Origin of the sequence: Streptomyces venezuelae (genome assembly GCF_008642275.1) — a bacterium.
Classification (GTDB): domain Bacteria; phylum Actinomycetota; class Actinomycetes; order Streptomycetales; family Streptomycetaceae; genus Streptomyces; species Streptomyces venezuelae_E.
Window position 1 is genome coordinate 5,438,420 of the sequence record NZ_CP029189.1, and the last position, 56,581, is coordinate 5,495,000.

The following is a 56,581-nucleotide window of genomic DNA, read 5'->3' on the forward strand; positions in this document are numbered from 1 at the left end:
ATGCCGGAGCCGAAGTCGATCAGGCGGTTGCCGTCGACGTCCTCGATGATGCCGCCGCCCGCGCGGGCCGTGAAGACGGGCAGCACGGAGCCCACGCCACCGGCCACGGTCTGGAGGCGGCGGGCCTGCAGCTCCTGCGACTTGGGGCCGGGGATCGCGGTGACGATCTTGCGCTCCTGCGGAACAGCGGTCATAGGGGGCTCCTGGGGGGTGTTTTCGGACGCACTTGTCTCTTTGTCCGCAGGCTAGGCCCGGGAGCGGGGGTCCTGCATGCTCCGTTCGGTAGTGATCTCCGCGTGTCCTTGTCCTTGGCGGCCATAGGAAGGACGTGGGCGGACGTCTTCCCGGAAGGCGCGGCGCATCGGAGCGCGGGTACGGGCCCACGGCCGACGCCGGGCAACTACATTGAGCGACGCAGCGCAGGCACGGGCAGGGGGCAGGGTTTTCATGGACACCGACGGCACGCACGAGACGCGCCCACCCCGGGCCGGGCACGTCCCGAGACCGGCCTCCCCGACCCCGAGCCTCCCGCCGAAGCCCTCGCACGCGCCGACGGCCGGGCCGACGCTGGGCGACTGGCTGCGACACCCGCGCACCTCGGACGGGCCGGGGGTATGGACGTACGGACACGTGCCGCGGGCCGCCGCGGAACCGGAAGAGACCCCCACCCGCCAACTCGTCAGTGGGGCCCTGATCTCCCTGCTCGCGGGGCTGCTGCTCTGGTCTCTGCTGTGGAACGGCTATCTCGGCGGTTTCTGGCTGTGGCCGCTCTACATGTTCACGCCCGATTCCTGGGCACACAATCGGGAATCCGTCTGGGCGAGCTACATCTGGTACGGCGTGGTCGTGTTCATTCTGGTCATCGGCTTCGGGCGTCTCGGCCGCTGGCCCGAACTCGGCCGCAGGGTACTCAGCAGCCGCGCGCTGCGCGCGGTGCAGCCCACGCGCACCGCCGACTCGGCCCGCCCTGAACCCGGTGGCCCGGACGACCCCGTGCGGTGGCCTCAGTTGCGGGGTGCCGGGCTCGGGGAGGTGGCCGAGCGGCTGGAGGTGGAGGCCGGGGGCGGGCGGATGAACGACGTGGACTACGCCCGGATCCGGCGGGCGTGGGACTCCGTGCGCGTCGACCCCTCCCGCATGCGCGCCTTCGCCGACGCCGTCCGCGACAAGGGCGCCGGAGCCTGTGTGCACCCCTCCGGGGCGCGGGACCTGCCCGTGCGGGCCGCCCGGCACGACCTGCTCGCCCGGCAGGTGCTGCTGGGTACCGTGGAGGACGGGGCCCGCAACCCGTACTCCCGCCGCGGCACCGCCCTCGCCCTCGACCCCGACGTGCTCGGGACCTCGCTGCTCGCCGTCGGGCCCTCCGGCAGCGGCAAGACGCGGCACCTGGTGCGGCCCGTCGTCGAGTCGCTCTCGCTCCAGGCACTCGCCGGACAGGCCGCCGTAGTCGCCGTCGGAGCGGCCGGCGCCCAGCTCGGGCCGGACGCCGCCTTCGACGTCGTGGTCCGGGTCGGCGACCCCGCCTCCGTCTACGACCTCGACCTCTACGGCGGCGCCACCGACCCCGACGAGGCCGCCACCCTGCTCGCCGAGGCCTTCGTCGGGGACGTCCCCGGGATCGACGTGCGCCGGGCCGCCACCGCCCTCGCCCAGCTCCTCGGGCCGTTCCGGGCGGCGTACGACCGCTTCCCGGCCGTGCCCGAACTGCGCGAGCTGCTCGACCAGGTCCCGGACGCCCTCGACGCGCTGCGCCGCGAGCTCGCCGGGCAGCACGCCATGCTGCGCGAGCTCGACGCCCGGGTCCGGCAGCAGGGGGCCCACGGCGACCCCGGCCCCGCCCTCGCCGACCGGGTGGCCCTGCTGGACCGGCCCGCCTTCGCCGGCTTCTTCGACACCACCGGCCAGGGCCGGCCGTTCTCGCTGCGCGCGCTGGAGCACCCGATCCGGGTCCGCGTGGACCTGCCCGAGCGCGGGCACGCCGACGCCTCCCGGATGCTGGCGCGGCTGCTGCTCGCCCAGTTCAACGTCGCCGCTGCCGCCCGCACCGACCGCTCCCTCTTCGCCTTCCTCGCCTTCGACGACGCCTCTCACACCCTGACCGCCGAGACCGTGCGCGGCGTCCAGCGGCTGCGGTCGGCGCACGCCGGCGTCCTGCTCACCCTGCGCTCGCTGGACGACGTACCGGAGGCGCTGCGCACCCCGCTGCTCGGGGCGGTCGGCTGCCGGATGGCCTTCTCCGGGGTCACCACCTGGGACGGCAAGCGGTTCGCCGAGGCCTGGGGCACGGAGTGGGTGGAGACGCGGGACGTCACCCACCGCACCGTCTTCGCGGACCAGCCGCTCACCCGCCTGATGCACTCCTTCCGCAAGCTCGTCACCGGGAAGGCGGTCACCACGGACGCGGTGACCGTCCGCCAGGTGGAGCGGGAGCGGTGGTCCGCCTCGGACCTGGCGCACGCGGTGCCGCCGGGGCACGCGGTGCTGTCGCTGACCTCGGTGCGCGGGGAACGGGCGGCTCCGCTGCTCGTCCGCCTGGCCGGAACGTCCTGACCCGCCCCCCGACCCGTACGAGGTGGCAGAATCGAGAGGAGTCGTTCGTACGACACGGCGAAAACTGTCGGCGGTCTCCCTCCTGCTCCTCCCTCTCACCCCCTCCCGCTAAGGCCACTGGTTACCGATGCCGCTCACCCTCGCCTCACTCGTCCAGCACTCGGCGCTCAAGCTCAGCGTCCGGGCCGGGGAGGGTCGCCTGGACACCCCGGTGCGCTGGGCGCACGTCAGCGAGCTCGCCGACCCCGTCCCCTATATGGAGGGCGGCGAGCTGTTGCTGATCACCGCGATGAAGCTGGACGCGGGGGACCCGGAGGAGATGCGCGCCTACGTACGCCGCCTCGCCGCGGCCGGGGTCGTCGGCATCGGCTTCGCGATCGGCGTCAACTACGAGGAGATCCCCGAGGCGCTGGTCGAAGCCGCGCGGACCGAGGACATGCCGCTGCTGGAGGTACCGCGGCGGACCCCGTTCCTGGCGATCAGCAAGGCGGTCTCCGCGGCCCTCGCCGCGGACCAGTACCGGGCCGTCACCGCCGGTTTCGAAGCCCAGCGGGAGCTGACGCGCGCCGCGCTCTCCGCCGACGGACCCACCGAGCTGCTGGCGAAGCTGGCCGCGCACGTGCACGGCTGGGCCGCCCTGTACGACACCTCGGGTGCGGTCGTCGCCGCCGCACCCGACTGGGCCGCGCGCCGCGCCGCGCGGCTGACGCCCGACGTGGAACGGCTGCGGGAGCGACCGGCGCCCGCGAGCGCCGTGGTCGGCGGCTCCGAGGACCGGGTGGAACTGCAGTCCCTGGGCACCGGCAGGCGCGCCCGCGGAGCGCTCGCCGTCGGCACGGCGGCCCCGCTGGGCACGGCCGAGCGGTACGCCGTCCACTCGGCGGTCGCGCTGCTCACCCTCACCACCGAGCGCTCGCGCTCGCTGCACGACGCCGAGTCCCGGCTCGGGGCGGCCGTGCTGCGGATGCTGCTCGCGGGCGAGGCGGACCACGCGCGGTCCGTGGCCGGGGACCTCTACGGGGCCCTGCTGGAGGCACCGTTCCGGCTCATCGTGGCCGAGCCGGCCCTGGCGGGGACCGCGCAGCCGGAAGGACTCGCGCTGCTGTCCGACACGGTGGAGTCGGCGGCGGCCCGCACCGGGGAGGCGCTGCTCGTCGTCCCGGAGCCGGGCCGGCTCGTGGTCCTGGCCTCCGACGGGGGCTCGGCCGTGCAGGCGTGCGTGGACCACGCGGACGTACTGGAGGCCAGGCGCGGCCGGGACGCGGCCGGGCCGGAGCCCGACGAGCTGGTGGTCGGCCTGTCCGCGCCGGCCGGACCGGGCACGGTGGCGGCGGCCCTCAAGCAGGCCGACCAGGCCCTGGCGGTGGCCCGGCGGCGCGGCCGGCCGATGGTGGAGCACGAGGACATGGCGGCGGGCTCGGTCCTGCCGCTGCTGGCCGACGACGCCGTACGGGCCTTCGCGGACGGCACCCTGCGCGCGCTGCGGGAGCACGACGCGACCGGGCGCGGCGACCTGGTGGCCTCCCTCCAGGCCTGGCTCTCCCGCCACGGGCAGTGGGACGCCGCCGCGGCCGACCTCGGCGTGCACCGGCACACCCTGCGCTACCGGATGAAGCGGGTCGAGGAGATCCTCGGCCGCTCCCTGGAGGACCCGGACGTCCGCATGGAGCTGTGGCTCGCCCTCAAGGCGACCGCGGCCCCGTCCTGAGCCCGCCGGGCGGGCGCCGGGCGGGCTCAGGGCGGGCTCAGGGCGCGGACCCGGCCGGCCGGACAGTGACAAAGCGGCGAAGCGCGACGACCCGCCGCTCCATCAGGGACAAACGCCGAAACCCCGGCGGAGTCCTACGGTGGAGGGGTCAGGACCCACCGCACACTTCCGAAGGGCCGGGATTCGCATGACTTCCACCCACGCCTTCTGGCTCGCCGGCCGCCAGGCCACCGGCGAGGACAGCTTCGACGTCCACTCCCCGTGGGACGGCCGCCTGGTAGGCACCGTCAGCGTGCCCACCGACGAGCAGGTCGAAGAGGCCGTGGCCGCGGCGTACGCCGTGACGGCGGAGTTCTCCGCGACCCCCGCCCACGTACGGGCCGCGGCCCTGGACCACGTGTCCAAGCGGCTCGCCGAGCGCACCGAGGAGATCGCCCAGCTGATCTCCGCCGAGAACGGCAAGCCCGTCAAGTGGGCCCGCGGCGAGGTCGGCCGAGCGGTGTCCGTGTTCCGCTTCGCCGCCGAAGAGGCCCGCCGCTTCAACGGCGGAGAGGCCCAGCGCCTGGACACCGACGCCGGCGGCGTCGGCCGTCTCGCCCTGACCCGCCGCTTCGTCAAGGGTCCGGTCCTCGGCATCGCGCCGTTCAACTTCCCGCTGAACCTCTGCGCCCACAAGGTGGCCCCGGCCATCGCCGTCGGTGCGCCGATCATCCTCAAGCCCGCCCCGGCCACCCCGCTCTCCGGGCTGATCCTGGGCGAGCTGCTCGCCGAGACCGACCTCCCGGCCGGCTCCTGGTCGGTCCTTCCGGTCGCCAACGAGAAGATGCCGGCCCTGGTCAAGGACGAGCGCCTGCCCGTCATCTCCTTCACCGGCTCCGACACCGTCGGCTACGCCATCCAGCAGTCGGTGCCCCACAAGCACTGCACCCTGGAGCTCGGCGGCAACGCCGCGGCCGTGGTCCTCGACGACTGGTCCTCCGAGGCCGACCTCGACTGGGCCGCGACCCGTATCGCGACCTTCTCGAACTACCAGGCCGGCCAGTCCTGCATCTCCGTGCAGCGCGTGATCGCCGACGCCTCCGTCTACGACCGCCTCGTCGAGAAGGTCGTCGCGAAGGTCCAGGCGCAGGTCACCGGCGACCCGAACGACGACGCCACCGACGTCGGCCCGCTGGTCTCCCAGGCCGCCGCCGAGCGCGTCGAGTCCTGGGTCGACGAGGCCGTGTCCGCCGGCGCCAAGCTGCTCACCGGCGGCAAGCGCGAGGGAGCCTCGTACGAGCCCACCGTCCTGGCCCACGTGCCGGACGGCGTCAAGCTCGCCTCCGAGGAGGTCTTCGGGCCGGTCCTGACGCTGCAGAAGGTCGAGAACACCGACGAGGCCTTCGCCGCCGTCAACGACTCGAAGTTCGGTCTGCAGACCGGCGTCTTCACCCGCAACGTCCAGACCGCGTTCCGTGCCCACCGCGAGCTGGAGGTCGGCGGTGTGATCATCGGCGACGCGCCGTCCTACCGCGCCGACCAGATGCCGTACGGCGGCGTCAAGCAGTCCGGCGTGGGCCGCGAGGGCGTCCGCTACGCGATGGACGACTACACGTACGAGCGGGTCCTGGTCCTGACCGGCCTCGACATCTGATCTCGTACGGCCCAGAGCCGACGGCCGGAGCCCACTGTGCGGGGGCTCCGGCCGTCCCCTTTTTCCGGACCGGGCCCCGTGCCCGGGCCGGCGCGTCCGGCGGCCGCGTCCGGCGGCCGCGTCCGCCGGTTCCCCCGATCGGACCGCCCCGGCTTTTCCGGTGGAGCCGGACGGGGTACGACTCACAAGTAGCACCGGCTGGTAATCCGGTGAACCGACTCCGGCGGCGAGGTGAGTCCCCGCATGTCCGCAACACAGCCCGTACAGCCCGCACAGCCCAGCGGCACACAGCCCAAGGTGACCGAGCGCGAGGCACGGCAGGTCGCGGAGGCGGCCCGGGAACAGGACTGGCGCAAACCCAGTTTCGCCAAGGAACTGTTCCTCGGACGCTTCCGGCTCGACCTGATCCACCCCCATCCGCTCCCCGCCGACGAGGACGTCCGGCGGGGCGAGGCCTTCCTGGCCCGGCTGCGGGAGTTCTGCGAGACCCGCATCGACGGGGCCCTCATCGAGCGCGAGGCGAAGATCCCCGACGAGACCGTGCGCGGTCTCAAGGAACTCGGCGCCCTCGGCATGAAGATCGACCCCAAGTACGGCGGCCTCGGTCTCACCCAGGTCTACTACAACAAGGCGCTGGCCCTCGTCGGCTCGGTGAGCCCGGCCATCGGAGCCCTGCTCTCCGCCCACCAGTCGATCGGCGTGCCCCAGCCGCTGAAGATGTTCGGCACGCAGGAGCAGAAGGACGCCTACCTGCCCCGCTGCGCCACCACCGCCATCAGCGCCTTCCTGCTCACCGAGCCCGACGTGGGCTCCGACCCGGCGCGCCTGGCCACCACCGCCGTCCCGGACGGGGACGACTACGTGCTCGACGGCGTGAAGCTCTGGACGACCAACGGGGTCGTCGCGGACCTGCTCGTCGTGATGGCCCGCGTCCCGAAGTCGGAGGACCACCGCGGCGGGATCACCGCCTTCGTCGTCGAAGCGGACTCGCCGGGCATCACCGTTGAGCACCGCAACGCCTTCATGGGCCTGCGCGGCCTGGAGAACGGCGTCACCCGCTTCCACCGGGTACGCGTCCCCGCGGCCCAGCGCATCGGCGCCGAGGGCGCGGGCCTGAAGATCGCCCTGACCACGCTCAACACCGGCCGGCTGTCCCTGCCCGCCATGTGCGTCGGCGCCGGGAAGTGGTGCCTGAAGATCGCCCGCGAGTGGTCCGGCGTACGCGAGCAGTGGGGCCGCCCGGTCGCCAGGCACGAGGCGGTCGGGGCGAAGATCTCCTTCATCGCCGCCACCACCTTCGCCCTCGAAGCCGTGGTCGACCTCGCCTCCCAGATGGCCGACGAGGACCGCAACGACATCCGCATCGAGGCCGCCCTCGCCAAGCTCTACGGCTCCGAGATGGCCTGCCTGATGGCCGACGAGCTGGTCCAGATCCGCGGCGGCCGCGGCTTCGAGACCGCCGAGTCCCTGGCCGCCCGCGGCGAACGCGCGGTCCCCGCCGAGCAGATGCTCCGCGACCTGCGCATCAACCGGATCTTCGAGGGCTCCACCGAGATCATGCACCTGCTGATCGCCCGCGAGGCCGTCGACGCCCACCTCTCTGTGGCGGGCGACCTCATCGACCCCGAGAAGGCGCTCGGCGACAAGGCGAAGGCCGGAGCCCGCGCCGCCGGGTTCTACGCCCGCTGGCTGCCCAAGCTCGCCACCGGCCCGGGCCAGGTCCCCGGCACCTACCGCGCCTTCCACCCCGGCGGCCACCCCGACCTCTCCACCCACCTGCGCTACGTGGAGCGAAGCGCCCGCAAACTCGCCCGCTCGACCTTCTACGCCATGTCCCGCTGGCAGGGCCGGATGGAGACCAAACAGGGATTCCTCGGCCGGATCGTCGACATCGGCGCCGAGCTCTTCGCCATGAGCGCGGCCTGCGTCCGTGCCGAGCATCTGCGTGCCACCGGCGCCCACGGCCGCGAGGCCTACCAGCTGGCCGACGCCTTCTGCGAGCAGTCCCGGCTGCGCGTGGAGGAGCTCTTCGGCCGGCTCTGGTCCAACACCGACGACCTCGACCGCAAGGTGGTCGCGGGGGTCCTGTCCGGTACCTACGCCTGGCTGGAGGAGGGCGTCCTCGACCCCTCCGGCGAGGGCCCCTGGATCGCGGACGCGGCGCCGGGACCCTCGACTCAGAAAAACGTGCACCGCCCCATCCGCTGACCTGCGATCATCGCCGGACGTCGGACAGACGTACGAGGATGAGTACGAGTACTGGTACGCGTACGAGCACAGCGCGAGGCGGACGAGAACGATGTCGACGGCCGAGGAAGACCGCACCAGCCGACGGCTGGCCTGGTGCGTGGCGCACCTGCTGCGCCACGCACCGGACCGCGTCGTCACCGACATGACCGGCAGGCTGGACGAGCCCACCCGCAAATACCTGTGCCGGGACGAATGGCTCTCCGCCTCGACCGTCACACTGCTGCTGCGCCACGGCGGCGCGGCCGACCGGACCTTCATCGCGCGCAACCCCCGGGTCGTGGGCCGGCCGCTGCCCGGGCTGCCCGGACCCGCCCGCTACGCCCGCCGCCGCACCCCTCCCGCACTCCTGCCGGTGCTCCGCACGGAGCTCTGCAGGGATCCCGGCGACGGCCCGCTCACCGCCGCCGAGCTGGCCGCCCTGTTGCGCCGGCACGGGCAGAGCGGGCCGCGGGTCCCGCTGGACATCCTGGCCATGCCGCACCTGCCGCACCGGCCGGACCCGGAGCTGCTGCTCGCCGAGCACCTGCGCGAGCCCCTGTCGGCCGGCGGGGTCGAGGCCCTGCTGCTCGTCGGGGACCTGCCCCTGGAGACCGTCTTCGCGTTCCTGGCCGCCGGGGCGGCGCCGGACGAGCGCTCCTGGCACCGGCCCGCGGTGCGGGCCGTGCGGATGGGACGGGTCACGCACGAGGAACTCGTCGCCCACGTCGCGCCCGCGCGCCGGACCCTGCTGCTCGCCCGGCTCCCCGACACCGACGGCCTGCGCTGGACCCTGCCCGAACAGGCCGGCATGCAGAGCGCCGTCCTGCGGGCCCTGCGCCCGCTGGGCGACGATCCCCGCCTGTGGGCGGAGCTGCTGCGGCACGCCCCCGGCTACCCGGGCCCGCTGCCCGCGCTGGTCGCCGCCCTGGCCGACGGGACCGTCCCCGAGGCGTCGGACACGGGTGAGCCCGGCGCCGACCTGGTCCGCGCGGTGCGCCACCTCTCCCCGACGGCCGCCGAGCCCTACGGGGGCGTGGAGCGCGAGCTGGCCCTGACGAGCCTCGCCGTGCCGATGGACAGTGTCGCGGAGGACATCCGCTGGGTGCGCGACTGCGTCGACCGCGGCCTGCTCACGGGCAACGACGTGATCCGGCACAAGCTGCCGGCCTGCTGGGCCCTGGACCAGGACCACTGGCTGGGCGACGTGGACCATCCCGACCGGCACGACCGTCCCGCGGCCGTCCTCGCCTCCCACGCCGAGGCGGACCAGCTGCTGTCCCTGGCCCTCGACGACGACCCCGAAGCCTGGTGGAGCGTCGCCCGGACGCTCCCGGAGTTCGCCGGAACCCTCCCGCACCTGCTCCTGCGGGTAACGGAAGGGGGCTCCGTGTCCGGCCGCTCGTGACTTCCGGCAACAATGGGGGCATGAGCGACCGCCCAGCCCCCCTCGCCGATCCGCACCTCCTCTTCGACCCCGCGGCCGGCCTCCGGGACATCGTCATCCTCGGGTCCACCGGGTCCATCGGGACCCAGGCCATCGACCTCGCCCTGCGCAACCCGGACCGGTTCAGGGTCACCGCGCTGTCCGCCGCCGGCGGGCGGGTGGAGCTGCTGGCCGAGCAGGCCCGCCGGCTGCGGGTCCAGACCGTGGCCGTCGCCCGCGAGGACGTCGTACCGGCCCTGAAAGAGGCGCTGAGCGCCCAGTACGGTGCCTCGGAGCCGCTGCCCGAGATCCTGGCCGGTCCGGACGCCGCGGCCGAACTCGCCGCCTCCGAGTGCCACACCGTCCTCAACGGCATCACCGGCTCCATCGGCCTCGCGCCGACCCTCGCCGCACTGCGGGCGGGCCGGACCCTGGCCCTGGCCAACAAGGAGTCGCTGATCGTCGGCGGCCCGCTGGTCAAGGCGCTGGCGAAGCCCGGCCAGATCATCCCGGTGGACTCCGAGCACGCGGCGCTCTTCCAGGCGCTCGCCGCCGGTACCCGGGCCGACGTCCGCAGGCTCGTGGTGACCGCCTCCGGCGGCCCCTTCCGCGGCCGCACCCGCGCCGAGCTGGCGAAGGTCACCGTCGAGGACGCCCTCGCGCACCCCACCTGGGCCATGGGCCCGGTGATCACCGTGAACTCCGCCACCCTGGTCAACAAGGGTCTGGAGGTCATCGAGGCGCACCTGCTCTACGACATCCCCTTCGACCGCATCGAGGTCGTGGTCCATCCGCAGTCCTACGTGCACTCGATGGTGGAGTTCAGCGACGGCTCCACGCTCGCCCAGGCCACCCCGCCGGACATGGGCGGCCCCATCGCGATCGGCCTCGGCTGGCCCCAGCGGGTCCCGGACGCGGCCCCCGCCTTCGACTGGACCAAGGCATCCACCTGGGAGTTCTTCCCGCTGGACACCGAGGCCTTCCCGTCGGTGGGCCTCGCCCGGCACGTGGGCACACTCGGCGGCACCGCACCGGCCGTGTTCAATGCCGCCAACGAGGAGTGCGTAGAGGCGTTCCTGGCAGGTCGGCTGCCGTTCACAGCAATCATGGATACGGTCTCTGCCGTGGTCGATGAGCACGGGACACCTGAGTCGGGAACCTCCCTGACGGTCCAGGACGTCCTTGAAGCGGAGGCCTGGGCCAGGGCCCGGGCGCGGGAGATGGCGGCGCGGGCCGCCGTGGAGGCGCGCGCATGACACTACTGATGACGGTGCTCGGGGTCGTGGTCTTCGCGGTCGGCCTGCTGGTCTCCATCGCCTGGCACGAGCTGGGGCACCTCTCCACGGCCAAGATCTTCGGCATCCGCGTGCCGCAGTACATGGTGGGCTTCGGGCCGACCGTCTGGTCGCGGAGGAAGGGCGAGACCGAGTACGGGATCAAGGCCATCCCGATGGGCGGCTACATCCGCATGATCGGGATGTTCCCGCCCGGCGAGGACGGCAAGGTCACCGCCCGCTCCACCTCGCCGTTCCGGTCGATGATCGAGGACGCGCGCTCGGCCGCGTACGAGGAGCTCCAGCCCGGGGACGAGAGCCGGCTCTTCTACACGCGCAAGCCGTGGAAGCGCGTGATCGTGATGTTCGCCGGGCCGTTCATGAACCTGGTCCTGGCCGTGGCGATCTTCCTCACGACCCTGATGACCTTCGGGCTCAACACCCAGACCACCTCGGTCGCCACCGTCTCGGACTGCGTCATCCAGCAGAGCGAGAAGCGCGACAAGTGCGCCCCCGGCGACCCGGCCGCCCCCGCCAAGGCCGCGGGCCTGAAGGCCGGCGACAAGATCGTCGCCTTCGACGGCCGTGCGGTCGGCGACTGGTCGGCCCTGCAGAAGGACATCCGGGCCACCGTCGGCCCCGCCACGATCACCGTGGAGCGGGCCGGGCAGCGCGTGGACCTCAAGGCGGACCTGATCGAGAACAAGGTCGCCAAGACGGACGGCAGCGGCCGGTACGTCAAGGACGAGTACGTCACCGCGGGCTTCCTCGGTTTCGCCCCCGCCTCCGGCTACGTACCGCAGTCCTTCGGCCAGTCCGTCGACCGCATGGGCGAGATGATGCAGGCCGGCGTCGAGTCACTCGTCGCACTCCCGTCCAAGGTCCCGGACCTGTGGAACGCGGCCTTCAACGGGGCCGAGCGCAAGCAGGACAGCCCCATGGGCGTCGTCGGCGCGGCGCGCGTCAGCGGTGAGATCTTCACCCTCGACATCCCCGCCCAGCACCAGCTGGTCTTCTTCCTCAACCTGCTGGCCGGCTTCAACCTCTCGCTGTTCCTGTTCAACATGCTGCCGCTGCTCCCGCTCGACGGCGGGCACATCGCCGGCGCCCTGTGGGAATCGCTGCGCCGCACCGTCGCCCGGATCTTCCGGCGCCCCGACCCGGGCCCGTTCGACGTCGCGAAGCTGATGCCCGTCGCGTACGTGGTCGCGGGCCTGTTCATCTGCTTCACCCTGCTGGTGATGGTCGCGGACGTGGTGAACCCGATCAAGATCACCTAGTTCGCGGGGGGTCGTACCCCAGCACCGCCGGAGCCGGGCACGGATCGTGCCCGGCTCCCTACGTTCGGGTGGCGGACCCCTCGGATGCACGGGCCGCGCCGTGGTTGGCGTAATCTCGAAGCCTGGAGCCCGCCGATCTCGGGACCTTGATCCACACCTTGGGGTTGCACAGCAGATGACTGCCATCTCTCTCGGAATGCCGGCCGTGCCGACGAAGCTTGCCGACCGCAGGGTCAGCCGCAAGATCCAGGTCGGCAAGGTGGCCGTCGGCGGCGACGCACAGATCTCCGTGCAGTCGATGACCACGACCAGGACCTCCGACATCGGGGCGACGCTCCAGCAGATCGCCGAGCTCACCGCCTCCGGCTGCGACATCGTCCGCGTCGCCTGCCCGACCCAGGACGACGCCGACGCGCTCGCCGTGATCGCCAAGAAGTCGCAGATCCCGGTCATCGCCGACATCCACTTCCAGCCCAAGTACGTGTTCGCCGCGATCGACGCCGGCTGCGCCGCGGTCCGGGTGAACCCGGGCAACATCAAGCAGTTCGACGACAAGGTCAAGGAGATCGCGAAGGCCGCGAACGAGACGCGCACCCCGATCCGCATCGGTGTGAACGCCGGCTCCCTCGACGCCCGCCTCCTGAAGAAGTACGGCAAGGCCACCCCCGAGGCCCTGGTCGAGTCCGCGCTGTGGGAGGCCTCCCTCTTCGAGGAGCACGGCTTCGGCGACATCAAGATCTCGGTCAAGCACAACGACCCGGTCGTCATGGTCAACGCCTACCGCCAGCTCGCCGCCGCCTGCGACTACCCGCTGCACCTGGGCGTCACCGAGGCCGGCCCCGCCTTCCAGGGCACCATCAAGTCCGCCGTCGCCTTCGGCGCGCTGCTCTCCGAGGGCATCGGCGACACCATCCGCGTCTCCCTCTCCGCCCCGCCGGCGGAGGAGGTCAAGGTCGGCATCCAGATCCTGGAGTCGCTCAACCTCAAGCCGCGCCGCCTGGAGATCGTCTCCTGCCCGTCCTGCGGCCGCGCCCAGGTCGACGTCTACAAGCTGGCCGAGGAGGTCACGGCGGGCCTGGAGGGCATGGAGGTCCCGCTGCGCGTCGCGGTCATGGGCTGCGTCGTCAACGGCCCGGGCGAGGCCCGTGAGGCCGACCTCGGCGTCGCCTCCGGCAACGGCAAGGGCCAGATCTTCGTGAAGGGCGAGGTCATCAAGACCGTCCCCGAGTCGAAGATCGTGGAGACCCTCATCGAAGAGGCCATGAAGATCGCCGAGCAGATGGAGAAGGACGGCGTGATGAGCGGCGAGCCCACCGTCGCCATCGGCGTCTGATCCCTCCGGGAGATCCCGCACCGTCAGTGGCCCCGGTGCCGTTCCCGCAGTTCGGGGGCGGTCCGGGGCTCTTTCGTGACCTCGGACGCGGCATCCCCGGGCCCCGCCGGGTACAGTGCGGAGATCAGCAGACTTGCATGGTGAGGCCCCAGTGTTGACGCAGACCACCACCCGGGTCCTTGAGCCCAGTGATCTCGACGCCGCGATGGAAATCCTCGGACGCGAGCCGGTCGAGAACGCCTTCGTCACCTCCCGGGTCCAGGTCGCCGGACTCGACCCCTGGCGCCTGGGCGGCGAGATGTGGGGCTGGTACGCCGACGGCGAGCTCCGCTCGCTCTGCTACGCGGGCGCCAATCTGGTCCCCGTCTGCGCCGGACCCGACGCCGTACGCGCCTTCGCGGACCGGGCCCGCCGCACCGGCCGCCGCTGCTCCTCCATCGTCGGCCCCGCCGAGGCCACCCGGCTGCTGTGGCAGCTCCTGGAGCCCGGCTGGGGGCCGGCCCGCGAGGTCCGCTCCCACCAGCCGCTCATGGTCATCGAGCGCCCGTCCACCACGGTCGAGGCCGACCCGCAGGTCCGCCGGATCCGCAAGGACGAGATGGACCTGATCATGCCCGCCTGCGTGGCCATGTTCACCGAGGAGGTCGGCATCTCGCCGATGGCCGGTGACGGCGGGCTGCTCTACCAGGCCCGCGTCGCCGAGCTCGTCGCCGGTGGCCGCTCCTTCGCCCGTGTCGACGACGGCAAGGTCGTCTTCAAGGCCGAGATCGGCGCCGCCACCGCCCGCGCCTGCCAGATCCAGGGCGTGTGGGTGGACCCCGAGTTCCGCGGCCTCGGCCACTCGGAGACCGGCATGGCCGCCGTCGTCGAGTACGCGCTGCGGGACGTGGCCCCCGTGGTCAGCCTCTACGTGAACGACTTCAACACCGCCGCGCGGGCGGCCTACCGCCGCGTGGGCTTCCGCGAGGTCGGTGCGTTCATGAGCGTGCTCTTCTGACGCCCGGCTCCGGCGCCTGGCCGCACCAGTTGCGGATCACTGGCCCACGGACCCCGGCTGTGGCATTCCGGCAGCCCCGTACCGCGAAGTAAGGTCGCCGCATGTCGCTGCCTTCCGGAGTCCGCATCGGTCCCCTCGACCTCGCCGCCCGCGTGGACGAGGCCCTGCGCGTGCAGGCCGTCGCCTTCGGCCTCAGCGAGGAGGAGGTCGGCATCCGGCGCTACATCGTCCAGCGCCACATGACCTGCCGGGGCGCCCGCGCCCTCGGGGCGTTCGCCGAGGACGGAGCGCTCACCGGATTCGTGTACGGGATGCCGAACGACCGCACCCACTGGTGGTCCACCGTCGTCGAACCCTACCTGCGGGCCGGCGGGCACGAGGGCTGGCTCGACGGCTCCTTCGTGATCACCGAGCTGCACGTCCACCCCGGCTTCCAGGGCCACGGCGTCGGCCGCGCCCTGATCACCGGCATCACCGACACCGCCGCCGAGCCCCGCTCGATCCTGTCCGCCATCGACACCGAGAGCCCCGCCCGCGGCCTCTACCGGACCCTCGGCTACGCCGACCTCGCCCGCCAGGTCCACTTCCCGAGCGCGAGCCTGCCGTACGCCGTCATGGGCGCCACCCTGCCCCTGACCAGGCCCTGAAACCGGTACCGCCGACCGGCGGGCCCCCGGTAACCTCCCGGCATGGCTACGCACCACGTACAGCGCATGTCCCGCCTCATGGCCAAGACCCTCCGCGAGGACCCGGCCGACGCCGAAACCCTCAGCCACCGGCTCCTGGTCCGCGCCGGATACGTCCGGCGCAGCTCGGCCGGGGTCTGGACGTGGCTGCCGCTCGGCAAGCGGGTCCTGGACAACGTCTCGCGGGTCGTCCGCGAGGAGATGGACGCCATCGGGGCCCAGGAGGTGCTGCTCCCGGCCCTGCTGCCGAAGGAGCCGTACGAGGTCAGCGGCCGCTGGTCGGAGTACGGCGACCTGCTGTTCCGGCTGAAGGACCGCAAGGGCGCGGACTACCTGCTCGGGCCCACCCACGAGGAGATCTTCACCCTCGTCGTCAAGGACCAGTGCACCTCCTACAAGGACCTGCCGGTCATGCTCTACCAGATCCAGACCAAGTACCGCGACGAGGCGCGGCCCCGGTCCGGGGTGCTGCGCGGGCGCGAGTTCCAGATGAAGGACTCGTACTCCTTCGACGTGTCCGACGAGGGCCTGGAGGAGTCCTACCGGCTCCACCGCGAGGCGTACGTCCGCATCTTCGAGCGGCTCGGCCTGGACCACCGCATCGTGTCGGCGGTGTCGGGCGCGATGGGCGGCTCGGCGTCCGAGGAGTTCCTGGCCCCGGCCGGGGCGGGCGAGGACACCTTCGCGGACTGCCCCTCCTGCGGCTACGCGGCGAACACGGAGGCCGTGACCTTCGCCCTGACCCCGGTGTCCGCACAGCACCCGGCGCTGGAGGAGGTGGACACCCCGGACACACCCACGATCGAGACCCTCGCCGCGCACCTGGGCGTACCGGCCTCGGCCACGCTGAAGAACCTCCTGGTCAAGGTCGACGGTGAGATCACGGCCGTGGGAGTACCGGGGGACCGGGAGGTGGACCTCGGCAAGCTGGGCGAGCACCTGGCCCCGGCGGTGGTGGAACTGGTGACGGCCGAGGACTTTGAGGGCCGCCCGGACCTGGTACGCGGCTACGTGGGCCCGCAGGGCCTGGAGAAGGTCCGCTACCTCGCCGACCCCCGGGTCGCGCCCGGCACCGCGTGGGTGACGGGGGCCAACCGGGCGGACACGCACGCCCGCAACGTGGTCTGCGGGCGGGACTTCGAGGTCGACCGGTACCTGGACGTGGTGGTCGTGGAGCCGGGCGACCCCTGCCCCTCCTGCGGGGCGGGCCTGAAGCTCGACCGGGCCATCGAGATCGGGCACATCTTCCAGCTGGGCCGCAAGTACGCGGACGCCTTCGGGCTGGACGTCCTGGGCCGTGAAGGCAAGCCGGTCCGGGTCACGATGGGCTCCTACGGCATCGGCGTCTCCCGCGCGGTGGCGGCGCTCGCCGAGCAGACGGCGGACGAGCGCGGCCTGTGCTGGCCCGCGGCGGTGGCCCCGGCCGACGTCCACGTGGTGGCCGCGGGCAAGGCGGTGCCGCTCGCGCTGGCGGAGGAGGCGGCGACGGCCCTGGCCGCGGCGGGCCTGCGCGTGCTGCTGGACGACCGCCCGGGCCTGTCGCCCGGCGTGAAGCTCACGGACGCGGAACTGATCGGCGTGCCGTGGATCCTGGTGGCGGGCCGCCGCTCAGCCGACGGCGTGGTCGAACTCCAGCACCGCGCCACGGGCAGCCGCGAGGAACTCCCCCTGACGGAAGCCCTCTCCCGCCTGACGCCGTAGCCCTGCCGCGCCCCGGCCTTCCGGGGCTCAAGCGCCGGCGAGGCTGGATCTTGGCCGGGGCCGGGCCGTTCCAGCCCGTCCGGCGTTCGAGGACCGGGTCCGGGCGGAGCCCGGGGAACGGTGGAAGGGCGGGTCGGGGACGGCCCCGCGCAGCGGCTACTCGCGCCGCCCCTCCCGCTCCTCCTCCTCCTCCTCCGGCGGCGCGTCCAGCATCAGCCCGTCCGCCGCCCCGCCGAGGGCATCCGGAACCGGGGCTCCGTCGAGCGCGCCCGCATCCGCGTCCGCGACCTCGGCCGGCCCGGGGCCTTCGGAAGCCGGGCCGGCCGGGGCCGGTTCCTCCCGCGCGGGCGCCGCCGTCGGCGGAGGGACCGCGCGCTCCAGGAAGCGCAGCAGCTCCACCGGAAACGGCAGCACCAGCGTGGAGTTCTTCTCGGCGGCGACCGCCACGATCGTGTGGAGCAGACGCAGCTGCAACGCCGCCGGCTGGTCCGACATGACCTCCGCCGCCTCGGCGAGCTTGTGCGAGGCCTGCAGTTCCGCGTCCGCGTTGATCACACGCGCCCGGCGCTCGCGGTCCGCCTCCGCCTGCCGGGCCATCGACCGCTTCATCGTCTCCGGCAGCGAGACGTCCTTGATCTCGACCCGGTCGATCTGCACGCCCCAGCCCACCGCCGGGCTGTCGATCATCAGCTCCAGGCCCTGGTTGAGCATCTCCCGGTTCGACAGCAGATCGTCCAGGTCGGACTTTCCGATGATCGACCTGAGCGAGGTCTGCGCCATCTGTGAGACGGCGAAGCGGTAGTCCTCCACCGCCACGATCGCACTCGCCGGGTCGACGACCTTGAAGTACACGACCGCGTCCACGCGCACCGTGACGTTGTCCCGGGTGATGCCCTCCTGCGCGGGCACAGGCAGCGTCACGATCTGCATGTTGACTTTGCGCAGCCGCTCCACGAACGGAACGATCGTCGTGAAGCCGGGACCGCGGACCTCCTCGCGCAGCCTGCCGAAGCGGAAGACCAGACCCCGCTCGTACTGCTTGACCACCCGGGCAGCGGCGCCCACGTAGACCACGGCGGCCACACCCGTGGCCACGACCGCTGTCAGCAGTTCTTCGACCATGACGGCCCCCTGCCGGACATACCTCGATATCTACGGTATGCCCTACAACCAGGCCGCGAACTCCAGCAGCAGTTCCGCGTCCCGGCGCCGCCCCGCGGCCAGCGCGCGGTTGCCCGACTCCACCGCACGGAACAGCGTCCAGCCCCGCAGCCGCTCCCGGTCCACCTCCAGCGCGTCCGCCAGCTTGTTCACCCGGCGCCGGGCGCCGGCCGCACCCGCCGAGGAGGCCACCTGGTCCTCCAGCCGGTCCCGGACCAGCCGCGCCAGGTCGTACGCCCGCTCCCCGACCAGCGGATCCGGTCCCACCGTCAGCCACGGGGCCCGCTCGCCCGCCAGCACCTTGCCCTGCCGGAAGTTCCCGTGCAGCAGCAGCTCCTCCGGCGCGGCCGCCACCAGCTCCGCCCGCACCGCCAGCGCCGAGTCCGCCAGGGCCCGGGTCTCCGCCGGGGCCGCCCGCAAGGCCTGCGACTGCCACTCGGTGCGCTCCGCCACCGTCTCCCAGCCGTGCCCGGCCGGCGGCGCCACCCACAGCCGGCGCAGCGTGCCGCTCGCCTCCAGCAGGGCCTTCGCCTCCGGCAGCGACCGCAGCGACACCTCCGGATGCAGCCGCTCCAGCAGCAGCGCCCCGTCGTCGTCGTGATGCCGGGTGTCGAGGACCCGTACGGCCCCGAAGCCGCCCCAGTGGGCCAGCGCGGCCAGCTCGCGGTCGGGCCGGGCGTGCGGGGGTGCCAGTTTCAGTGCGGCCGGAGTCCCGTCGGCGTACGTGACGAGGACCACCAGGCTGCTGCGGCCACCCGGGGCCTGCACCCGCCGGGCCTCCACCCCGCGCCGGGCCAGCGCGGCCTCGGTGAGTCGGGGCAACTGCCCCAGCCAGTCCGCGTCCTGCGCCGATTCCGGCATCTCGCCGAGCGCCCGTACAAGCCGCTGCGGCGGTTCGAAAGCCATGCGTGCGTGGTCCCTTTCAGCTGTGCTGGGCCCGTTGCGCCTCGTCAGCGCGTTCTGCGAGCCCAGGGAAGGCTACGCCGACACCACGCCAGCGTGCCGCGCGCACTGCCGCCGCGCTCAGCGCGTCGGCCGCCTCGCGGCGCAGCGGACCCTCCGCCGCGCGCACCAGGTCGGAGTACGCGCCGGCCACCCGGTCCTCGATCTCGGCGGCCAGCCGCTCGGCGTCGGCCGCGGTGCGCACCTCGAAGGGCAGGGCGTACGCGGCCTCCGCGGCCCGGGGCGCGCCGCCGAGCTCCCGTACGGTCCGGGCGAGCACGTCGCGCCGCGCGAGGTGACCGCCGTACGCCTCCCGGGCCTGCTTGGCGCGCTCGCCGGCGGAACGGGCACCGATCACCCCGTAGCCGTACGCGGCCGCGTGCTCGGCGGCGAGCGCGGCCTGGGCGGCCTCCAGGACCCGGCCGGCGGGGGAGGGTTCGGGCTTCACGAGGTGGCTCCGGGGGTCGAGGTCAGCAGGTACGCGTGGACGGCGCCGCAGGCGGCCACCGAGGCCAGCAGCCGGGCCAGCTCCCCGGGTGCCCCGGCCAGGTCGATCGTCCGGGACTCGGACAGGCTCCGCTCGGCGTCCGCGAGCGCGGTCAGGGCCTCGGCGGGAGCCTGGGGCACGGGCCCGCCGCTCGCCGCGGGCGCGGCGGCCCCCGTACCGCCGGACCGGGACGGGGAAGGGGACGGCGGGGCCGAAGGGGTGAGGGACAGGGCCGCGGTGTGGGCGGCGACGGCGGCACGCAGCGGAGCGAGCCGCGCGGCCAGGGCCGGATGGGCGGCCGCCGTGGCGTCGTAACGTTCCAGCAGCCGCGCACTGTCACGGACGGCCGTCTCCCGCATCCGCCGTTCGAGTGGAATCGTGAGGGCGGCGTCGGTCGCACGGCCGTCCGAGCACCCGGTCAGCAGTGCGGCACCGGCCGCACCGGCGAGCAGGCTCCTGCGCGAGGGTCTCGAAGGCAGAGTCCAGGGCACGGCGACGTCCTCCGGGTGATGGCGGGCCTGATGGCGGGACCGATGGCGGGGCAGGGTGTGATCACGGTACCCGGGGCCCTGTCCACAGGGCGGACGGCAACACCCCCCGACACCGGATACCCTTTGACCTGACACACGACGGAAACCACAACAGCACACGCGGCCGAGGAGTCACCCGGATGAGCACCACCCAGAGCGACAGGCTGCGCGGACTGCTGGAGCCGCTCGTCGCCGCCAAGGGCCTGGACCTCGAAGAGATCGAGATGTCGCGGGCGGGCAAGCGCCGGATGCTGCGGATCATCGTGGACTCCGACGAGGGCGTGGAACTGGACGCGTGTGCCGAGCTGAGTCGCGAGGTCTCCGACAAGCTCGACGAAACCGATGTGATGGGTGAGGACGAGTACGTCCTCGAAGTCAGCTCGCCGGGCGCCGACCGCCCGCTGACCGAGCACCGTCACTACGTACGGGCCGTCGGCCGCCTCGTGAAGTTCCAGCTGTCCGCCGAGGACGCCAAGGGGGCCGGGGAACTGGTCGCCCGCATCCTCGACGTCGACGACGAGGGCCTGGACCTCGAAGTACCGGGCGTGAAGGGCCGAAAGGCGACCGCCCGACGTATCGCATTCACCGACATCGCCAAGGCGCGTGTCGAGATCGAGTTCAACCGCAAGGACAAGAAGGAAGAGGAGGCGTAGCCGTGGACATCGACATGAGTGCCCTGCGGGGTCTGGTCCGGGAGAAGGAGATCTCCTTCGACCTGCTCGTCGAAGCGATCGAGTCGGCCCTCCTCATCGCGTACCACCGGACCGAGGGGAGCTTCCGCCGCGCTCGCGTCGTGCTGGACCGCACCAACGGTCACGTGGTCGTGTGGGCGACGGAAGACCCGAGGGATCTCGAAGAGGGCCAGGAGCCCAAGGAGTTCGACGACACCCCGTCGGACTTCGGCCGGATCGCCGCGACGACCGCCAAGCAGGTGATCCTGCAGCGTCTGCGCGACGCCGAGGACGACCTGACCTTCGGCGAGTTCGCCGGCCGCGAGGGCGACGTCATCACCGGCGTCGTCCAGCAGGGCAAGGACCCCAAGAACGTCCTCGTCGACATCGGCAAGCTGGAGGCCATCCTGCCGGTGCAGGAGCAGGTCCCCGGCGAGGAGTACACGCACGGTCTGCGCCTGAAGGCGTATGTCGTGCGGGTGGCGAAGGGTGTCCGCGGCCCGTCCGTGACCCTCTCGCGCACCCACCCCAACCTGGTGAAGAAGCTCTTCTCGCTGGAGGTCCCGGAGATCGCCGACGGCAGCGTCGAGATCTCGGCGATCGCCCGTGAGGCCGGTCACCGCACCAAGATCGCCGTCCGGTCCACCCGTTCGGGCCTGAACCCCAAGGGCGCCTGCATCGGCCCGATGGGCAGCCGCGTACGCAACGTGATGGCCGAGCTGCACGGCGAGAAGATCGACATCGTCGACTGGTCGGACGACCCGGCGGAGATGGTCGCGAACGCGCTGTCACCCGCCCGGGTGAGCAAGGTCGAGGTCGTCGACTGGGACTCCCGGTCCGCCCGGGTGACCGTGCCGGACTACCAGCTGTCCCTGGCCATCGGCAAGGAGGGCCAGAACGCCCGCCTCGCCGCGCGGCTCACCGGCTGGCGCATCGACATCCGTCCCGACACCGAGGCGTCCCCGGAAGCCGACCGGGACCGGGGCGGGGAATAAACCGCTACCGTCCGGGCTTCCCCGGACGGTAGACAGGGTCCGCCGCCGCTGTTCCGGCGGCGGATACAAGACAACACGACAGCCGTTCGATCCTTCCCCCGCGACGTGCCGGGAGAGAGGTCGGTGCGGGGAGGTAGACTTAGGCGTGTCTGGCCGGACGCAAGCCCGCGCATGCCCCGAACGCACCTGTGTGGGGTGTCGGGAGCGAGCGGCCAAGAACGAACTGCTGCGCGTCGTGGCGGACGGGGACGCATGCGTCCCCGATCCACGCGGTACGCGGCCGGGACGGGGTGCCTACCTGCACCCCGCCGCGGTCTGCCTCGACCAGGCGATTCGCCGCCGTGCGTTCCCCCGGGCCCTTCGGTCCGCCGGAGCGCTCGACACGGAGAACCTGCGCAAAGCCGTGGCCGGTGAGGCCGGGCACACCGTAAAGAAGTAGTACGGCACGGATACCCCGTGCGGTCAGGTACCTCGCGAGTTGGAAGTAGGTCGAGATTGCGATGAGCACTCGATGAGTACGCGATGAGTACGCCCATGAAGTAGCGACGGTCCGGCGTAACCCGGACCTAAAAGGAGCGAAGTGGCTAAGGTCCGGGTATACGAACTCGCCAAGGAGTTCGGGGTGGAGAGCAAGGTCGTCATGGCCAAGCTCCAAGAACTCGGTGAATTCGTCCGTTCGGCGTCCTCGACGATCGAGGCGCCGGTTGTACGCAAGTTGACTGACGCACTGCAGGGGCCCGGCGGCAACGCCGGCAAGTCCGCTGCAAAGCCCGGCGCGCCCCGCAAGGCCGCGCCCGCCAAGCCCGCGGCGCCCTCCCCGGCCGCCGCGGCACGTCCCGCTGCCCCGAAGCCCGGAGCGCCGGCCCCCAAGCCGGCCGCCGCCGAGGCTCCGACCGCAGCCCCCGTGACGCCGGCCGCCTCCGGCCCGCGTCCCGGCCCGAAGGCTCCGGCCGCCCCGAAGCCCGCTCCGGCGGCGCCCGTGGCGACCGAGTTCTCCGCGCCCCCGGCGGCTCCCGCCGCCCCGGCGCGCACCGAGCGTCCCGCCGCGGCGCCCGGCCCCCGTCCGACGCAGCAGCGTCCGGGCCAGGGTGGCCAGGCCGGCGCCCGTCCCGGCGCCCCGCGCCCGGCCGGCGCCACTCCCGGTGCCCAGGCGCCGCGTCCCGCCGGAGCCCCCGGCTCCCAGGCGCCGCGTCCGCAGGGCGCCCGTCCGGCGGGTCCCCGTCCGGGCAACAACCCGTTCACCTCTGGTGGCTCCACCGGCATGGCGCGCCCGCAGGCGCCCCGTCCGGCCGGCGCGCCCCGTCCCGGTGCCCCCGGCGCCGGCGGCGGCCAGGGTGCTCCCCGCCCGCAGGGTGGTCCCGGTGGCGCTCCGCGTCCGCAGGGTCCCGGCGGCGCCCGTCCGACCCCGGGCGGCATGCCCCGTCCGCAGGGCGGCGCCCCGCGTCCGGGCGGTGCTCCCGGCGGTAACCGTCCCAACCCGGGCATGATGCCGCAGCGTCCCGCTGCCGGTGGTCCCGGTCCCCGTCCCGGCGGCGGCCCCGGTGGCCGTGGTCCCGGTGCGGGCGGTCCCCGTCCCGGTGGCGCCGGTCGTCCCGGTGGCGGCGGCTTCGCCGGCCGTCCGGCCGGTCCCGGCTCGCGTCCCGCGGGCGGCGGCGGCTTCGGCGGTCCCCGTCCGGGTGGCGGCGGCTTCGGCGGCGGTCCGGCCGGCGCCGGCGGCGGCGGTCGTCCCGGCTTCGGTGGTCGTCCCGGTGGTCCCGGTGCCCGTGGTGGCACGCAGGGTGCCTTCGGCCGTCCCGGTGGTCCGGCCCGTCGTGGTCGCAAGTCCAAGCGTCAGAGGCGCCAGGAGTACGAGGCCATGCAGGCCCCGTCCGTCGGCGGCGTGATGCTGCCGCGCGGTGGCGGCGAGACCGTGCGCCTGTCGCGCGGTGCCTCCCTCACCGACTTCGCGGAGAAGATCAACGCCAACCCGGCGTCGCTCGTCGCCGTGATGATGAACCTCGGCGAGATGGTCACCGCCACGCAGTCCGTCTCCGACGAGACGCTGGAGATGCTGGCCGGCGAGATGAACTACGTCGTCCAGATCGTCAGCCCGGAGGAAGAGGACCGCGAGCTCCTCGAGGGCTTCGACATCGAGTTCGGCGAGGACGAGGGCGGCGAGGAGTTCCTGCTCCCGCGTCCGCCGGTCGTCACCGTCATGGGTCACGTCGACCACGGTAAGACCCGACTGCTCGACGCGATCCGCAAGACGAACGTCGTCGCGGGCGAGGCCGGTGGCATCACCCAGGGCATTGGTGCCTACCAGGTCTCCACCGACGTCAACGACGAAGAGCGCAAGATCACCTTCATCGACACCCCGGGTCACGAGGCGTTCACCGCCATGCGTGCCCGTGGTGCGAAGTCGACCGACATCGCGATCCTCGTGGTCGCGGCCAACGACGGCGTCATGCCGCAGACGATCGAGGCGCTCAACCACGCCAAGGCCGCCGGCGTCCCGATCGTCGTCGCGGTCAACAAGATCGACGTCGAGGGTGCCGACCCGGTCAAGGTGCGCGGTCAGCTCACCGAGTTCGGTCTGGTCGCCGAGGAGTACGGCGGCGACACGATGTTCGTCGACATCTCCGCCAAGCAGGGTCTGCACATCGACTCCCTGCTGGAGGCCGTCGTCCTCACCGCCGACGCCTCGCTCGACCTGCGCGCCAACCCGGAGCAGGACGCTCAGGGTATTGCGATCGAGTCCCACCTCGACCGTGGCCGCGGTGCCGTCGCCACCGTCCTCGTCCAGCGCGGTACCCTCCGCGTCGGCGACACGATGGTCGTGGGCGATGCCTACGGCCGTGTGCGCGCCATGCTCGACGACAAGGGCAACAACATCGAGGAAGCGGGTCCCGCGACCCCCGTCCTGGTCCTGGGTCTCACCAACGTCCCCGGCGCCGGCGACAACTTCCTCGTCGTCGACGAGGACCGCACCGCCCGTCAGATCGCCGAGAAGCGTGCTGCGCGCGAGCGCAACGCCAACTTCGCCAAGCGCGTCCGCCGGGTGTCCCTGGAAGACCTCGACTCGGTCCTCAAGGCCGGTCTGGTCCAGGAACTCAACCTCATCATCAAGGGCGACTCGTCCGGTGCGGTCGAGGCTCTCGAGTCCTCGCTGCTCCAGCTCGACGTCGGCGAAGAGGTCGACATCCGCGTCCTGCACCGCGGTGTGGGTGCGGTCACCGAATCGGACATCTCGCTGGCGATGGGCTCCGACGCCATCGTCATCGGTTACAACGTCCGTGCCGTCGGCCGTGCTGCGCAGATGGCGGACCGCGAGGGCGTCGACGTCCGCTACTACTCGGTGATCTACCAGGCCATCGAGGAGATCGAGGCGGCCCTGAAGGGTCTCCTCAAGCCCGAGTACGAAGAGGTCGAGCTCGGTACGGCGGAGGTCCGCGAGGTCTTCCGCTCGTCCAAGCTGGGCAACATCGCCGGTGTCCTCATCCGGTCCGGCGAGGTCAAGCGCAACACCAAGGCGCGGCTCCTGCGCGATGGCAAGGTCATCGCCGAGAACCTCACCATCTCCGGTCTGCGCCGCTTCAAGGACGACGTCACCGAGATCCGCGAGGGCTTCGAGGGCGGTATCAACCTCGGCAGCTACAACGACATCAAGATCGACGACGTCATCGCGACGTACGAGATGCGCGAGAAGCCGCGCGCGTAAGCGCGAGGCACATCGCACCAGGTCGTAGCGCGTCACACCGGGGCCGGTCGGCGGAATATCCGTCGATCGGCCCCGGCCGTTGCGTGTACGGTTCTGGTGACCCTGCCGAGCGACGGCCGGCAGGCCACCGAACCCGCACCGGCGGGATATCCGGAACTGCATGTACGTGGGGACTCTGTCCTTCGATCTGCTCCTCGGCGACGTTCACTCGCTGAAGGAGAAACGCTCCGTGGTCCGGCCCATCGTGGCCGAGCTCCAACGCAAGTTCTCCGTGAGCGCGGCTGAAGTGGGCGACCAGGACCTGCACCGCAGGGCCCGGGTGGGGGTCGCTCTGGTGAGTGGGGACGCGGGGTTCCTCTCGGACGTACTCGACCGCTGCGAGCGGCTGGTCGCGGCGCGTCCGGAAGTGGAGCTGCTGTCCGTACGACGGCGCCTCCACGGTGATGAAGACTGACAGCAAGACATAAGAAGGAGACGGACCAGTGGCCGACAATGCGCGGGCGAAGAAGCTGGCGGACCTCATCCGGGAGGTGGTGGCGGAGAAGCTGCAGCGCGGAGTCAAGGACCCCCGCCTCGGTACGCACGTGACCATCACGGACACCAGGGTCACCGGCGACCTGCGGGAGGCCACGGTCTTCTACACGGTCTACGGCGACGACGAGGAGCGCGCCAGCGCGGCGGCGGGCCTGGAGAGCGCCAAGGGCGTCCTGCGCTCCGCGGTCGGCCGGGCGGCGGGCACCAAGTTCACGCCCACCCTGACCTTCGTCGCGGACGCCCTCCCGGAGAACGCCAAGACGATCGAGGACCTCCTCGAAAAGGCACGGACCTCCGACGCCCAGGTGCGCGAGGTGTCCTCCGGCGCCCAGTACGCCGGCGACGCCGACCCGTACAAGAAGCCCGGTGAGGACGCCGACGACTCCGACGAGGACGCAGCCGCGGAATGAGCACCAACGCAGGGAAGACTCCGGACGGCCTTGTCATCGTCGACAAGCCGTCCGGCTTCACTTCGCACGACGTGGTCGCCAAGATGCGCGGGATCGCCAAGACCCGCCGCGTCGGCCACGCCGGCACGCTCGACCCCATGGCGACGGGCGTGCTGGTCCTGGGCGTGGAGAAGGCCACCAAACTCCTCGGCCACCTCGCGCTCACGGAGAAGGAGTACCTCGGCACGATCCGCCTGGGCCAGGACACCCTGACGGACGACGCCGAGGGCGAGATCACCTCCTCCACGGACGCCACCGGCGTCACCCGGGAGGCCGTGGACGCGGGCATCGCCAAGCTGTCCGGCGAGATCATGCAGGTCCCGTCCAAGGTCAGCGCCATCAAGATCAAGGGCGTGCGTTCCTACAAGCGCGCCCGCGACGGCGAGGACTTCGAGATCCCGGCCAGGCCGGTGACCATCTCGTCGTTCCAGGTGTACGACATGCGTGAGGCGGAGGCCGAGGACGGCACGAAGGTCGTCGACCTCGTCGTCTCCGTCGTCTGCTCCAGCGGTACGTACATCCGCGCCCTCGCCCGTGACCTGGGCGCCGACCTCGGCGTCGGCGGGCACCTGACCGCGCTGCGCCGCACGCGCGTGGGCCCGTACAAGCTCGACAAGGCACGGACCCTGGACCAGCTCCAGGAGGAGCTGACCGTCATGCCCATCGGCGAGGCGGCCGCCGCGGCCTTCCCCCGCTGGGACCTGGACGCCCGGCGCGCCTCGCTGCTCGCCAACGGCGTGCGGATCGACATGCCGCAGGAGTACGAGGCCGGCCGCACGGTCGCCGTCTTCGGGCCGCAGGGGCAGCTGCTTGGACTCGTCGAGAACAAGAACGGCAAGGCCAAGTCCCTCGCGGTCTTCGCCTGACCGTTGACGTGGAGCGGTGAGCGCACAGGTACTGCCGCTCACCGCTCCACGACCCCCCTCGGGTAGGTCTCTATCCACCCGGACCCCTGTATTCACCCGTCCGAGCAGGCGCTCGGAGTGAATGGAGGGAGCGTAAGGGGGCGCTTTCACCTCGCGTGCTTTTCGTGCTGATCTTCACCTGCCTACCGTCGTGGAACGGGGCGTTGCAGGGAGTGGTGCGGCCATGGCGGAGCTCGTCAAAATCTGCGATCAGGCCGGGCGGGAGCGCGGCAGCGGGTTCGTCGCCGACGACCGCGGAACGGTCGTCACCGGTCACGAGGCCGTCGACGGCCTGACCCGGGTCGTGCTGCACGCGCCGGGACGGACCTGGATCGCCGAGGCGGCCGACGTGACCGCGCTGCCCGGCCTGGCGCTGGCCCTCATCCGCACCGACGGACTCGGGGTGCGGCCGCTTCCGGTGGCGCCGCGCGAGCTGATCGATCCCGGGACCTACGTACGGCTGCCCGCGCGGGGATGGCGGCAGGCGCGGGTGCTGGGCGCAGCGGAGGTCAGCCACCCGGCGGTGGACCGGTCCCACGCCCTTCCCACGGGCGTGGCCGTGGAGCTGGCGATCGGCACCGACGGCCGGGACGCACTGCTGCTGGGCGGGGAGGCCTGTGGGGGGCCGGTCCTCGACGCCAGGACCGGAGCGGTGCTCGCGGTGGTGGGCACCACTCTGCGGGCGGACCACCGCTCCGGAGGCTTCGCGGTGGCCCTGCGGGCAGCCGCCGACGCCGAGCCGGACGGCCCGCTGGCCGCCCTGCTGGAGCGCAACGCCGCGACCGTGCCCGGCCACGGAGCCGACCTGAACCTCGCCGGGGCGCTGGAACTGACCGCCACCACTCTCCCCTCGGCCGGGCCGGAACCCGTGGAACGCCCGGGCACCGCCGCCGAGCTGGCCGCCTTCACCACCGGCGAGCGCCCGGTCCTCGGCCTCGTCGGAGACCCGGGCACCGGCCGCACCACGGCCCTCGCCGCCCTGGCCCTGCACCGTGCACGGGGAGCCTGCCCGGCACCGACCCTGTGGCTGCGCGGCGCGGACCTGCAGGCCGCCGACACCTCCCTGGCCGACGCGGCGACCCGGGCCCTGACGGAGGCAGCCCGCATCACGCGATCCGCCCGCCCCGAAGCCCCCACCACACCGCCCCCCACGACGGGCACGGCCGACGGCACCGGTTCCGGCGGGTCCGGGGGCGTGCCGGCTGGTTCCGGCGGGTCCGGGGGTGTGCCGGCTGGCTCCGCCGGTTCCGAGGGTGTGCTGGCTGGTTCCTCCAGGCCCGGGGGTGTGCCGGCTGGTTCCGGTGGGACCGGGGGTGTGTCGGGGCGATCCCCGCAGGGCGCCGAACGCACTGCCGCCGAGCGTTCCGACCCCTCGTCACGTTCGGCGCCCGAGGAGACGCCCCGGCGCGCACCCGGCCCCACCGGAACCCCGCCCGACACCCGGCACATCCCCCCGCCACCCACGCCCGCCGGGCCCACCCCCGCAGGCCGGGCCCCCGCCGGAGGTACCCCCTCCGGGCCCGCCCCCTCCGGGCCCGCGTCCGCCGGAGCCGCCTCCGGTCGGCCCGGCCCCGCCGAGGAATCCGCTGCCCCGGCGGGAGCCGCTTCGCACCTTGCGCACGTCGTCGCCCGCGCCGGCCGACGCCTCCTCGTCGTGCTCGACGCCCCGGAGGAGATGCCGCCGGAGCTCGCCCACCGCCTCGGCCCCTGGACCACCGCCACCGCCGAGTGGCTGCACGCGACCGGCGCCCGGCTGGTCGTCGCCGCCCAGCCCGAGTACTGGGAAGCGGCCGGCGCCCTCTACCCGCCCGAGGCACTGCACACCCCGGCCCGCCCGGCCCGGCGGCTGCCGCCCGCCCTGCCCCTCGCGGACCTCGACGCCGCCGGGGCCGAGGCCCTCCGGGCCCGCCTCGGCATCCCCGCCGACGCCGTCCGGGAGGCCGACGCGCGGCACCCGCTCACCCTGCACCTGCTCGCCGGGGTCCGCGCCGCCGAGGTGACCGCCGGCCGCCCCGGCCGCGACGAGGTCTTCGCCGCGCACCTGGACCTGATGTGCCTGCGCACCGCCGTCCGCATCGCCGCGGCCTGCGCCGACGCCGGGGGCGCCCGGGTGCACGGGCCCGGGGTGCGGCGGCTCGCGGCGCGCGTGGCCGGCCGGGTCCACGAGGCCGCGCGGCGCGCCCTGGGGCCAGGGCAGGGGCAGCTGGACCGTGCCTCCTTCGAAGAGCTGTTCCCCTGGCGCACCGGCTGGGCCTCCGCGGTGCTCACCGAAGGGCTGCTCGTACCCGCCGGGCCCGGCTACCGCTTCGCCCACGAGGAGCTGTCCGACTGGATCCAGGCCGCCCACCTGGACGTTCCGTCGGCCCTGCGCCTGCTCGTCCACGGTCCCGCCGAGCCCGGGCTGCCCGTGCCCCGGCACCGGATCGGCCCGGTCCTGGAGGCCCTGCGCAGGCTCGCCCCCGACCGGCTGGGGGGCGAGCTCACGGGGCTGGTCCACCGGCTCAACCGCTTCACCGAGCAGCCGGAGCGGGCCACCGCCGACCGTGCCTGGTGGGCCGCCCGGCTGCTGCGCGAAACCCTGCTCCGGGCCCCCGACGCCCGCCCCCACCTCCCCGTCCTGCACGCCCTCGCCGAGCACGTGGCCCGGGCCGGCCCGGGGGAGTTCGGCGGCTGGTTCTGGAACCGGCTCCGGCTGCCCGAGCCCGACCGGCTCGACCTGCTGCGCCGGCTGCTGCCCGCCGACCCCGCCGAGGCGGTCCCCGGCGACCGCTACCTCGACGCCGCGGCCCGCCGCCTCACGCGGGACCCGCAGCGCGCGCAGCCACTGCTCTGCGCCTGGTTCACCGATTCGCGACGGCTGCGCGGCCGCCCCGGGGCCACCGTCGCCGCCGCCGCGCAGGCCCTGCTGCACACCCACCGCGGGCTCGCCGTGGACGATCTCACCGAGGCGCTCGTCACCACCGCACACCCGCGCGCGGACGAGCTGCTCGCCGTACTCGCCGAGGAGGAGCCCTCCGCCCTGTGCCGGGCCGTCGCCCGCTGGGCGCACGACGAACGGCCCGGGCGGCGGGTCGCGGCCGCCGCCTACGGACTCGCCACCGCCCCGCACGTGCGCACCCCCGCCGACCGCGAGCTGCTGCGCCACGCCGCCCGGGCGCTGCTCGCCCGCCCGGCCGACACCACCCTGCACGGCAGTGCCCTCGCGATCCTGCTCCGCGACCCGCAGGTGCGCGGCCGCTACCTGCCCGACGCCCTCGCCTGCTTCCGCGATTCCGAGTCGGGCTCCAGGCTGCCCGCGGCGGCGCTGGTCGCGGCCCTGCCGGTGCTGCCCGACCCGGACGAGGTGTTCGACGCCCTGCGCGCCCGGGCCGACGGGGAGGTGGTGCGCGCCCTGGCCGCGCTGACCACGCCGGGGCTGGCCCGCCGGGCCGCCGAGCTCGTACGGGAGCACCTCGCGCGGTGTCCCGGGGACGCCCCGCACGCCGCCTTCTTCGTGGACCGGCGGCTCGACCAGGGACCGGCCGCCGCGTCGGTGGTGCGGCCGCTGGTCCTGGACCTGCTCTTCGGTGCGCCGGCCGGGGTGCGGGCGGAGCTGGCCGTCGTACTGGCCGCGCCCGGCGGGGCGGCCTCGTACCCGCTGCGGGGGGAGCTCGCGGACACCCTGCTGCGCGAGGAGGCCGATCCGGACGTGCTCGACGTGTTCCTCGGGGCCCTCGCCGCGAAGGCCGCCGTGCGCGCGGAGGACCGTACGCGGGAGCTGCTGCGGCGCACCGGACGGCAGCTGCTGCGGGCCCCGGGCGGGGCGGCGGTCTTCGAACGGCGGACGGTGGAGCTGGCCCGGGCCGAACCGGCCTTCGGGGCGCTGGTGGCCCGCTGGCTGGCGACGGCGGGAGCGGAGGCCGCGGCCCTGCTCGGGCCGAGTGCCCGGCGGACGGTGGAGACGCTCAGCAGGGCGGCCGCCGATGTGACGTGACGACAGACACGGTGGCGCATCCAGTCAGATGCCGATGCGGGGCACCGGCCACCGGCATGGCAGTCTTAGACCTGCAATCGGCAATCAGTTCAAGGACTAAACGGGTTCGGGCGAGGAGCGGTCACAGTGCAGCGCTGGCGTGGCTTGGAGGACATCCCCCAGGACTGGGGACGCAGCGTCGTCACCATCGGCTCCTACGACGGCGTGCACCGGGGACATCAGCTGATCATCGGTCGGGCGGTGGCCACGGCGCGTGAGCTCGGCGTCCCGTCCGTGGTGGTCACCTTCGACCCGCACCCGAGCGAGGTGGTCCGCCCCGGCAGCCATCCGCCGATCCTGGCCCCCTACGACCGGCGTGCCGAGCTGATGGCCGGGCTGGGCGTGGACGCGCTGCTGATCCTGCCGTTCACGGCGGAGTTCTCCCAGCTGTCCCCGGCCGACTTCATCGTGAAGGTCCTCGTCGACAAGCTGCACGCGCGCGCCGTCATCGAGGGCCCGAACTTCCGCTTCGGCCACCGGGCCGCGGGGAACGTCGACTTCCTGCGCGAGCTGGGCTCGACGTACGACTACGCGGTGGACGTCGTGGACCTGGTCGAGCGGGGCGAGGCGGGCGGCGGGGTGCCGTTCTCCTCGACGCTGGCCCGCAGGCTGGTCGCGGACGGCGACATGGACGGCGCGGCCGAGATCCTGGGGCGCCCGCACCGGGTCGAGGGCGTGGTGGTGCGCGGTGCGCAGCGCGGGCGCGAACTCGGCTACCCGACGGCGAACGTCGAGACGCAGCCGCACACCGCGATCCCGGCGGACGGGGTCTACGCGGGCTGGCTGACGGCGGACGGCGAGCGGATGCCTGCGGCGATCTCGGTGGGGACGAACGTGCAGTTCGACGCGACCGAGCGGACCGTGGAGGCGTACGCGATCGACCGCGTGGGGCTGGACCTGTACGGGATGCACGTCGCCGTCGACTTCCTCGCCTACGTGCGGGGCATGGCGAAGTTCGAGTCGCTGGACGGGCTGCTGGAAGCGATCGCGGACGACGTGAAGCGGGCGCGGGTGCTGACGGACGCGTACGACATGAAGCGCTGACGAGACACGAAGCGGAAGGGCCCGTACCACCCCAGGGGTGGTACGGGCCCTTCGCCGTGCGGCAGCTCAGCCGAGGCGCGGGTCGCGCGGGGGCTGCTGGGGGTGGGGCGGCGGCTGCTGCGGGGCATGGGGCTGCTGCCAGGGCTGGCCGGGCTGGGGGTACGGCTGGCCGTAGGGCTGGGGCTGCTGGGGCTGCGGCGGCTGCTGGTACGGGGGCTGCTGGCCCTGGGGCTGGCCGTACGGCTGCGGCTGCTGCGGGGGCTGCTGCCCGTACGGCTGCTGCGGGGCCTGGGGCTGCTGCGGCGCACCCCAGTGTCCCTGCGGGGCCTGCTGCTGGGCCCGCAGGAAGTCCTCGGCCACGAGTGCGGAGAGGTTGAAGTACGCCTCGCGCGTCTTGGGCCGCATCAGGTCGAGATCGACCTCGGCGCCGGCCGCGAGGTGCTCGTCGAACGGCACCACGACGACACCGCGGCAGCGGGTCTCGAAGTGCTGCACGATGTCCTCGATCTTGATCATCTTGCTGGTCTCGCGGACTCCGGAGATGACGGTGAGGGAGCGCGAGACGAGGTCGGCGTACCCGTGCGCGGAGAGCCAGTCGAGGGTGGTGCTGGCGCTGCTCGCCCCGTCCACGGACGGGGTCGAGATGATGATCAGCTGATCGGCCAGGTCCAGGACGCCGCGCATGGCGGAGTAGAGGAGGCCGGTGCCCGAGTCGGTGAGGATGATCGGGTACTGGCGGCCCAGCGTCTCGATGACGCGGCGGTAGTCCTCGTCGTTGAAGGTCGTGGAGACGGCCGGGTCCACGTCGTTGGCGATGATCTCCAGGCCGGAGGGCGCCTGCGAGGTGAACCGCCGGATGTCCATGTACGAGTGCAGGTAGGGGATCGCCTGCACCAGGTCGCGGATCGTCGCGCCGGTCTCGCGGCGCACGCGCCGGCCGAGGGTACCGGCGTCCGGGTTCGCGTCGATCGCCAGGATCTTGTCCTGCCGCTCGGTGGCGAGGGTCGCGCCGAGGGCGGTGGTGGTCGTGGTCTTGCCGACGCCGCCCTTGAGACTGATGACGGCGATGCGGTAGCAGGACATGACCGGGGTGCGGATCAGCTCCAGCTTGCGCTGGCGCTCCACCTCGGCCGCCTTGCCGCCGAAGCGGAACCGGCCGCCGACGCCGTTGTTGTTCTTGGGCTTCTGCTTGTTACGCAGCAGACGGTCGGACGACAGCTCGACGGCGGCGGTGTAGCCGAGGGGCGCTCCGCCGCCGGTCTGGCCGGCCGAGTAGCGAGGGTCGTGCGGCTGGGGCTGCGGCTGGTGGTGCTGAGGGGGCTGCTGCGGCCCCGGCCCGGCCGACCACTGGCCGGCGGTGCGCGGGTCGTAGTGCTGCGGCTCCTGGGGCTGTGGTGGTGCGGGAGCCGGCGGTGCGACGGGGTAGGCGTCCGGGGTCCCGAACGCGGGGGGCGGCGCGGGCAGTTCGCCGACAGGTCCCCCGAACGGGGTCTCCGTGACGGAGGGCGGCGCGTCCGCGGGGCCGACCGGTGCCGGCGGCGGCACCGCCACGGGCTGCTCGGCGGGCGGGAGTACGGGCGTTCCCTCGGCGGGAGTGTCCTGCGGTCCGGCCCAGGGCGCGGCCGGGACCTCCGCCGCCGCCTCGGCGGCCGGCTCCGCGACGGGCGCCGACGGCAGGGCCGGGTACGGCGTGACCACGTCGACGGGCGGCAGGGCCGGGAACGGCACCACGGGCGGGGCGTCGGCGGGAGCCGGCTCCGCAGCGGCCTCCTCGGCGGCGGGAGCGGGCGCGGACGCGGCTACGGGCACATCGGCGACCGGGGCCGGTACCGGCAACGGCGCAAGGGGGGCCGGTGCTTCGAGCACGGGAGGGGCATCCTCGACCGGAGCCGGAGCCGGAGCCGGAGCCGGAGCCGGAGCCGGAGCCGGAGCCGGGGTCGCATACGGCACGGCCGACTCGACGGGACCCGGACCCGGACCCGGACCCGGAGCCGGGGCCGGGGCCGGAGCATCGACCGAAGCCGGAACCGCAGCCGGAGGCTCGACCGGCGCCGCAGACGCAGACGCAGCCGGAGAAGGAGACGGCGCGGGGACTTCGGCCGGTGCGGGCACCGGGGCCGGAGCCGAGTACGGCAGGGCCGTAGGCGGGTACACCGGGGCAGGGTCGGCCGGGGCCGCGGGAGCGGGCGGGAACGGAGCCGGCAAGCCGGCGCCGTCGGACGGCGTCCGCGGAGCCGGCGGCGCGATCCGCATCGTCGAGGGGGAATCCAGCTCGGACGGGCGGTGCGGCTCGAAGCCGCTGCCCTCGGGCAGTCCCGGTACCCGCGCGGCCGGGGCTGCCCCGCCCTGCATGTACCAGGCAGGCGGGGTGTAGTCGATGGTGAACTCGCCCGTCACCTCGGGCTCCGCGTCGGACTGATCGTCCGTCGGGACGTCCCACGTCCCGCCGCGCCTCTCGTTCCGATCGCCGCTCACTGGTCCTCCTGGTCTGTCGCACACTGGTCCGGCGCCCACCTCGCCGCGCCCGGACCCACCCTAATCGCGCCCCGACGCCACTGTCCGCCCGCCTCGGGGAGCCGGGTCAGTCGATGCGGCGGGCCCCGCCCAGCAGGCCTGTCTCCGCGTCCGTCCCCTGCGTCATCACGAACTGGCGGTCCCGCGGCGTGCACCACAGGGTCACCCCGTCGCCCAGGGTCGGCAGGGACTCCACCGCCTGCCTCGGCAGCCGCATCAGACGGCCGATCTGGTCCGCCTCGTCCGGGGACACCCGCTGCACCCCCACCAGGGACGACTGCTGGAGCAGACGCGGTGCCGTCGGGCTCAGGTAGGGCAGCAGGGTCAGCACCGACTGCCACGGCCCGGCCACCACGCGCCCGCGCGGCGGCCGCATCCCGCAGTCGCGGACCACCAGCACCGGACTGCCCGCCGAGGCGCCCTGCGGCGGAATCCGGCCCACCTCGTGCAGGGTCACGCACTGCTGTCCGCCGCCCGCCGCCTGGGCCAGCCCGGACCACACCTGCCCGCGCCCGGTCTCCACCGCCACGCGCGCACCCGTGGCAGCGGCGCGCAGCGCCAGCACCTGGGCCGTCCACAGGCCGCCGATCAGCGTCACCTCGTACGGCGTGGGCCGGTTGATGCCGAGCACGGCCGACCGGCCCTCGGCGTCCACGCCGATGACGACCCCGTCGTCGCCGACGGGCAGCGCCAGCAGATCGAGGTCCGCCGCGGGCACCATGTGCCGCTCCCGACGCGGGCCGACCAGCCCGAATCCGCCCCTCATCGAGCCCCTCCCAGCGGCAGCGAAGCCAGCAGCCCCGGTACCTGTTCACGGTCGAGCCGGACCAGCCCCGTCTTCACGCCCCGTGCCGTCCGCTCCAACTCGCGCCGTGCCGCGACCAGTTCCTCGTCACTGCGCCCCGTCACCCGTACGTGTCCGGTCAAGGTGACGCCCTGTCGCTCCGCCGGGGACATCGTCAGACTGAAGTTCGTCGCGAGCGCGGGCAGCGAGGTGAGGAGCGCCACGAACTGCGGCAGCGCCGCGCCCGCGCCGCCCAGCTGCGGCCAGCGGCCTATCCAGTACGTCGTGTGCCGCCGGTCGTCGCAGCGCCAGGTCCGCGAGGTCTCCTCGGTCCGCCGGCCGGTGCTGCTCGACCGCCCGGCCTGGGTGATCGCCATCGGGTTCGCGCACGAGGAAGTGGCCAGCGCGGCCGTCAGCTCCTGCTCGGTCAGCACGGTGGCCGTGAACCCGGCCCCGGCCAGCCGGCTCGCCAACTGGTCCGCCGCACGCACCAGACAGCGCTGCGCGCCGGCCAGCCCGCCGCCGCGCGCGGTGACCGCCTCCGGGCACAGCTCCGGGTCGAGCTTGAGGGCGATCCACGTCAGCCGGACCGCCGGAGTACCCGTCCGGGCCTGCAGCGGTGCGTAGTTGCGGGTGGCCATCGACTGCGCGGGCAGGTGCGGGGCCGGCGCCGGCTGGGTGTGCTGCACGAGCTGTGCGGACTCCAGCCGGATGCCGTCCACTTCGAGGATGTCCCGGACGACGGCCAGCGGCAGCGGCCGCGCCGCCCGGTCGGGCCGCAGCGCGGTGGCGTCCGTGTCCACCTGGACGACCGCGGTCAGGAAGGTCCCGTCGCCGACCATCCCGACCGGACGGCGGTCGCGGTCGCTGAAGGTGAGGGTGCGCAGCGCCGGATCGGCCTCGACCAGCGGGGCCAGTCCCGGCTCGGTGCCCGCGGGCACGGTGAACGACGCGGCCCGGCGCCGGCGCGTACGCAGGGCGAGCGCGCCGCCGATCCATTCCGGCAGGGAGCGCTGGTGGCGGCGTACGACCGCGAGCACCACCAGGACGAGCGCCAGTACGCCGGTGGGAACCAGCAGCAGCGGTTCGACCACCCAGGCCACGAGCAGGGCCGCTGCCGCGACTTGGAGCAGCACGAGCTGTTGCAGTCGGAACGGACCGAAGCGGCCGGGGCTCGACTTCGGATGCGGCGTCACCCCGGCGCGTGCCGGTGCGGGCGCCCCGGTCTGTTGCTCCGTCGCGGTGGCCATCACTCGCGCACTTCCCCTTTCCGGGGCCGGACCCCATGAGTCCCGGCGCTGCACGGCACCTGCCGCGCGACCCCGGAATCTCCCCAATCCACCCCAACAAGCCCTGTTTGACCCGGTGCGGAGGGGGCTGGGCGGCAGCCTCACCCTACCCGGCCCCTTCATACCGTCCGTCAAGAGGCATAGTAGGTGCCCGGTCCGACAATCGAGGCCCGGGGACCGTACTCACCGGCCGGGCCGTGCGGGGAGAAGCAGGCGGTCATGGCATCACGACGTGATGAGCTCAACGCGTACACCTTTGCGAAGCGGCGCACGGTGGCCGCGTTCCTCCAGCCATCCGCCACGGGCACCGAGGAAGGCGCGCCGCGCCCGTTGCGCGCCGTCCTCCCGGGGCTGATCGTCGGTGCGCTCGTGCTCGCCGGCTTCGGCGCCTGGGGCATGTTCAAGCCGACGGCCCCCAAGGGCTGGGCGGAACCGGGGGCCAGGGTCATCGTCGGCAAGGAATCGACGACGCGCTACGTGGTCCTGACGACGAAGGTGGGCGGCAAGGACCAGACCCGGCTGCACCCGGTCCTGAACCTCGCCTCCGCCCGACTCCTGCTGGATCCGTCGAAGTTCAAGGTGATCCAGGTCGAGGACAAGGTCCTCGACGCGGGCAACCCGCCGCGCGGCCCCATCATCGGCATCCAGTACGCCCCGGACCGGCTGCCCTCCAAGGAGGAGGCGGGCAAGGCCAAGCGCTGGGCCGTCTGCCAGCAGCCGGGCGGCAACGGCCGCGGTGTGCAGACCGCCACGTTCGTACTGGCCGACCGGGAGGCGGCCAAGACGGACGACGCCCGCAGACTCACCGACACCCAGGCGCTGTACGTGCAGAGCACGGCCGCGGGCCAGGAGCGCTACCTGGTCGACGCGGCCGGGACGAAGTACAAGTTCCCGGAGGGCACCCCGGCGGCCGGGACGATGACCAACGCGCTCGTCGGCACCGGCGCCACCCCGCAGCTCGTCAGTCCGGAATGGCTGGGAACCCTCAACTCCGGTGACGACCTGTCCTTCCCGCCGCTGCCCGGCAAGGCCGCCACCGACGCCGGGGTGAAGGGCCTGGGCACCGCCGACAACAAGGTCGGGATGGTGCTCAAGGCGCAGACCGGCTCCGGAGCACAGCATTACGTGGTGCTGCCCGGGAAGGTCGCACCGGTCTCCGACTTCGTCGCCTGGCTGCTGATCTCGGCTCCCGCGACCGACGGCCTCAACATGCACGGCAAGCCCCGCGAGGTCGACCTCCAGTCGATCAACCCGGACGCCGCCCCGTTCGCGGCCGACGTCAAGTGGCCCCAGAAGAAGACCGAACGGATCAACCAGACGACGCCGCCCGCCGGCACCCAGACCAGCGGGGCCAACAACCGCGACACGGTCTGCAGTGTCCTGCGCTCGGTCGACGGCCAGGGGAACCAGACCCTGAGCACGTGGGCCGGTACCGGCTTCCCGGTCGACATCACCGCCAGTGGCACCAGTGCGTACGTCACGCCCGGCTCGGGTCTGCTCTACACCCAGGTCCAGGGCAAGCAGACCACGGCCGGAGGCTCCCTCTTCCTGGTCACCGACACCGGCCTGAGGTACGCCGTCCAGGCCAACGGCGACAGCGACTCCGAGCAGTCGAAGATCGGCGCCCCCGACCAGTCGAAGACCGGCGCGGACGGCCGCCCCGAGGCGAGCCAGGCGCAGGTCCGGCTCGGCTACGGCGGCGTCAGCCCGGCCATGGTGCCCATCGCCTGGTCGGAGTTCCTCTCCAAGGGGCCCCGGCTGGACACCAACTCCGCCCGTCAGCCCCAGGGTTCGTGAGGAAGCCGCCGATGACCCACACCCACGCGCCCCGGCGGACCCTCCTGGCCGCGGCCTTCGCCCTCACCCTGGCCTCGGGTGGCACGGGCACGGCTGCCGCCGCCGACGGAGCCCCCGCGCCGCAGGCCCCGTACGCGCTGCGCGTCGACGGCGCGGGGGAGTGCACCTTCCCGATGAAGAAACAGATCGAGGACCGGCCCTGGGCCCTGCAGCGGCTGCTGCTCGACGAGCTCTGGGCGCAGACCAAGGGCAAGGACAAGAGCGGCAACAGCGTCCGCGTCGCGGTCATCGACACCGGGGTGGACCGGGCGAACCCGCAGCTCAGCGCGGCCATCGACACCGGAGCCGGCAAGGACTTCGTCGACCCCAAGGGCGGTGACGGCACGGCCGACACCGTCGGCCACGGCACCAAGGTCGCCGGGCTGATCGCGGCCCGCCCCCAGCAGGGCACCGGCTTCGTCGGTCTGGCCCCGGATTCCACGATCATCCCGATCCGGCAGAACGACGGACAGGGCAAGGGCAACGCGCTGAACCTGAGCCAGGCCATCGACCACGCCGTGGCCAAGGGCGCCCAGGTGATCAACATCTCCCAGGACACCGACGCGCAGCTGACCGCCGACTCCGAGCTCGGCAAGTCGGTCCAGAAGGCCCTCGCCGCCAACATCGTGGTGGTGGCCTCGGCGGGCAACGACGGCATGAGCGGCCAGAAGCGCAAGACCTACCCTGCGGCCTTCCCGGGCGTCCTCGCCGTGGGAGCCTCGGACCGCAACAACGAGCGGGCCCAGTTCTCCCAGCCCGGTGACTTCATCGGGGTGGCGGCCCCCGGCGTCGACATGGTCTCCACCGTCCCCGGCTTCGGCCAGTGCATCGACAACGGCACCAGCTTCTCGGCGCCCTACGTCGCCGGAGTCGCCGCCCTGCTGCGCGCCAAGCACGCCGACTGGTCCGCACAGCAGATCGTCTGGCAGATCCAGAACACCGCCGAGCGCGCGGTCAACGGCCGGGACGACTGGGTGGGTTGGGGCGTCATCGACCCGGTGCGCGCGCTCTCCCACGACCAGCAGGCGCCGACCGCCCCGGTCCCCGACCCCGGCCCGCCCCCGGCGGCCGCCCCGGAGGCGGCGCCGATGCGGCTCACCGAGACGGCCCAGGAGCGCGAGGAGCGGTACGGCACGTACGCTCTCGGCATCGGTGCGGTCCTGATCGCCGTCATCGCCGGAACGGCGACGGTCGTCCGGGACTCCCGCAGGCGTGGGCGCCGTTTGCAGTGAACGGTCACAGTTCATCTACGGAACGGCCCAACTGGTGTTGGGCCGGTGGGATGAACTGGCTAGAGTGACACCAGGCTTCACGAGTGTGATCGGGGGATCGCGTGAAGCGGAGGGGGAAGGCCCGGGGCGCGTGGCTCACGACCGCGCCAGGCACGTCCGCTCCGCTGCGCAATCCGCCGGTTCTGCCGGCGAATTGAGAAGTGAGGAGCTTCGATGAGCACGAACACCTTCGGACTTGCAGACGATCCGGTCGTCCAGGCGAAGAACAAGATCCACGAGACGGGCAGCGCCGTCACCAAGCAGGCCCGCGAGCTGGCCGACATCATCGCCACCGTGAGCGCAGGCTGGACCGGTGTGGGCGCCTCGGGCTTCGTCTCCGCCCAGACGGTCCTGAACGACAGCCACGACGAGATCCGCCGGCTGCTCGGCGTCCTGCACCACGCGGTGGCGGAGACGAAGAACCTCACCAACGCGCAGGACGACGAGGTGCGTGCCGCGTTCAAGAGCGGCATCCAGGCGGTGCAGTCCGGCGGCGGCCCCCGGTCGGGCCTCGAGAGCGTCTGACAGCACGCCGCTTTCCAGTCGGTCACAGCGAGAAGGAGAAGAGCATGACGGCGAACGACGGTACCCGGGTCCGGTATGAGTCCGTCCAGCAGATGGCGGACCGCATCCGGATCGTCTCCGGGAACATCATCAAGGACCTGGAGCAGATGGAACAGGCCCTGAAGGTCGTCACCGACACCTGGGACGGTGAGGCGCACCGCGAGTACGTCACCCTCCAGGGCAAGTACAAGTCCAAGGCCAGCACGATGCAGACGGAGCTGGAGAAGGTCGCCAAGCTCATCGAGCGCGGCAAGGACGACTACCGCGCCACCGACAAGCGGGCCTCGACCCTCTTCACCGAGGCGTACTGAGTCCGGCAGGGACCCCGGTCCCGTGACGCCGAAGGGGCGCGCCCGGTGCGGGCGCGCCCCTTCGGCGTTTCCCGGGCCCGCTCAGGGCTCGTGGCGGTCCAGGTCGAACTCGCCGTCCCTGGCACCGAGTACGAAGGCCTCCCACTCGGCGGCCGTGTAGCGCAGCACCGTCTCCCGGTCCAGCGAGGAGCGCATGGCGACCGCTCCTTCCGGAAGCCGGGCGATCTCGACCCGCTCCTCGTCCGGGCTGGTTCCGGGCGGCCCCTCCCACTCCACAGCGCTGATGTCGAGCGCGTACAGCTCGTCCTTCTCCTGCTGGGTGCCCATGAGCGGCCCTTCCCTCGGTGGTGCGGTCTTCCCCGCCGATTATCGGGGCTGCACCGCCGGCCGGGACGGTTTTCCGCCCGATACCCCATGCCCAGGCCCCATGGCCCAGGCCTCACGCCCGCTGCCCTATGCCGTGGGTTTCCCTACGGCCCCCGGTGGCCGGCCCCGCGGCCGGCCACCGGGCGGGCACTCACACGGTGTCCGGCATCCGGCCGATCTGCACCAGGGACGTCCCCCGCCTGCGCGAGGCGAAGTAGGCCCGGCCCGGCGGCATCGGCCGCGGCCGCACCGTACCGACCAGGTCGCCCTCGGCCGGATCGCCGGACAGGACGATGCCCTGCGCGCCCAGCTCCTTGATCCTCTGCATGAACGACTCGTACATCGAGCGCGAGGCGCCCGCCGAGCTGCGCGCGATGATGAAGCGCACACCCGTGTCCCGGGCGAACGGCAGGTACTCCACCAGCGGCGCCAGCGGGTTGCCCTGGCTCGTCGCCACCAGGTCGAAGTCGTCGATGATGATGAAGACGTCCGGGCCCGTCCACCAGCTGCGGTCGCGCAGCTGCTGCGGAGTGACGTCGGTCGGCGGCTGCCGCCGCGAGAACACCCCGCCCAGCGCCTCCATGTGCATCTGCAGGGAGCTCGCCATCGGCGCGTACTCCAGCAGGTGCTCCTCCGGCAGTGCCCCGAGCAGGCTCCGCCGGTAGTCGCCCACGACCAGGCGCGCCTGGTCCGGGGTGTACCGCTCGGAGATCTGCTTGGCGATGAGCCGCAGCAGGTTCGTCTTGCCGGACTCGCTCTCACCGAAGACGAGGAGGAAGGGGTCGGTGTCGAAGTCGATGAACACCGGCTCCAGAGCCGTCTCGTCGATGCCGATCGCGATGCCGCGGGAGGGGAACTCGCCGCCCTTGGGCAGCTGGTCCGAGTGGAGCAGCCGCGGCAGCAGCCGTACGCCCGGAGCCGCCTGCCCCGTCCAGTTCTGCTTCACGGCGTCCACGAACGCCGTCGTCGCCTCCGACAGGGTCCCCGCGTCGTGGGAGCCGTCGATCCGGGGGAGCGCCCCCAGGAAATGCAGCTTCTCGGGCACCTGACCGCGACCCGGCATGCCCTGGGGGACGTTCGCCGCGACCTTCCGGTCGAACTCGGAGTCCATGGTGTCGCCGAGCCGCAGCTCCAGCCGGCCCAGCATCTGGTCCTTGAGCGCGGCCCGGACCTCCATGTACCGCGCCGCGGTGATCACCACGTGGATGCCGTAGCCCAGACCACGGGCGGCGATGTCCGTGACGACCTCGTCCAGGCCCTCGTACTCGCCGCGGAAGTTGCCCCAGCCGTCGACGATCAGGAACACGTCGCCGAACGGCTCGTGCGGCAGGTCGCCCGACGCCCGCCGGCGCCGGTAGGTGCCGATCGAGTCGATGTTGTTCGCGCGGAAGAACTCCTCACGGCGGTTGAGGATGCCCCCGACCTCCGCGACCGTACGCCGGACCCGCTCCGGGTCCAGGCGCGAGGCGATCCCGCCCACGTGCGGCAGCTCGGCGACCGCCGACAGGCTGCCACCGCCGAAGTCCAGCCCGTAGAACTGCACCTCGCGCGGGGTGTGGGTGAGCGCGAACGAGGCGATCAGCGTCCGCATCAGCGTCGACTTGCCCGACTGCGGACCGCCGACCACCATCATGTGGCCCGCCGCACCCGAGAAGTCCCGGTACAGCACCTCGCGCCGCTGCTCGAACGGCTTGTCGATGAGGCCGAGCGGGACGACGAGACCGCCGGGCCGCGTGTACCCGTCGGCGTGCAGACCGCGCTCCGCGCTCGGCGACAGCGCCGGCAGCAGCTGGTCCAGCGGCGGGGCCTGGTCCAGCGGCGGCAGCCACACCTGGTGCGCCGGCACCCCCTGGCCCTCCAGCCGGCCCACGATCACGTCCAGCACCGTGTCGGCGAGCGCGTCGTCCTCCCGCGTCGACTGCGCGGCCAGATACGCCGGGTCCGGAGCCGCGTACACGACCGGCACCGGGGTCGCCGTGAACAGCGCGGGCCGCCGCTCCACCGGGAACTGCCCCACCGACAGGTCCGGCCCGCCCGAGCGGTAGGTGCCCGAGACGTACGCCGCCTTGAAGCGGGTCATCTCGTCCGTACCGAACTTCAGATAACCCGAACCGGGCACCGACGGCAGGTGATACGCGTCCGGCACACCGATCGCGGTCCGCGACTCCGCCGCCGAGAAGGTCCGCAGACCGATCCGGTACGACAGGTACGTGTCCAGACCGCGCAGTTTGCCCTCCTCCAGGCGCTGCGAGGCCAGCAGCAGGTGCACACCCAGCGAACGGCCGATGCGGCCGATCTGGATGAACATGTCGATGAAGTCCGGCTTCGCCGTCAGCAGCTCGCTGAACTCGTCGATGACCAGCACCAGCGACGCCAGCGGCTCCAGCGGGGCACCCGCCGCGCGGGCCTTCTCGTAGTCGTGGATGTTCGCGTAGTTGCCCGCCGAACGCAGCAGCTCCTGACGGCGCTGCAGCTCACCGCGGATCGAGTCGCCCATGCGGTCCACGAGCGTGAGGTCGTCCGCGAGGTTGGTGATGACCGCCGCGACGTGCGGCATCTGCCCCATGCCCGTGAAGGTCGCACCACCCTTGAAGTCGGCGAGTACGAAGTTCAGGGTCTCCGAGGTGTGCGTGACCGCCAGGCCCAGCACCAGCGTGCGCAGCAGCTCCGACTTGCCGGAACCGGTCGCGCCCACGCACAGACCGTGCGGACCCATGCCCTCCTGCGCGGCCTCCTTCAGGTCCAGCATGACCGGGGCGCCGTCCTCGCCGACACCGATCGGTACGCGCAGCCGCTCACCGGCCGACCTCGGCCGCCAGGTCCGCGCGACGTCGACCGCGGCCGCGTCGCCCAGGTTCAGCAGATCGGTGAAGTCCAGATTGGCCAGCAGCGGCTCGTCGTCGTCCCCGCCGCCCGTGCGCATCGGCGCCAGCTGCCGGGCCAGCGCCTCAGCCGCGGGCAGCGACAGCGTGTCCGGCACGCCCTCGTACGCGACCCCCGCACCCGACTCCAGGCGCAGCCGGCCCGGCCGCACCACGACCGACAGCCCGCCGCGCTGCTCGTCCAGCTCGCCCGCGACCACCTCGACTATGGTCACGCCCTGCAGCCCCTCGGCCGCGGCGAACACCGAGTCCGGCGGCACCATGCCGCCGTCCAGCACGACCACCAGGTGCGGCTGGTCCAGCACCGGGGACACCTCGCGGCTGAACCGCGGCCGGCCGTCGAGCCGCGAGCCCAGCAGCCCCTCCAGCTCGACGAGGTCGTCGCCGAACAGCCGCTTCGTACCGGCCCCGTCGACCTGACCCGGAACCTGGGTGTGCGGCAGCCACTTCGTCCAGTCCCACGAGGGCACCGCACCCGGCGCCGCCACCACGGCCACCATCAGGTCCTCGGGGGAGTGCAGCGTCGCCAGCTGCGCCACCATCGCCCGCGCGGTACTGCGCGCGGACTCCGGCTCCCCGGACACCGTCACGTGGTAGAAGGCGCGGATCGACAACGCCATCGGCAGCCCGTCCAGCGAGGAGTGCACCCTCAGGAACCGCTGCATCGCGCCCGCGGTCAGCGGCTCCAGCTCGTCCACCGGCGCGGTGTCCGGCGCCACCAGCGGGGTCGCCAGACGCTGCGCGCCCAGCCCGAGCCGGGCCTGCCCGAAGTCCTGGTCGCCGACCCGCCGCTCCCACAGCCGGGAGCCCTCCGCCACCACCGACCACAACTGCTCGGGGGCCGGGTGCAGATACAGCTGCGCGTCGCGCTGCGCCCGCGCCGTCCGCCGTACCTGACGACGCGTCTGCGCGAGGTACTTCAGGTAGTCCCGGCGCACATCGGCCATTTGCCCCTGCGTACCGCGCCGGTGGCGCACCAACTGGGCCACGACCATCGCCACCGTCGACACCAGCATCAGCACACCCATGATGCGCATGAAGGGGGCCGCGCCCGGCATGAAGAAGAAGACGACGGAAGAGCCCATGCCGAGCATCGGCAGGAGCTGCATCAGCATGCTCTCCTGCTGCCCGCGCGGAAGTTCGGGCGGAGCTTCCAGCCGCAGCTCCTCCTCGGGAACCTCGGGCGGCAGGGACCGCGGCGGGCGTTTGACGACGATCTGGCTCACCGGAGCATCAATCCCTCGAAAACGGACGGGACGTCGCAACCGGCGCCCCCAAGTCCCGGGCGCGAAGGGGGTCTCCCCCACGCGACGGTGATCCTACTTGCCGACAGTCGGTCATAAGCCCGGTAGGGTGGCGCGCGCACTATGCGCATCCGCGAATCGTCCGCCGGTGCGAGCGCCAACCAGGGGGGTCACACAGGTGAGTACGGCCGCAGCGACGGGTTTCTGCAGGGTCACCGTCGTGGCCCCGGACAGCCGCATCGACGTCGCCCTCCCCGAGGACATCGCCGTCGCCGACGTCTACCCCGAGCTGCTGCGCCTCACCGGCCAGACCCAGCCGGTGGGCGCCCCGACCGGCTTCCACCTCGTACGCCGCTCCGGCACCGTCCTCGACGGCTCCCGGACCCTCGCCGCCCAGCAGGTCCTCGACGGCGAGGTGCTGAGCCTGCGCCCCTTCGCCGAGTCCCTGCCGCCCGCCGTCTTCGACGACGTGTCCGACGCCGTCGCCTCCGCCGTCGTCCGCGACCGGCACCGCTGGAGCGACGACATGCTGCGCGGCGCGGGCCTGGCCGGTGCCGCCGTGCTGTTCGTCATGCTGGGCTTCGTCCTCTGGTACGCCGACCCGCTGCGCCACGACATGCACGGCCTGCCCGGGATCATCGCGGGCGCCGTCGGCGTCCTGCTCACCGCCGTCGCCGGGGTGCGCGCCCGCGTCTACCGCGACCGGCTCTCCGCCGTCGCGCTCGGCCTCAGCGCCCTCCCGCACCTGATGATCGCCGGCTCCGGGATCATCGCCCCGGCCGTCGGCCAGGGCCCCGGGCGCCTGCAGTTCCTGCTCGGCTGCGTCTGCGCCCTGATCGCCTCCGTCGCCCTGGTCGCGCTCACCCCCAGTGGCGACGCCCCCTTCGTCGCGGCCACCTTCGTCGCCGCCACCGGCACCCTCGCCACCTTCGTGGCCATCGCCACCGAGGCCTCCGCCACCTACACCGCCGCCGTCTGCGCCCCCGTCGCCATCGGCCTCGTCGCCTTCCTCCCCGGCCTCTCCGCCCGCTTCGCCCGCCTGCCCATCGGCTACAGCGCACCGCAGAGCGCGGTCGACGAGTACGTCGACTACGCGGTGACCCCGGACCGCTACGACTCCGAGCCGTACGGTGACCAGAGCGGCTCCGACCAGCACGAGCCGGGCTCCGCCCCGCTCGACGCCGAGGCCATCGCCGCCCAGGCCCGCCGCGGCCACGAGATGCTGCTCGGCCTGGTCGGCGGCTGCGCCGCGGTCGCCGTCGGCGCCGCCGCCGTCCTCGGCTTCTCCGAGAACACCTGGGGCCGCCTGCTGGCGCTCGCCACCGGCCTCGCCATGCTGCTGCGCGCCCGCCTCTTCCGCTACACCTCCCAGGTGGTCTGCGCCCTGACCGCCGGCCTCGCCGCCATCGCCCTGCTGATCCTCGGCATGGCCCTGCACCCGCCGACCGACCTGCTCGAAGCCCTCCTGCTGAAGCACGACAGCAGCGGCCTGGACCTCCGTACGATCTGGCTGACCGCCGCCGTCGCCGCAGGCGCGGCCCTCCTCGCGGGAATTGCGCTTGTCATCCCCCGCAAGGGCCTGTCACCCTTCTGGGGAAGGCTGCTCGACCTCACCGAGGCGGCGGTCCTGCTCAGCCTGGTGCCCCTTGCCCTGGCCGTGCTGGACGTCTACTCCCGGGCCCGCGCTCTCACCAGCTGAGACGTCGCGTCCCGGCAGCCTGGTACGCTGTGTGACGGCCGTTTGTGTACGCGTCCCCCGGATCCTGATCCCAAGGGTCTGTGGACTGCGCTCAGCGGACCCCGCCTCCCGAGTAACGGAAGCTCCCCAGAGACTCAGACCTGGGGCACTCGGTGGCAACGAAGACCTAAAACGAGGAGTACGCGTGCCGCTCGACGCCGCTACGAAGAAGCAGATCATCACCGAGTTCGGTGCCAAGGAGGGCGACACCGGCTCCCCCGAGGTCCAGGTCGCGATGCTCTCCCGCCGCATCTCGGACCTGACCGAGCACCTCAAGACGCACAAGCACGACCACCACTCCCGTCGTGGTCTGCTGATCCTGGTCGGCCAGCGTCGCCGCCTGCTGCAGTACCTGGCCAAGAAGGACATCCAGCGCTTCCGTACGCTGGTCGAGCGCCTCGGCATCCGCCGCGGTGCGGCCGGCGCCAAGTAAGACGCCGTGAAGGGAGCGGTTCCCGCATCAGGGGGCCGCTCCCTTTGCTGTACGTGCGGACAGGACCGGACCCTTTGTAGTCTGGAACGGACGCACGCGTGCGCGTCCGAGGAAAACGCGCACAACTGAAGAGGAGGAGCGCCCTCCCACGCCGCCGGTCCTCGGTAGTGGCAGCCGGAATGCCCCCAGGGGGCAACGAACCGGATGCTTCGATCGAAGACCGGCCCGCACGCCAGGAGCGCTTCTCCGCAACCGTCCACCGCCACACGGGCGGCGGACGGAGACGACGAAAATGGAGAAAACGCTAGTGGAGAACGAGACCCACTACGCCGAGGCCGTCATTGACAACGGTTCCTTCGGCACCCGCACCATCCGCTTCGAGACGGGCCGTCTGGCCCGCCAGGCCGCCGGCTCCGCCGTTGCCTACCTGGACGACGACACGATGGTGCTGTCCGCCACCACCGCGTCGAAGAAGCCCAAGGACCAGCTCGACTTCTTCCCCCTGACGGTGGACGTCGAGGAGCGGCAGTACGCGGCCGGCAAGATCCCCGGCTCCTTCTTCCGCCGTGAGGGCCGCCCCTCCGAGGACGCGATCCTCACCTGCCGCCTGATCGACCGCCCGCTGCGCCCGTCCTTCAAGAAGGGCCTGCGCAACGAGATCCAGGTCGTCGCCACCGTCATGGCGCTCAACCCCGACCACCTGTACGACGTCGTCGCGATCAACGCCGCGTCCGCGTCCACCCAGCTGGCCGGCCTGCCCTTCTCCGGCCCGATCGGCGGCGTTCGCGTCGCGCTGATCCGCGGCCAGTGGGTGGCGTTCCCGACGCACACCGAGCTTGAGGACGCCGTCTTCGACATGGTCGTCGCGGGCCGCGTCCTGGAGGACGGCGACGTCGCGATCATGATGGTCGAGGCCGAGGCCACCGAGAAGACCATCGCCCTCGTCAAGGGCGGCGCCGAGGCGCCGACCGAGGAGATCGTGGCCTCCGGCCTCGACGCCGCGAAGCCCTTCATCAAGGTCCTCTGCAAGGCCCAGTCCGACCTCGCCGCCAAGGCCGCGAAGCCCGAGGGCGAGTTCCCGGTCTTCCTGGACTACCAGGACGACGTGTACGAGGCCCTCGCGGCCGCCGTCAAGGGCGACCTCTCCCAGGCGCTGACCATCGCGGGCAAGCAGGACCGCGAGGCCGAGCTGGACCGCGTCAAGGAGATCGCCGCCGAGAAGCTCCTCCCGGCCTTCGAGGGCCGCGAGAAGGAGATCTCCGCCGCCTACCGCAGCCTGACCAAGGCCCTGGTCCGCGAGCGCGTCATCAAGGACAAGGTCCGCATCGACGGCCGCGGGCTCACGGACATCCGTACCCTCGCCGCCGAGGTCGAGGCCATCCCGCGCGTGCACGGCTCGGCGCTGTTCGAGCGTGGCGAGACCCAGATCCTGGGCGTCACCACCCTCAACATGCTCCGCATGGAGCAGCAGCTGGACACCCTCTCCCCGGTGACCCGCAAGCGCTACATGCACAACTACAACTTCCCGCCGTACTCCGTCGGTGAGACCGGCCGCGTCGGTTCGCCGAAGCGCCGCGAGATCGGCCACGGCGCGCTCGCCGAGCGCGCGATCGTGCCCGTCCTCCCGACCCGCGAGGAGTTCCCCTACGCGATCCGTCAGGTGTCCGAGGCCCTCGGCTCCAACGGTTCGACGTCCATGGGCTCGGTCTGCGCCTCCACCATGTCGCTGCTGAACGCCGGTGTGCCCCTCAAGGCCCCCGTCGCCGGTATCGCCATGGGCCTGATCTCCCAGGAGATCGACGGCAAGACCCACTACGTCGCCCTCACCGACATCCTCGGTGCGGAGGACGCCTTCGGCGACATGGACTTCAAGGTCGCCGGCACCAAGGAGTTCGTCACCGCGCTCCAGCTGGACACCAAGCTCGACGGCATCCCGGCCTCCGTCCTGGCCGCCGCCCTCAAGCAGGCCCGCGACGCCCGCCTCCACATCCTCGACGTGATGATGGAAGCGATCGACACGCCCGACGCGATGTCCCCGTTCGCCCCGCGGATCATCACCGTCAAGATCCCGGTGGACAAGATCGGTGAGGTCATCGGCCCCAAGGGCAAGATGATCAACCAGATCCAGGAGGACACCGGCGCCGAGATCACGATCGAGGACGACGGCACCATCTACATCGGTGCCGCCGACGGCCCGGCCGCCGAGGCCGCCCGCGCCACGATCAACTCGATCGCCAACCCGACCATGCCGGAGGTCGGCGAGCGCTACCTGGGTACGGTCGTCAAGACCACCACCTTCGGTGCCTTCGTCTCCCTGATGCCCGGCAAGGACGGCCTGCTGCACATCTCGCAGATCCGCAAGCTCGCCGGTGGCAAGCGCGTGGAGAACGTCGAGGACGTGCTCGCGGTCGGCACCAAGGTCCAGGTGGAGATCGCCGAGATCGACCAGCGCGGCAAGCTCTCCCTGATCCCCGTGATCGACGGCGAGGCCGCCGGTGACGACGCTGACAAGGACGACTCCGACAAGTGATGTCGCGTAGTTCCCGTGTGACGGCCCGCCCCTCTTCGGAGGGGCGGGCCGTCGCCCGTACCCAAACCCTCCTCAAGGGCAGCAACGGCATCGGCACCGTCCGGCGCACGGTCCTGCCCGGCGGACTGCGCATCGTCACCGAGACGCTGCCCTCCGTCCGCTCCGCCACCTTCGGCATCTGGGCACACGTCGGCTCCCGTGACGAGACGCCCACGCTGAACGGCGCCACGCACTACCTGGAGCACCTCCTCTTCAAGGGCACCCACAAGCGCAGCGCCCTCGACATCTCCTCCGCGATCGACGCGGTCGGCGGCGAGATGAACGCCTTCACGGCGAAGGAGTACACCTGCTACTACGCCCGGGTGCTCGACACCGACCTGCCGCTGGCCATCGACGTGGTCTGCGACATGCTCACCGGCTCGCTGATCCGCGAGGAGGACGTCGACGCCGAGCGGGGCGTCATCCTCGAAGAGATCGCGATGACCGAGGACGACCCGGGCGACATGGTGCACGACCTGTTCGCGCAGACCATGTACGGGGACACCCCCCTGGGGCGCCCGGTCCTCGGCACCGTCGACACGATCAACGCCCTCGGCGCCGACCGGATCCGCCGCTTCTACAAGAAGCACTACGACCCGACGCACCTGGTCGTGGCCGCCGCCGGCAACGTCGACCACAACAAGGTCGTACGCCAGGTGCGCGCCGCCTTCGAGAAGGCCGGCGCACTGACCCGCAGCGACGCCGAGCCGATCGGCCCGCGCACCGGCACCAAGCGCATCCGCACCGCCGGCCGCGTCGACCTGGTGAACCGCAGGACCGAGCAGGCTCACGTGGTCCTCGGCATGCCCGGCCTCGCCCGTACCGACGAGCGCCGCTGGGCGCTGGGCGTGCTGAACACCGCCCTCGGCGGCGGCATGTCCTCGCGCCTCTTCCAGGAGGTCCGGGAGAAGCGCGGCCTCGCCTACAGCGTGTACTCGTACACCTCGGGCTTCGCCGACACCGGGCTCTTCGGCGTGTACGCGGGCTGCCGCCCCAGCCAGGTGCACGACGTGCTCCGGATCTGCCGCGACGAGCTCGACAAGGTCGCCACCGAGGGCCTCGGGGACGACGAGATCAAGCGGGCCGTCGGCCAGCTCTCCGGATCCACCGTCCTCGGCCTGGAGGACACCGGCGCGATCATGAACCGCATCGGCAAGAGCGAGCTGTGCTGGGGCGACCAGATGTCGGTCGACGACATGCTGGCCCGTATCTCCGCCGTGACCCCGGACGACGTCCGCTCGGTCGCACAGGATGTACTGGACCAGCGGCCCTCGCTCGCGGTGATCGGCCCGCTGAAGGAGAAGCAGGCCGCCCGTCTCGACGAAGCGGTCGCCTAGTTCCGTACGGCAAGTAAGGAAGCAACATGAGCAAGCTGCGCGTGGCAGTCCTCGGAGCCCAGGGCCGGATCGGCGCCGAGGCCGTCAAGGCGGTCGAGGCCGCCGAGGACATGGAACTGGTCGCGGCGCTCGGCCGCGGCGACAAGCTGGAGACGCTGGCCGAAGCCGGCGCCCAGGTCGCGGTCGAGCTGACCACCCCTGCATCGGTGATGGGGAACCTGGACTTCCTCGTCCGCCACGGCATCCACGGAGTGGTCGGTACCACCGGCTGGACCGAGGACCGCCTCGCGCAGCTGGGCACCTGGCTCGACGGTTCGCCGGAGACCGGTGTGCTCATCGCCCCGAACTTCTCCATCGGTGCCGTCCTCACCATGAAGTTCGCCGCCCAGGCCGCCCGCTACTTCGAGTCCGTCGAGGTCGTCGAGCTGCACCACCCCAACAAGGTCGACGCCCCCTCCGGCACGGCCACCCGTACGGCGCAGCTCATCGCGGCCGCCCGCGCAGAGGCGGGCCTCGGCGCCCAGCCGGACGCCACCGCCACCGCCCTCGACGGGGCGCGCGGCGCGGACGTCGACGGCGTCCCGGTGCACGCCGTCCGCCTGCGCGGCCTGCTGGCCCACCAGGAGGTGCTCCTCGGCGGCGAGGGCGAGACCCTGACCATCCGTCACGATTCCCTGCACCACAGCAGCTTCATGCCGGGCATCCTGCTCGGCGTGCGCCGAGTGGCGCAGACCCCGGGCCTCACCTTCGGCCTGGAACACTTCCTCGACCTGGGCTGACCGGACTGATTTCACGATGCGCGCGAAGATCACGTACTTCATCACGGCCGCCGTCCTGGTGGTCTACTTCGTCCTGGTCGGCAGCCGGGGCCTGATGCTCATCCAGCACGGCACCTGGCTCACCGTCACCTTCGGTGTGGCCGTGCTGATCCTGCCGGTCATCGGTGTCTGGTTCCTCTGGCAGAACACCCGGTTCGTCGCGCGGGCCAACCTCCTCGCGACCGAACTGGAGGCCGAGGGCGGGCTGCCCGTGGACGAGCTGGAGCGGGACACGTACGGGCGGATCCTGCGGGACTCCGCCGACGAGGTCTTCGCGCGCCGCAAGGCCGAGACCGAGGACGCGCCGGGGGACTGGCGCAGCTGGTTCCGGCTCGCCGTCGCCTACCACGACGCCCGGGACACCCCGCGGGCGCGCAAGGCGATGCAGCGGGCGATCGCCCTGCACGACAGGAAGCCCGCACGGGTCTGATCCCCGTACGGGCTTCCAGGACGGTCCGCGCCGGTCAGGCGGCCACGGGCCGGTACTCGTCGGCCCAGGCGCCCACCGTGTCGGCGGCCCGGTCGAACGCCTCGGTCCGCGACAGGAAGTCGGCGTTGTGGTCGGTCAGCAGCACCGGCGCCTCGGCACCGGCCTGCGCGGACATCGTCAGCGCCTGCCCCTGAACGGTCCTCGGCAGCCCGAGCCAGCGCACCGGCTGCTGCACCGTACGGAGCTCGCCGATCTCGCTCCAGGCGGTGGTGCGGGTCACGAAGAACCCCACCCGGCGCAGCCCCGCGGGGCTCACCCACACGCCGACGCGCAGGGTCTGCACGGCCGATCCGACGACCGCGAGGGCCGCGATCAGGCAGACGAGGGCTCCGCCCCAGCCGCCCGCGAAGGCGACGATCATCGTGGCCAGCAGCATGAAGGCCGACAGCAGGAGCAGCAGCGCACCGATGCCCACGCGCCAGGGGCCGGGCCGGTAGGGCCGACGCCAGCGGTCCTGGTCGGCATGGGCCAGGATCTCGTCGCCGTCGTCGTCCGCATCGGATACGCCGTCGGCCGTCAGGAAGGGCAGGGGCACGGCTGGACCTCACTCACATGCACGTTCGGTTGGGCTGTGCCCGTGAGGCTACCGCCCCTGGGACGCCTCCGACTGCTGCGACTTCTCCGGTGCCTTGCTCGGCTGCAGTGCGGGCATGCCGAGGAGCAGTGAGCCGGCCAGGCCCGCGACCACGGTCAGTCCGACCAGAGTACGGGCGACCAACTGGGTCCTGCCCAGACGCTCGCGCGGCGGCGGGGTGACGTTGCTTCGGAAACGGTCGGCCTCGGAGACGAAAGCGAACGGGACGGGTTCGCGCCGGAGGAACATCAGAGTGAATCTCCTCGGGGTGGAGGGCTGTGGCTTCTCCTAGGTAGGACGTTCGGGGCCGTCAATCGGTGCCGGATTTCGGGACATTAGGAAAGATTCATGGCTGTACGTCAGCTGCGGGACGCCCCGCGCGCACCCCGCGCGCACCCTGCGCCGACCCCGCGCGCCGCGTGCGTCCGCGCAGGCCGGACGAGGGGCGCCGTAGAGTGGGCGCGCCCCAGGACGCACGTTTGGAAGGACCCCCGGTGAGCGAAACCGCCGCTTCAGATCTGAAACCCAGCTTCCGCAGCGACGTGACGGTGGAGCTGGTGAAGCACTCCGCCGCCGACTCCGACGTACTGTGGGCCGCTCGCGTCTCCACGGCCGGCGAGCAGTCGCTGGAGGAGCTGCAGAAGGACCCGGAGCGCTCCAAGGGCCTCATCAACTACCTGATGCGGGACCGTCACGGCAGCCCGTTCGAGCACAACTCGATGACCTTCTTCATCAGCGCCCCGATCTTCGTCTTCCGCGAGTTCATGCGCCACCGCGTGGGCTGGTCGTACAACGAGGAGTCGGGCCGCTACAGGGAGCTCGAACCGGTCTTCTACGTCCCGGACGCCGAGCGCAAGCTGGTCCAGGAGGGCCGCCCCGGCAAGTACGTCTTCGTCGAGGGCACCCAGGCGCAGCAGGAACTGACCGGCCGCGTCATGGAGGACTCCTACGTACAGGCCTACGAGGCCTACCGCGAGATGCTCGCCGCGGGCGTGGCCCGGGAGGTGGCCCGTTCGGTCCTGCCGGTCGGTCTCTTCTCGTCGATGTACGCCACCTGCAACGCGCGCTCGCTGATGCACTTCCTCGGTCTGCGCACGCAGCACGAGCTCGCGGCGGTCCCGTCCTTCCCGCAGCGGGAGATCGAGATGGTCGGCGAGAGGATGGAGCAGCACTGGGCGAAGCTCATGCCGCTGACGTACGCGGCCTACAACGGCAACGGTCGCGTTGCCCCGTAAGGGCCGGTACACCCGCGGCGTACAGGTGTACGGCGCCAAGTCCTAAGTGTCCGTATTGCGACGTTTCGTAAACTTCATCTAGGCTGATCAAACGGACCCGGCACTGCTTGAACCCCCGAGCAGGCAGTGCCGGCGTCCAACACCCCGTTGACGTCCCCCGAGGGGACACCGCGAGCATGGCAGCGAGTAGCGTGTTACCCATGGCTCCGATCTCGACTCCGCAGACCCCCTTCGGGCGGGTCCTCACCGCCATGATCACGCCGTTCACGGCGGATGGCGTACTCGACCTCGACGGCGCGCAGCAGCTCGCCGTCCACCTGGTGGACGCAGGCAACGACGGCCTGATCATCAACGGCACCACCGGCGAGTCGCCGACCACCACCGACGCGGAGAAAAACGACCTCGTACGAGCCGTACTCGAAGCCGTCGGAGACCGCGCCCACGTGGTCGCCGGCATCGGTACCAACGACACCCGCCACACCCTGGAGCTGGCCCGCCAGGCCGAGCGCACGGGCGCACACGGCCTGCTCGCCGTCACCCCGTACTACAGCAAGCCCCCGCAGGAAGGCCTCTTCCGGCACTTCACGGCGATCGCCGACGCCACCGGGCTGCCGGTCATGCTCTACGACATCCCCGGCCGCAGCGGTGTCCCGATCGACACCGAAACCCTGGTCCGGCTGGCCGAGCACCCCCGTATCGTTGCCAACAAGGACGCCAAGGGCGACCTCGGCCGCGCAAGCTGGGCCATCGCGCAGAGCGGCCTGGCCTGGTACTCGGGCGACGACATGCTGAACCTGCCGCTCCTGTCGATCGGCGCGGCCGGATTCGTCTCCGTGGTCAGCCACGTGGTCACCCCCGAACTGCGCGCCATGCTGGAGGCCCACCTGGGCGGAGACGTCCAGAAGGCGACCGAGATCCACCAGAAGCTGCTCCCGATCTTCACCGGCATGTTCCGCACGCAGGGTGTGATGACCACCAAGGGCGCACTGAACCTGCAGGGCCTGCCCGCAGGCCCGCTGCGGCTCCCGCTGATCGAGCTGACCGCCGAAGAGACGGCCCAGCTCAAGATCGATCTTGCCGCCGGCGGGGTACAGCTCTGACAACAGACTTCACAACTGAATACGAACGAACAACCACATACAGAACTGACAACAGCAAGTGCACGAATGACATGCGCGCCACGTGCCTTCCGGGGTACGTGGCGTGCGTGGTGAGGAGACACTTTTGAGCCATCCGCATCCGGAACTCGGTCCGCCGCCGAAGCTGCCCAAGGGCGGCCTCAGAGTCACCCCCCTGGGTGGTCTCGGCGAGATCGGCCGCAACATGACCGTCTTCGAGTACGACGGCCGACTGCTGATCGTCGACTGCGGCGTCCTCTTCCCCGAGGAGGAGCAGCCGGGCATCGACCTGATCCTGCCGGACTTCACGTCCATCCGGGACCGCCTCGACGACATCGACGGCATCGTCCTCACGCACGGCCACGAGGACCACATCGGCGCCGTCCCCTACCTCCTGCGGGAGAAGGCGGACATCCCGCTGATCGGCTCCAAGCTGACGCTGGCCCTCATCGAGGCGAAGCTCCAGGAGCACCGTATCCGCCCCTACACCCTTGAGGTGAAGGAAGGCGAGCGCGAGGCCCTCGGCCCCTTCGACTGCGAGTTCATCGCGGTCAACCACTCCATCCCGGACGCCCTGGCCGTGGCCATCCGCACCGGTGCCGGCATGGTCGTCGCCACCGGCGACTTCAAGATGGACCAGCTCCCGCTGGACAAGCGCCTGACCGACCTGCACGCCTTCGCGCGTCTGAGCGAAGAGGGCATCGACCTCCTTCTCTCCGACTCCACGAACGCCGAGGTCCCGGGCTTCGTCCCGCCCGAGCGCGACATCTCCACCGCCATCCGCGGGGTCTTCGCCGGCGCCCAGAAGCGGATCATCGTGGCGTCGTTCGCCAGCCACGTGCACCGCATCCAGCAGATCCTCGACGCCGCCCACGAGTACGGCCGCCGGGTCGCCTTCGTCGGCCGCTCGATGGTCCGCAACATGGGAATCGCCCGTGACCTGGGCTACCTGAAGGTCCCGGCCGGT

The 56,581-nt window shown here is 72.4% G+C and carries 45 protein-coding genes (2 of these 45 cut by a window edge); 33 read left to right on the forward strand and 12 right to left on the reverse strand.

What is annotated here, in order from left to right; all coding sequences use genetic code 11:
- Window positions 1–194, reverse strand: the 5' portion of a protein-coding gene (gabT, locus tag DEJ51_RS24435; RefSeq protein WP_030012869.1) for a 4-aminobutyrate--2-oxoglutarate transaminase. 1,153 nt of this gene lie to the left of the window's left edge; the window shows 194 of its 1,347 coding nt (coding positions 1–194); the start codon lies at window positions 192–194; its stop codon lies beyond the left edge, outside the window.
- A 253-nt stretch (window positions 195–447) separates the two neighbouring features.
- On the opposite strand from gabT, the gene DEJ51_RS24440 reads away from it, so the two are divergent.
- The 11 genes from DEJ51_RS24440 (at window position 448) to DEJ51_RS24490 (ending at window position 16,814) form a co-directional block, all read left to right on the forward strand.
- A complete protein-coding gene (locus tag DEJ51_RS24440; protein WP_150259772.1) occupies window positions 448–2,550 on the forward strand; it encodes an ATP-binding protein in 2,103 nt (700 codons plus the stop codon).
- A 127-nt stretch (window positions 2,551–2,677) separates the two neighbouring features.
- Window positions 2,678–4,258 (forward strand): PucR family transcriptional regulator, encoded by a 1,581-nt coding sequence (locus DEJ51_RS24445; RefSeq protein WP_150259773.1) that lies wholly within the window; start codon window positions 2,678–2,680, stop codon window positions 4,256–4,258.
- A gap of 187 nt (window positions 4,259–4,445) precedes the next feature.
- A complete protein-coding gene (locus DEJ51_RS24450) occupies window positions 4,446–5,891 on the forward strand; it encodes an aldehyde dehydrogenase family protein (RefSeq protein WP_150259774.1) in 1,446 nt (481 codons plus the stop codon).
- 243 nt (window positions 5,892–6,134) lie between these two features.
- A complete protein-coding gene (locus DEJ51_RS24455) occupies window positions 6,135–8,099 on the forward strand; it encodes an acyl-CoA dehydrogenase family protein (RefSeq protein WP_150259775.1) in 1,965 nt (654 codons plus the stop codon).
- Window positions 8,100–8,190: 91 nt separating this feature from the next.
- Complete coding sequence (locus DEJ51_RS24460; RefSeq protein WP_150259776.1) at window positions 8,191–9,525, forward strand: hypothetical protein; 1,335 nt, start codon at window positions 8,191–8,193, stop codon at window positions 9,523–9,525.
- Window positions 9,526–9,545: 20 nt separating this feature from the next.
- A complete protein-coding gene (dxr, locus tag DEJ51_RS24465) occupies window positions 9,546–10,799 on the forward strand; it encodes a 1-deoxy-D-xylulose-5-phosphate reductoisomerase (protein ID WP_150259777.1) in 1,254 nt (417 codons plus the stop codon).
- The gene (locus tag DEJ51_RS24470; RefSeq protein WP_150259778.1) at window positions 10,796–12,097 is read left to right on the forward strand and encodes a M50 family metallopeptidase; all 1,302 of its coding nucleotides are present in this window, start codon (window positions 10,796–10,798) and stop codon (window positions 12,095–12,097) included. Before dxr ends, DEJ51_RS24470 begins: the two co-directional genes overlap by 4 nt.
- 175 nt (window positions 12,098–12,272) lie before the next feature.
- Window positions 12,273–13,430: a flavodoxin-dependent (E)-4-hydroxy-3-methylbut-2-enyl-diphosphate synthase gene (ispG, locus tag DEJ51_RS24475; protein WP_030386345.1), complete on the forward strand. Its 1,158-nt coding sequence runs from the start codon at window positions 12,273–12,275 to the stop codon at window positions 13,428–13,430.
- A 154-nt stretch (window positions 13,431–13,584) separates the two neighbouring features.
- Entirely contained in the window at window positions 13,585–14,427 is an 843-nt protein-coding gene (locus DEJ51_RS24480) for a GNAT family N-acetyltransferase (protein ID WP_150262119.1), read from the forward strand.
- Window positions 14,428–14,528: 101 nt separating this feature from the next.
- Window positions 14,529–15,074 carry a GNAT family N-acetyltransferase gene (locus DEJ51_RS24485; RefSeq protein WP_150259779.1) on the forward strand — a complete coding sequence of 182 codons (546 nt, stop codon included), beginning with the start codon at window positions 14,529–14,531 and terminating at the stop codon, window positions 15,072–15,074.
- A 42-nt stretch (window positions 15,075–15,116) separates the two neighbouring features.
- A complete protein-coding gene (locus DEJ51_RS24490; protein WP_150259780.1) occupies window positions 15,117–16,814 on the forward strand; it encodes a proline--tRNA ligase in 1,698 nt (565 codons plus the stop codon).
- Between the two features lie 156 nt (window positions 16,815–16,970).
- Here the strand turns inward: DEJ51_RS24490 and DEJ51_RS24495 are convergent, their stop codons facing one another.
- Genes DEJ51_RS24495 through DEJ51_RS24510 form a run of 4 tightly spaced genes read right to left on the reverse strand, consistent with a single transcriptional unit; the run spans window position 16,971 to window position 19,895 of the window.
- The gene (locus DEJ51_RS24495) at window positions 16,971–17,936 is read right to left on the reverse strand and encodes a slipin family protein (protein ID WP_223835946.1); all 966 of its coding nucleotides are present in this window, start codon (window positions 17,934–17,936) and stop codon (window positions 16,971–16,973) included.
- Window positions 17,937–17,978: 42 nt separating this feature from the next.
- Entirely contained in the window at window positions 17,979–18,881 is a 903-nt protein-coding gene (locus DEJ51_RS24500; protein ID WP_150259781.1) for an aminoglycoside phosphotransferase family protein, read from the reverse strand.
- A gap of 16 nt (window positions 18,882–18,897) precedes the next feature.
- Window positions 18,898–19,365: a DUF4439 domain-containing protein gene (locus tag DEJ51_RS24505; protein ID WP_223835947.1), complete on the reverse strand. Its 468-nt coding sequence runs from the start codon at window positions 19,363–19,365 to the stop codon at window positions 18,898–18,900.
- Window positions 19,362–19,895: a hypothetical protein gene (locus DEJ51_RS24510; protein ID WP_150259783.1), complete on the reverse strand. Its 534-nt coding sequence runs from the start codon at window positions 19,893–19,895 to the stop codon at window positions 19,362–19,364. Before DEJ51_RS24510 ends, DEJ51_RS24505 begins: the two co-directional genes overlap by 4 nt.
- Window positions 19,896–20,074: 179 nt before the next feature.
- Here DEJ51_RS24510 and rimP point away from each other — a divergent pair, with 179 nt between their 5' ends.
- The 9 genes from rimP to DEJ51_RS24555 all read left to right on the forward strand — a co-directional run bounded on the left by rimP (window position 20,075) and on the right by DEJ51_RS24555 (window position 32,241).
- Complete coding sequence (rimP, locus tag DEJ51_RS24515; RefSeq protein WP_150259784.1) at window positions 20,075–20,587, forward strand: ribosome maturation factor RimP; 513 nt, start codon at window positions 20,075–20,077, stop codon at window positions 20,585–20,587.
- Between the two features lie 2 nt (window positions 20,588–20,589).
- Window positions 20,590–21,600: a transcription termination factor NusA gene (nusA, locus tag DEJ51_RS24520; protein WP_150259785.1), complete on the forward strand. Its 1,011-nt coding sequence runs from the start codon at window positions 20,590–20,592 to the stop codon at window positions 21,598–21,600.
- A 145-nt stretch (window positions 21,601–21,745) separates the two neighbouring features.
- On the forward strand, window positions 21,746–22,039 hold the full coding sequence (locus DEJ51_RS24525) for a YlxR family protein (RefSeq protein ID WP_150259786.1): 294 nt from the start codon (window positions 21,746–21,748) through the stop codon (window positions 22,037–22,039).
- Window positions 22,040–22,180: 141 nt separating this feature from the next.
- Complete coding sequence (infB, locus tag DEJ51_RS24530) at window positions 22,181–25,297, forward strand: translation initiation factor IF-2 (protein ID WP_150259787.1); 3,117 nt, start codon at window positions 22,181–22,183, stop codon at window positions 25,295–25,297.
- Between the two features lie 160 nt (window positions 25,298–25,457).
- A complete protein-coding gene (locus DEJ51_RS24535; protein WP_150259788.1) occupies window positions 25,458–25,751 on the forward strand; it encodes a DUF503 domain-containing protein in 294 nt (97 codons plus the stop codon).
- Window positions 25,752–25,779: 28 nt separating this feature from the next.
- On the forward strand, window positions 25,780–26,241 hold the full coding sequence (gene rbfA, locus DEJ51_RS24540) for a 30S ribosome-binding factor RbfA (RefSeq protein WP_150259789.1): 462 nt from the start codon (window positions 25,780–25,782) through the stop codon (window positions 26,239–26,241).
- A complete protein-coding gene (truB, locus tag DEJ51_RS24545; RefSeq protein WP_150259790.1) occupies window positions 26,238–27,146 on the forward strand; it encodes a tRNA pseudouridine(55) synthase TruB in 909 nt (302 codons plus the stop codon). Before rbfA ends, truB begins: the two co-directional genes overlap by 4 nt.
- 223 nt (window positions 27,147–27,369) lie before the next feature.
- A complete protein-coding gene (locus DEJ51_RS24550) occupies window positions 27,370–31,158 on the forward strand; it encodes a serine protease (RefSeq protein WP_150259791.1) in 3,789 nt (1,262 codons plus the stop codon).
- 126 nt (window positions 31,159–31,284) lie between these two features.
- Complete coding sequence (locus tag DEJ51_RS24555) at window positions 31,285–32,241, forward strand: bifunctional riboflavin kinase/FAD synthetase (protein ID WP_150259792.1); 957 nt, start codon at window positions 31,285–31,287, stop codon at window positions 32,239–32,241.
- A gap of 66 nt (window positions 32,242–32,307) precedes the next feature.
- Here the strand turns inward: DEJ51_RS24555 and DEJ51_RS24560 are convergent, their stop codons facing one another.
- From DEJ51_RS24560 to eccE, 3 genes are all read right to left on the reverse strand, one after another.
- Entirely contained in the window at window positions 32,308–34,740 is a 2,433-nt protein-coding gene (locus DEJ51_RS24560; protein ID WP_411757347.1) for an SCO5717 family growth-regulating ATPase, read from the reverse strand.
- 82 nt (window positions 34,741–34,822) lie between these two features.
- Window positions 34,823–35,521, reverse strand: coding sequence for a hypothetical protein (locus DEJ51_RS24565; protein ID WP_150259794.1), 699 nt, complete (start codon window positions 35,519–35,521; stop codon window positions 34,823–34,825).
- Window positions 35,518–36,789, reverse strand: a complete 1,272-nt coding sequence (gene eccE, locus DEJ51_RS24570) for a type VII secretion protein EccE (RefSeq protein ID WP_223835948.1) — start codon at window positions 36,787–36,789, stop codon at window positions 35,518–35,520. The genes DEJ51_RS24565 and eccE overlap by 4 nt, the downstream gene beginning before the upstream one ends.
- A 258-nt stretch (window positions 36,790–37,047) precedes the next feature.
- Here eccE and eccB point away from each other — a divergent pair, with 258 nt between their 5' ends.
- The 4 genes from eccB to DEJ51_RS24590 all read left to right on the forward strand — a co-directional run bounded on the left by eccB (window position 37,048) and on the right by DEJ51_RS24590 (window position 40,810).
- A complete protein-coding gene (gene eccB / locus DEJ51_RS24575; protein WP_150259796.1) occupies window positions 37,048–38,625 on the forward strand; it encodes a type VII secretion protein EccB in 1,578 nt (525 codons plus the stop codon).
- Between the two features lie 11 nt (window positions 38,626–38,636).
- Window positions 38,637–39,896: a type VII secretion-associated serine protease mycosin gene (gene mycP, locus DEJ51_RS24580; protein ID WP_150259797.1), complete on the forward strand. Its 1,260-nt coding sequence runs from the start codon at window positions 38,637–38,639 to the stop codon at window positions 39,894–39,896.
- Between the two features lie 213 nt (window positions 39,897–40,109).
- Window positions 40,110–40,460 carry a hypothetical protein gene (locus DEJ51_RS24585; RefSeq protein WP_150259798.1) on the forward strand — a complete coding sequence of 117 codons (351 nt, stop codon included), beginning with the start codon at window positions 40,110–40,112 and terminating at the stop codon, window positions 40,458–40,460.
- Window positions 40,461–40,504: 44 nt separating this feature from the next.
- Window positions 40,505–40,810: a WXG100 family type VII secretion target gene (locus DEJ51_RS24590; RefSeq protein ID WP_150259799.1), complete on the forward strand. Its 306-nt coding sequence runs from the start codon at window positions 40,505–40,507 to the stop codon at window positions 40,808–40,810.
- Window positions 40,811–40,891: 81 nt separating this feature from the next.
- On the opposite strand, the gene DEJ51_RS24595 is transcribed toward DEJ51_RS24590, so the two are convergent.
- Both DEJ51_RS24595 and eccCa read right to left on the reverse strand, forming a co-directional pair.
- The gene (locus DEJ51_RS24595; RefSeq protein ID WP_150259800.1) at window positions 40,892–41,137 is read right to left on the reverse strand and encodes a DUF397 domain-containing protein; all 246 of its coding nucleotides are present in this window, start codon (window positions 41,135–41,137) and stop codon (window positions 40,892–40,894) included.
- A 190-nt stretch (window positions 41,138–41,327) separates the two neighbouring features.
- Window positions 41,328–45,284, reverse strand: a complete 3,957-nt coding sequence (eccCa, locus tag DEJ51_RS24600) for a type VII secretion protein EccCa (RefSeq protein ID WP_150259801.1) — start codon at window positions 45,282–45,284, stop codon at window positions 41,328–41,330.
- Window positions 45,285–45,480: 196 nt separating this feature from the next.
- On the opposite strand from eccCa, the gene eccD reads away from it, so the two are divergent.
- The 6 genes from eccD to DEJ51_RS24630 all read left to right on the forward strand — a co-directional run bounded on the left by eccD (window position 45,481) and on the right by DEJ51_RS24630 (window position 52,627).
- On the forward strand, window positions 45,481–47,001 hold the full coding sequence (eccD, locus tag DEJ51_RS24605) for a type VII secretion integral membrane protein EccD (protein WP_150259802.1): 1,521 nt from the start codon (window positions 45,481–45,483) through the stop codon (window positions 46,999–47,001).
- A gap of 184 nt (window positions 47,002–47,185) precedes the next feature.
- Window positions 47,186–47,473 (forward strand): 30S ribosomal protein S15, encoded by a 288-nt coding sequence (gene rpsO, locus DEJ51_RS24610; RefSeq protein ID WP_030011220.1) that lies wholly within the window; start codon window positions 47,186–47,188, stop codon window positions 47,471–47,473.
- A gap of 307 nt (window positions 47,474–47,780) precedes the next feature.
- Window positions 47,781–50,003, forward strand: coding sequence for a polyribonucleotide nucleotidyltransferase (locus DEJ51_RS24615; RefSeq protein WP_150262120.1), 2,223 nt, complete (start codon window positions 47,781–47,783; stop codon window positions 50,001–50,003).
- Complete coding sequence (locus DEJ51_RS24620) at window positions 50,000–51,379, forward strand: M16 family metallopeptidase (protein WP_150259803.1); 1,380 nt, start codon at window positions 50,000–50,002, stop codon at window positions 51,377–51,379. The genes DEJ51_RS24615 and DEJ51_RS24620 overlap by 4 nt, the downstream gene beginning before the upstream one ends.
- 26 nt (window positions 51,380–51,405) lie before the next feature.
- Window positions 51,406–52,158: a 4-hydroxy-tetrahydrodipicolinate reductase gene (gene dapB / locus DEJ51_RS24625; protein WP_150259804.1), complete on the forward strand. Its 753-nt coding sequence runs from the start codon at window positions 51,406–51,408 to the stop codon at window positions 52,156–52,158.
- A gap of 16 nt (window positions 52,159–52,174) precedes the next feature.
- Entirely contained in the window at window positions 52,175–52,627 is a 453-nt protein-coding gene (locus tag DEJ51_RS24630; protein WP_150259805.1) for a hypothetical protein, read from the forward strand.
- Between the two features lie 34 nt (window positions 52,628–52,661).
- Here the strand turns inward: DEJ51_RS24630 and DEJ51_RS24635 are convergent, their stop codons facing one another.
- On the reverse strand, window positions 52,662–53,222 hold the full coding sequence (locus DEJ51_RS24635; RefSeq protein ID WP_150259806.1) for a hypothetical protein: 561 nt from the start codon (window positions 53,220–53,222) through the stop codon (window positions 52,662–52,664).
- Window positions 53,223–53,270: 48 nt separating this feature from the next.
- On the reverse strand, window positions 53,271–53,510 hold the full coding sequence (locus tag DEJ51_RS24640; protein WP_030718745.1) for a hypothetical protein: 240 nt from the start codon (window positions 53,508–53,510) through the stop codon (window positions 53,271–53,273).
- Between the two features lie 245 nt (window positions 53,511–53,755).
- Between DEJ51_RS24640 and thyX the strand changes: the two genes are divergently transcribed.
- The 3 genes from thyX to DEJ51_RS24655 form a co-directional block, all read left to right on the forward strand.
- Entirely contained in the window at window positions 53,756–54,496 is a 741-nt protein-coding gene (gene thyX / locus DEJ51_RS24645; RefSeq protein ID WP_150259807.1) for an FAD-dependent thymidylate synthase, read from the forward strand.
- A 200-nt stretch (window positions 54,497–54,696) separates the two neighbouring features.
- The gene (gene dapA, locus DEJ51_RS24650) at window positions 54,697–55,596 is read left to right on the forward strand and encodes a 4-hydroxy-tetrahydrodipicolinate synthase (RefSeq protein ID WP_150259808.1); all 900 of its coding nucleotides are present in this window, start codon (window positions 54,697–54,699) and stop codon (window positions 55,594–55,596) included.
- Between the two features lie 124 nt (window positions 55,597–55,720).
- Window positions 55,721–56,581 carry the 5' portion of a ribonuclease J gene (locus DEJ51_RS24655; protein WP_150259809.1) on the forward strand. Its footprint extends 825 nt past the window's final position, so the window shows 861 of its 1,686 coding nt (coding positions 1–861); it begins with the start codon at window positions 55,721–55,723; its stop codon lies beyond the right edge, outside the window.

Bases quoted from the DNA above. Each gene is read 5' to 3' on its own strand.
- ispG (WP_030386345.1), top strand. From the start codon at position 12,273: ATGACTGCCATCTCTCTCGGAATGCCGGCCGTGCCGACGAAGCTTGCC.
- DEJ51_RS24485 (WP_150259779.1), top strand. From the start codon at position 14,529: ATGTCGCTGCCTTCCGGAGTCCGCATCGGTCCCCTCGACCTCGCCGCC.
- eccB (WP_150259796.1), top strand. From the start codon at position 37,048: ATGGCATCACGACGTGATGAGCTCAACGCGTACACCTTTGCGAAGCGG.
- DEJ51_RS24450 (WP_150259774.1), top strand. From the start codon at position 4,446: ATGACTTCCACCCACGCCTTCTGGCTCGCCGGCCGCCAGGCCACCGGC.
- DEJ51_RS24460 (WP_150259776.1), top strand. From the start codon at position 8,191: ATGTCGACGGCCGAGGAAGACCGCACCAGCCGACGGCTGGCCTGGTGC.
- DEJ51_RS24535 (WP_150259788.1), top strand. From the start codon at position 25,458: ATGTACGTGGGGACTCTGTCCTTCGATCTGCTCCTCGGCGACGTTCAC.
- eccE (WP_223835948.1), bottom strand. From the start codon at position 36,789: ATGGCCACCGCGACGGAGCAACAGACCGGGGCGCCCGCACCGGCACGC.
- DEJ51_RS24550 (WP_150259791.1), top strand. From the start codon at position 27,370: ATGGCGGAGCTCGTCAAAATCTGCGATCAGGCCGGGCGGGAGCGCGGC.
- DEJ51_RS24590 (WP_150259799.1), top strand. From the start codon at position 40,505: ATGACGGCGAACGACGGTACCCGGGTCCGGTATGAGTCCGTCCAGCAG.
- DEJ51_RS24630 (WP_150259805.1), top strand. From the start codon at position 52,175: ATGCGCGCGAAGATCACGTACTTCATCACGGCCGCCGTCCTGGTGGTC.
- DEJ51_RS24565 (WP_150259794.1), bottom strand. From the start codon at position 35,521: ATGAGGGGCGGATTCGGGCTGGTCGGCCCGCGTCGGGAGCGGCACATG.
- rimP (WP_150259784.1), top strand. From the start codon at position 20,075: ATGAGCACCACCCAGAGCGACAGGCTGCGCGGACTGCTGGAGCCGCTC.
- DEJ51_RS24490 (WP_150259780.1), top strand. From the start codon at position 15,117: ATGGCTACGCACCACGTACAGCGCATGTCCCGCCTCATGGCCAAGACC.
- DEJ51_RS24455 (WP_150259775.1), top strand. From the start codon at position 6,135: ATGTCCGCAACACAGCCCGTACAGCCCGCACAGCCCAGCGGCACACAG.
- truB (WP_150259790.1), top strand. From the start codon at position 26,238: ATGAGCACCAACGCAGGGAAGACTCCGGACGGCCTTGTCATCGTCGAC.
- DEJ51_RS24495 (WP_223835946.1), bottom strand. From the start codon at position 17,936: ATGGTCGAAGAACTGCTGACAGCGGTCGTGGCCACGGGTGTGGCCGCC.
- DEJ51_RS24500 (WP_150259781.1), bottom strand. From the start codon at position 18,881: ATGGCTTTCGAACCGCCGCAGCGGCTTGTACGGGCGCTCGGCGAGATG.
- mycP (WP_150259797.1), top strand. From the start codon at position 38,637: ATGACCCACACCCACGCGCCCCGGCGGACCCTCCTGGCCGCGGCCTTC.
- DEJ51_RS24585 (WP_150259798.1), top strand. From the start codon at position 40,110: ATGAGCACGAACACCTTCGGACTTGCAGACGATCCGGTCGTCCAGGCG.
- DEJ51_RS24595 (WP_150259800.1), bottom strand. From the start codon at position 41,137: ATGGGCACCCAGCAGGAGAAGGACGAGCTGTACGCGCTCGACATCAGC.
- dxr (WP_150259777.1), top strand. From the start codon at position 9,546: ATGAGCGACCGCCCAGCCCCCCTCGCCGATCCGCACCTCCTCTTCGAC.
- DEJ51_RS24445 (WP_150259773.1), top strand. From the start codon at position 2,678: ATGCCGCTCACCCTCGCCTCACTCGTCCAGCACTCGGCGCTCAAGCTC.
- DEJ51_RS24640 (WP_030718745.1), bottom strand. From the start codon at position 53,510: ATGTTCCTCCGGCGCGAACCCGTCCCGTTCGCTTTCGTCTCCGAGGCC.
- dapB (WP_150259804.1), top strand. From the start codon at position 51,406: ATGAGCAAGCTGCGCGTGGCAGTCCTCGGAGCCCAGGGCCGGATCGGC.
- dapA (WP_150259808.1), top strand. From the start codon at position 54,697: ATGGCTCCGATCTCGACTCCGCAGACCCCCTTCGGGCGGGTCCTCACC.
- DEJ51_RS24470 (WP_150259778.1), top strand. From the start codon at position 10,796: ATGACACTACTGATGACGGTGCTCGGGGTCGTGGTCTTCGCGGTCGGC.
- DEJ51_RS24440 (WP_150259772.1), top strand. From the start codon at position 448: ATGGACACCGACGGCACGCACGAGACGCGCCCACCCCGGGCCGGGCAC.